This is a genomic window from Nonomuraea sp. NPDC052634 (assembly GCF_040678535.1).
Classification (GTDB): Bacteria; Actinomycetota; Actinomycetes; order Streptosporangiales; family Streptosporangiaceae; genus Nonomuraea; species Nonomuraea fastidiosa.
The window spans coordinates 113,106-168,199 of sequence record NZ_JBFATY010000006.1 but is presented as its reverse complement, the minus strand read 5'-3'; the positions used below and the strand labels follow the sequence as shown (position 1 = coordinate 168,199).

Sequence of the window (55,094 nt, the reverse complement as noted above, 5' to 3'; positions counted from 1 at the left end):
CGCCGGCGACCACGCGCTCGCCCGCGAGCTGGAGTCCGAGTACGGCTACGACGCCGTCGACACCTGCGCCGTGGACGGCATGTGCGCCACCGCCTGCCCCGTCCTCATCAACACCGGCGACCTCACCAAGCGGCTGCGCGCCGAGCGGCACGGCCGCCTGGTGAACAAGGGCTGGGCGTCGGCCGCCCGCCACTGGGACGGCGTCACCCGGGCCATGAACCTCGCACTCGACACCGCCGCCGTCGCCCCCGCCCCGCTGTCCGAGGCCGCCGCCCGTGCCGCGCGGCGGGTGGCCGGAGCGGACGCGGTGCCGCAGTGGTCGCGCGACCTGCCCAAGGGCGGCGCCCGCCGCCGTCCCCGCCCGTCGCGCCGGCCCGCCGCGATCTACCTGCCGTCCTGCCTGAACACGATGTTCGCGCCCGCCGCCGGTGGGCCCGGCGTGATGACCGCGTTCCAGCGGCTCGCCGCCCGCGCCGGAGTCGAGCTGCTCGTCCCGGAGGGGATCGCGAGCCTGTGCTGCGGCACGCCGTGGTCGTCCAAGGGGTACGGCGACGGCCACGCCACGATGGCGGAGCAGGTCCGCACGGCCCTCGGCCGCCTGGGCTTGGCCGGGGACACCGTGCCGGACGGAGGTTCGGCCGGTGACGCGGCGCAGGACGGTGGCCCGGCCGGTGACACGGCTCCGGGCGCTCCGGCTCTGGGCGCCGCGGGCGGGGAGCGCATCCCGGTCGTCAGCGACGCCGCCTCCTGTACGGAGGGCTTCCGCCACCTGCTCCCCGGCGTCGAGGTGCTCGACGCGGTCGCCTACACCGCCGAGCACCTCCTGCCCCGCCTGACCGTCAAGCGCCGCCTGCCGAACCTGGCCCTGCACCCCACCTGCTCGTCCACCCGCCTCGGCCTCGACGCCGCCATCACGCGGCTCGCCGAGGCGATCGCCGAGAAGGTGGTCGTGCCGGAGGGCTGGCAGTGCTGCGCCTTCGCCGGCGACCGCGGCCTGCTCCACCCCGAGCTGACCGCCTCGGCCACCCGCGCGGAGGCCGTCGCCGTCCAGGCCTCAGGCTGCACCGCGCACGCCTCGGTCAACCGCACGTGCGAGCTCGGCATGACCCGCGCCACTGGCAGGACGTACCATCACCTGCTCGAATACCTCGACCGCGCCACCGCCTGACGTGCGGCCGCCTGACGGGCCACCGCCTGATGCGCCACCCGCCCCCCTGACGTGCGGCCGCTTGTGCGGTGGAGCGTCAGGTGACGAACCGGAACAGCGGGCTGGACGGATCGATCTGCTCGATGCGGTGCGGCGCGGCCTCCATGCGCTTCAGCAGCGCCGGCAGGTCGTCGGGGCTGGACAGCTCGATGCCCACCAGCGCGGGGCCGGTCTCGCGGTTGTTGCGCTTGACGTACTCGAACAGCGTGATGTCGTCGTTGGGGCCGAGCACCTCGTCGAGGAAGCGGCGCAGCGCCCCCGGCTCCTGCGGGAACTCGACCAGGAAGTAGTGCTTGCGCTCCTCGTGGACGAGGGCGCGCTCGACGACCTCGGCGTACCGGCTGACGTCGTTGTTGCCGCCGGACAGCACGCAGATCACCGTGGCGCCCGCCGGGATGCCGGTCAGCGCGGGCGTGCGCAGCACGGCGGTGGCCAGCGCGCCCGCGGGCTCGGCGATGATGCCGTCGGTCTGGTACAGCGCCAGCATCTCGCTGCACACCTGACCCTCGGGGACCGACACGAGGTCCACGCCGGAGCTCACGATGATCGGGTACGTGACGTCGCCTACCCGGCGCACGGCGGCGCCGTCGACGAACGTGTCGATCGCGTCCAGCGTGACCGGACCTCCGGCCGCGACGGCGGCGGCCACGCAGGCGGCCCCGGCCGGCTCGACGCCGATCACCCGGGTGCCGGGATGCCGCTCGCGCAGCCAGGCCAGCGAACCGGCCAGCAGCCCGCCACCGCCCACCGGGACCACGACGACGTCCGGCGTCCTGCCGAGCTGCTCGACCGCCTCGCGCAGCACCGTGCCCTGCCCCGCGATCGTGCGTACGTCGTCGAACGCCGGAACCAGCGTCGCCCCCGTCGCCGCGGCGTCGGCCTTCGCCGCCGCGGACGCCTCGTCGTACGTCTCGCCGCCCAGCACGATCTCGATCATGTCGCCGCCGAGCGCGGCGATGCGGTCCCGCTTCTGCCTGGGCGTCAGGCGCGGCAGGTAGACCCGGCCGCGCACGCCCAGCGCCGAGCAGGCGTACGCGACCCCCTGGGCGTGGTTGCCCGCGCTGGCCGCGACCACCCCGGCCGCCCGCGCCGCCTCGCCGAGCTGCGCGATCAGGTTGAACGCCCCGCGCACCTTGTACGAGCGCACGGTCTGCTGGTCCTCGCGCTTGAGCCAGATCTCGGCCCCGGTCATCTGGGACAGGCGCGGGTTCCGCTCGAGCGGCGTCGTCGCCACGATCCCCGCCAGCCGCCCGGCTGCCGCATCCACATCGGCGGCACGGACGGCAGCCGCGGGGGACCACGTCACAGTAGCGGCCTGTGCTACGGCGATGGTGGCGTTGGCTGCGGACGCCGCCGCGGCGGATGCGTCCTCACGTGAATCACTCACGTCACATTTCCCCTTGATTGCGTATATGTCGATGCCGGAACCCCCGCCGGCCAGGCAACGCGCGTGGATCCCAGGGCAGCGCGGTGAAAGCCTGCTCTCAGGTTCTTAGTGCATCGAACCCGCCCGGCCAAATCGCCGGATCCCGGTAGGCCGGTTATCGGAGGGAATCGGGGGCGACACGGTCCGTCAAGCGGCCTGAAGCGACCCCGCAAGTCGCCTGAAATCAGCCGACGTCCCCCGTAAGCCGCTTGAAATCGCCTCAATGCACAGTAATGCCATCTCACGAACGCCCCCAGCCGAAAAGGATCGCCGCCATGACGCTCGCCCGGACCCTCGCACTGGCCACAGCCGCTCTCGCCACCGCCGCCACCGCCGCCACCGCGGCCGCGTTCGCTCCCGCCGCCAACGCCACCGCGGCCGCGTTCGCTCCCGCCACCGCCGCCACCACGGCCGGGACCGCCACGGAGATCACCGCCTCGGCCGGCACCTCGGCCAAGTCCTGGGGCGCCTACTACGCTCCCCGGCGCGCCGCCAAGGCGCTGGGCACGCTGACCATCACCGGCGAGGACCACGCCACCCTGCCCACGGCCGACTTCGTCCGGATCTCCGGCAAGGTGTACGACAACACCCGCCGCTCCTCCTGCGGCTGGGCCCTCTTCCGCATCACGTACCGCGACGGCGACCAGCTTCCGTTCCGCGAGCGCTGGGTGCGCGACTGCACCTACGGCAGCCCCACCCGCTTCTCGTTCCGCCAGAGCGACGTGTACCAGATCGAGCTCAAGGTCTGCTCCGAGCCCCGCGCCTCCCGCCCTTCGGCGAACTGCCGGTACGGCGGCACCTGGAAGACCCTCTACCTGTCGAAGTGAGCCCCTTGTACGGGCCCGGCCCCGGCGCACCGGGACAACGGACCGTCCGCCATGGAGGGGAGACGAACGCCTCCGGCCGGTGCCGTCGAGACGAGGTGCCGATAAGGGTCATCGTTCACGGCCGGTTGTGAGCCGGGCGCGGCGATGACCGGGCGGCGCGGCCACCGCGACAACGACGTCGGGGTGGCCGCGCCGCCCATGTACCGTTCCACGGCGGTGGCCGGGGTCCCGGCGGGGGAGCCTTAGCACTGGTACGTGCTGGTGCGCGAGGCCGGTTCACTCTCATGCCATATGGCGGTGCACCGGCGGAAACGCCGAAATCTCGCCACATGATGGGGCAATGACTCACCCTTCACCACCGGACCCGTGGGGTCCGCGAGCGCCTGGGCAGCCGGAGCCGGGACGGCGCGAGCACGGCCGCCCTCCGTACGGGCGCCCGGCCACGCCCACCCAGCGCCACCCGGGCACGGACCACGCAGGTTACGGTGACCACGAGTTAGGGACCACCGATCACGGCGTCCAGGGACCGGCACCCGCCGGCAACGGCCCCCACGCGAGCCAGGGCAGCCCGCCACCCGGCTTCGGAGCACGGCGGGGCCGCCACAGCCAGCCCGGCCCACCGGACGACGGCTACCCCTACAGTCCGCAGGACTCGTACACCCCCGGGTCCGGGCCTCACGCGTCTTACGACCCTCCGGAGCCGTACGGTCGTCTGCCCGCATACGGCCCCTCGTACGGCGACCAGACCGCCCACCGCGAACAGGACGCCCACCGCGAACAGGACGCCTACGGCGACAGGAGCGCCTGCGCAGAGCAGGCCGCCTACGCCGATCGGAACGTCTACGGCGACCGGGACGTCTACGGCGAGCAGGACCCGTACAACGGTCTCCACGCCTCCTATGGCGGCCGCCAGGACGACCATGGTCCCCTGAGCCCTCCGTACCTGCACGGAGGCGGCAACGGCCACTACGACCCGTACACCCACCAGCGCCACCAGGCAGGGTACGACCACCTGACACCCGCCACGCTCGACCCGCCTCGAAAGCGCGGCAAGACCATGGTCATCGCGCTCTCGGCCGCCCTCGGCGTGCTGCTCCTCGGCGGCGGCACGGTCGGCGCGGTCTCGTACGTCAAGTCCTCGAACGGCACACCCGCGGCCCTGCCGAGCGGCGGCGGCACCTCGCCACCGACGACCGCGCCGTGGCCGTCGGACGAGCCGGCCGAGGCCGACGCGGGCGGCGGCCTTCCGCCCTCGGCCGGCGCTTCACCGAAGGGCGAGCCGTCGGCGGCAGGGGAACCGTCCGGAAGGCCGTCAGCGGAAGAGGTGCCGTCGGGCGAGCCGACCGGCCCCGCCACGAGGCCGTCACCGTCCTCCTCGGCCGCCCAGCCCGGCTCGCCCATCGCCCACACCGAGTTCGACGACTGGAAGTTCACCGTCTCGGGCGTCACGTTCGACGCGAACAAGGTCGGCGGCTGGACGTACGACACGTGCGAGCCGGTGGACGCCCAGGGCCTGCTGGAGAAGAACGACTGCCGGCGCGCCGTCCAGCTCGCCTACTCCGCCTACCGGGGCCACCTCAAGGCGGTGCAGGTGATGCTGGAGTTCCCGTCGGTCAAGGCGGCCACGACGGCGGCCACTCAGATGGCCGAGTCCAAGACCGACACCGTCAACATCCGCAGGGACATGGCCCTGCCGACCTTCGAGTACGGCAAGGTCAGAACGAACCCGGCCAAGAAGTACGTGGTGGTCACCATCGTCACCGCAGACAAGACCGCCAAGGCGAAGGCCGACGATTTCCACCTCTACATGCAGGCGGACTCGGTCAGCTACTTCCTGCTGCGCGACGTGACGATCACGAGCTGACGGGGGCGACGACCGGCCTGTCTCGGGGGAGAGTGAAAACGGGAGAAAAGCGGGGGCGCAGGGCGGGCGCGGCTGAGGTGGCGGCCCTGCGCCGGCGCGGTACGCCCGCACCTCATGTCCTGAAAATCGGCGAATAAATGAGTAGAAGACGGTTTGTCAGTGGTCGCCTCGGGCACGGGTGAGTAATGAACTGGAGGTGACCAGGATGGAACTGGGAATTGCCCTGTCGATTCCCATGGAGAAGGCGTCCGTAACCCTGACCCGAAATGTGGTCGATGTCGCGCTGCGGCGCTGCGGCGTCTCGCCGGACGCTCGTCAGGATATCGGGCTGGCGCTGACGGAGGCCTGCACGAACGCCGTCCGCCATTCGGACACGAAGCGTGAATACCAGGTGGACGCGGCTCTGCGCCACAATCGGTGCGTCGTCGAAGTGACCGATCACGGTGCGGGTTTCGTCATGCCCGACGCGCTGCCCAGTGTGCCGCTGGACGCGGAGGGCGGGCGCGGCCTGATGTTGATGTACGCGCTGACCGATCTCGTGGAGATTCACCGGCATCGCGGAGACGGGATGACCGTGCATTTCGAGAAGAATCTGGACGGCGCGCTTACCGGATGACGCGAAAAGCTGAGGGGAAAGCACAGGGAAAGCGGCGGGCGGGAGGGTCGCACGTTTCGGGCCGGGGCGTACGGGGGCATGACGCTACTCACCGTACGCGGCCGATCCGGACTCGCCGTATGCGTCGATCCAGCTCACCGTACGCGCGCCGGTGTGGACTCACCGTACGGGCCGATCCGCCAGTAACCCCCGTCACCCGGGAGCGTCGCCGCATGAAACAGCACGCCGAACTGAAGGACTTCTGGGAGCAGCGCCTGCACGCCGACTGGACGGAGAGCGGGGTCGGCTACCAGCGGCTGGGGCTGGCGTTCAACACGTGGATGTACCGGGTGCGCGGCGAGGTGTTCCGCCGCGAGGTGGGGGCGCTCGGCCTCGACCTGTCGTCGTCCCGCGTGCTCGACGTGGGCTCGGGCACCGGCTTCTACCTGCGGCAGTGGCGCGCGCTCGGCGCGAAGTCGGTCACCGGATCCGACCTGACCGCCGCCGCCGCCGAACGCCTGCGCGACCGCTTCCCCGGCACCGAGATCCTCCGGCTCGACATCGCCGATCCCGGCGAAACGCTCGAACCCGGCTCGTTCGACGCGGTCTCGGCCATGGACATGCTGTTCCACATCACCGACGACGAGCGGTACCGCTCCGCGCTGCGTTCCATCGCCCGCGCCCTGCGGCCCGGCGGTACGTTCGTGCTGTCGGAGAATTTCCTGCACCGGCCGGAGCAGCGCGGCGACCATCAGGTCAACCACACGCTCACCTGGATCACCGGCGCGCTCGGCGACGCCGGGTTCGACGTCGTACGCCGCGTGCCGATGCTCGTCCTCATGAACGCTCAGGTGGACGCCAACCCCGTGTGGCGCAAGCTCTGGGGCGGCCTGCTGCGGGCCGTCACCCTCACGGAGACCACCGGCGAGATCGCGGGCGGGCTGCTCGCGCTGGCGGAGCGGCGGCTGGTCCGCGTCCTGCGCGAGAGCCCCACGACCGAGCTGATGATCTGCCGCCGCCGCTGAGGATCCGAAGGCTGTGTGCCGATGCGTCAGCGGCCGTTCACGGCGCACCAGTCCGCCCACGTGATGGCGCCGCCGCCGAGCTGCTCGGCGTGGAAGGACGTCCAGGAGTTCTGGCTCGGCCCCGGCTCGGACGGTGCGCTGCGGTAGAGGGGGTGCCGCGCCTCGACCTCGGCGCGCAGCCACGGCTCGACCTGCTCGTACGAGTCCAGCGACCAGCTCCGCGCGTGAGGGGTGAGCCCGCCGCGCACCTCGCTCTCCGCCAGGCAGCGCCACCGTGAGGAGGGCATGGGCGGCAGGTCGCGCCAGTTCACGTATCGGGGTGAACACCTACCGTTCCTCTCGGAGAAGCACTCACGCTGGCCAGGCCCGTACGATGCTCACAGTCGGCGCGAGTCAGATGAGAGCGCCACGCCGCACCTGAATGTCCCGCACCTGGAAAGAACGGGGAAAAGAGCGTCAATATCCGGCGGTTTCCCAACCTGCCGCCCCACCGCTCGAACCGCCCGGCGGCGGGAGGCTTGCGACGCGTCTGTACCTACTAGTATGTAAGGGCCCGTCAGTCTTCCAGGAAGGCAGCCCTCACGTGTATGCCAAGCAGTACGAGATCACCCTGCCCGCCGACTACGACATGGAGATCATCCGCAAGCGGGTCGCCGGCGCCGGTCACGTCTTCGACGACCGCGCCGGGCTGGGCATGAAGGCGTACGTCGTCCGCGAGCGCGGCGTCGCCGGCTCGCCGGTCAACCAGTACGCCCCCTTCTACCTGTGGAACGACGCCGGAGCGATGGCCCACTTCCTCGTCGGAGGCGGCGGGTTCCAGAACATCGTCCGCGACTTCGGCCGCCCCGTCGTCCACCATTGGACGGGCGTCGCCTGCCACGCCGGTCCCGCACGCGGCGCGACCCCGCTGGCCGCGACGCGCCGGCTCACCCCCGTACCCGACGATCGGGACGGCACGGGAACGAGTCTCGCGGCGCTGATCGAGGAGGAGGCCGAGCATCTGCGCGAGCTGTCCCGCCACGACGGCGTGCACACCACCGTGCTCGCCGTCGATCCCCACCACTGGCGGCTCGTACGCTTCACGCTGTGGGCGGACGATCCCGCGCAGGACGCGGACGGCACCGAACGGTACGAGGTGCTGCACCTGTCCGCCCCCGGCCTGGGCGACCTGCCGGAAGGGCGGTCTTGGTAGGGCCAGGGCGACCCCGGAGGGAACGGGCGCGACACCAGGAAGGGCGCGCCGCCGCCGCAGGGGAGGGAACGGGGCGGCTGCCGCCATCACGCACGTCCCTGCCGGGGATCACCGGTCCATGACGCATCAGCGCCATGCGGCCGGGGCCACGTTCGCGACCATAACAGCAGATCAGCGGTTACAGCCCTGGCATCCAGCCATTTGTGACATGTCTGTGTCAAAGAGTCGGACGTCACGTGTCATGCCGGACGTCGACGCGCGCCGGTGCCCGCAGCGCAAACCCGGCGCGGCCGGAAAGAGCCCGGCCGCGGGCCGAGCACGACGCCCGGCCCTCGACTGGGAGAAGGAGGCCGGCGCGGCCGGGCAGGAGACCCGGCGCGGCCGGAAAGCGACGGGACGATCGGCCGCAGAAGCGGCCGGATGAGCGGTCAGCGGCCGATCGGATGCCAGACCGTCTTCGTCTCCACGAAGGGCCGGATGCGCTCCAACCCCGGATCCGGCTCCTCCCAGTCGTCCTCGGGCCGAGGCCGTAGCACGCGCTTGAGCGTGGTCGCCGCCAGCTCCTCAAGCTCGGCCGCCAGCTCGCCGGCCCCCGCCAGGTCGAGTGCGTTCACATCGGCGTGCCCGGCCAGCGGCGGGCCCAGTTCAGCGGTCCTGCCGGTGAGCACGTTGGCGACCCCGCCCGGCAGGTCGGAGGTGGCGAGCGCCTCGGCGAGCGTGATCGCCGGCAGCGGCGCCCGCTCGTCGGCGATCACCACGGCCGTGTTCCCCGCCGTGATCACGGGGGCGAGCACGGACACGAGGCCGAGCAGCGAGGACCCGGCGGGCGCGAACACGCCGACCACGCCGGTCGGCTCCGGCTCCGACAGGTTGAAGAACGGCCCCGCCACCGGGTTCGCGCCGCCCAGCACCTGGGCGATCTTGTCGGCCCAGCCGGCGTAGTAGACCCACCGGTCCACGGCCGCCGACACCAGCGCCTGCGCCCGGTCGGCGCTCACGCCCTCGGCCGCGGCCACCTCGGCGGCGAACTGGTCGCGCCGCCCCTCCATCATCTCCGCGACCCGGTAGAGGATCTGCCCGCGGTTGTAGGCGGTGCGGCCCGACCAGCCGGGGAACGCCTTGCGCGCCGCCACCACGGCGTCGCGCACGTCCTTGCGCGAGGCCAGCGCGGCGTTGGCGAGGTGGGACCCGTCCGCCGACGTCACGGGGTAGGACCTCCCTGATTCCGAGCGCGGGAACGCGCCGCCGACATAGAGCTTGTACGTCCTGAGCACCGCGATGCGCGGCGGGATGTCAGCCAAGGTACGCCTCCAGTCCGAGCAGCCCGCCCTCGCGGCCGTAACCGGACTCCTTGTAACCGCCGAAGGGACTGGCGGGATCGAACACGTTGAAGGTGTTGGACCACACGACGCCGGCGCGCAGCCGGCTCGCGGTCCACAGCATCAGGGAGCCCTTCTCCGTCCAGACACCGGCCGACAGACCGTACGGCGTGTTGTTCGCCTTGGCGACGGCCTCCTCCGGCGTGCGGAACGTGAGCACCGACAGCACCGGGCCGAAGATCTCCTCCCTGGCGATCCGGTGCGCCTGCGTGACCCCGGTGAACACGGTCGGGCGGAACCAGTAGCCCCGCTCGGGCAGCGGGCACGCGGGCGACCACGAGGTGGCGCCCTCCGCCTCGCCGGCGGCGGCCAGCTCGCGGATCCTGGCGAGCTGCGCCGCCGAGTTGATCGCCCCGATGTCGGTGTTCTTGTCCAGCGGGTCGCCGAGCCGCAGCAGCTCGATGCGGGCACGCAGCCGCGCCAGCAGCTCCTCGGCGATGGACTCCTGCACCAGCAGCCGGGAGCCCGCGCAGCACACGTGCCCCTGGTTGAAGAAGATGCCGGACACGATGCCCTCGACGGCCTGGTCGATGGCCGCGTCGTCGTAGACGATGTTGGCGCCCTTACCGCCCAGCTCCAGCGTGAGCCGCTTGCGGGTGCCCGCCACGGCGCGGGCGATCTGCCGCCCCACCTCGGTCGAGCCGGTGAAGGCCACCTTGTCGCCGCCCGGATGGGCGACCACGGCCGCGCCGGTGTCGCCGGCGCCGGTCACGATGTTCACCACGCCGGGCGGCAGCCCCGCCTCCTGGCAGATCTCGGCGAAGACCAGCGCGGTCAGCGGCGTCGTCTCGGCCGGTTTGAGCACCACCGTGTTGCCGGTCGCCAGCGCGGGCGCGACCTTCCACGCCAGCATGAGCAGCGGGAAGTTCCACGGGATGACCTGCGCGGCCACGCCCAGCGGACGGGTGCCGAACCCGGCGTGCCGGAGCTTGTCGGCCCAGCCCGCGTAATAGAAGAAGTGCTGCGCGACGAGCGGCAGGTCGATGTCGCGCGTCTCCTTGATCGGCTTGCCGTTGTCGAGCGACTCCAGCACGGCCAGCTCGCGGGAGCGCTCCTGGATGATCCGCGCGATCCTGAACAGGTACTTCCCCCGCTCGGCCGGCGGCATCGGCGACCACACCCGCTCGAACGCGCGCCGCGCGGCGGCGAAGGCCCGGTCCACGTCGGCCTCGCCGGCCGCGGCCACCTCCGACAGCGGCTCCTCGTCGGCCGGATTGACGGTGACGATGCGCTCGTCGCTCTTGGCCGGCACGAAGTCGCCGTCGATGAACAGGTCGTACGACGGCCGGATGGACACGATGGAACGTGACTCCGGCGCGGGCGCGTACTCGAAGATCTCCACGCCTCTCCCTAGTCGATGGTGTAGTAGTCGGGCCCGGAGTAATGTCCGGTGTCGAGCTTGGTCCGCTGCATGAGCAGGTCGTTCAGCAGCGATGACGCGCCCAGCCTGAACCACGCGGGGTCCAGCCAGTCGGCGCCGGCGATCTCCTTGACCAGCACGAGATAGCGGATGGCGTCCTTGGTGGTGCGGATCCCGCCGGCCGGCTTCACGCCGGCCTGCCGCCCGGTGGCGGCCCGGTAGTCGCGTACGGCCTCCAGCATCACCAGCGTGACCGGCAGCGTCGCGGCGGGAGAGACCTTGCCCGTCGAGGTCTTGATGAAGTCGGCGCCCGCGTGCAGCGCGAGCCAGGACGCGCGGCGCACGTTGTCGTAGGTGGCCAGCTCGCCGGTCTCCAAGATGACCTTCAGGTGCGCGTCGCCGCACTGCTCCTTGACCGCGACGATCTCGTCGAACACCTTGCGGTAGTCGCCGGCGAGGAACGCGCCCCGGTCGATCACCATGTCGATCTCGGTCGCGCCCGCCGCGACCGCCGCCGCCGTGTCGGACAGCTTGACCTCCAGCGACGTACGTCCCGAGGGAAAGCCGGTGGCCACCGAGGCCAGCCCGACCCCGGTCCCGGCCAGCGCCTCCGCCGCCGTGGCGACCATGTCGGGGTAGACGCACAGAGCGGCCACCGACGGCGCGGTGGGGTCGGCCGGGTCGGGGCGCACGGCCTTGGCGGCCAGCGCGCGCACCTTGCCGGGCGTGTCCGCCCCTTCGAGGGTGGTCAGGTCGACCATGCGGATGGCCAGGTCGATGGCCTCCCGCTTGGCCGTCGTCTTGATCGACCTGGTGGCCAGGCCGGCGGCCCGCCGCTGCACGCCGACCTCGTCGACGCCGGGCAGTCCGTGCAGGTAGGCACGCAAGGAGCCGGGGATGGTGTCAGGCACGAGCGCCACGCCTCTCGATGAGCATGTTGAGTACGAGGGCGACCAGCAGGATGAGGCCGGTCACCACCATCTGGAAGAAGGAGCCGAGGCCGAGCAGGTTGCACAGGTTGCGCAGCACCGACAGCAGCAGCACCGCCACGAACGTGCCGAACACCCCGCCCCGGCCGCCGAACAGGTTGGTGCCGCCGAGCACGACGGCCGCGATCGCGTCCAGCTCGAGCCCGTTGAACGCGGTGGGCTGCCCCACGGTCAGCCGGGAGGTCAGCAGCACCCCGGCCAGCGCGGCCAGCGCGCCCGACACGGCGAACACCGTCGTGATCACCCCGCGCACCGGCAGGCCGGACAGCCGGGCGGCCTCCTTGTTGCTGCCGACGGCGTAGACGTATTCGCCGAACGTGGTGCCGCGCAGCACCAGCGCGGCCAGCACGGTGATCGCCACGAAGATGACCCCGACGATCGGCACGTAGCCGATGAACCCGCCGCCGAGGAGCTGGAACGCCTCAGAGCCGCCCGCCTCGGCGGGCTTGCCGTCGGTCAGCAGGTACGTCAGGCCGCGGATCGCGGTCAGCCCGGCCAGCGTGGTCATGAACGACGGCAGCGACAGGTACGCCGACATGCCGCCCATGAACGCGCCGAACACCGCGCCGGCCGCCACGCTGATGAGGATCGCCGGCAGCACCGGCACCCCCGACCCCAGCAGCAGCGCGATCGTCATGCCGCCGAACGCGGCCACGCTGCCCACCGACAGATCGATGCCGGCGGTCAGCACGACCATCGTCATGCCGATGGCCACGATCCCGGTCAGCGAGGACTGCTGGAGCAGGTTCGCGATGTTGCGGCCGGTCAGGAACTGCGGCGCCAGCAGCGACGCGACCACGCACAGCCCGAGGAAGACCAGCAGCAGGTTGGACTTGACGATCAGGTCGGCGCCGCGGCGCCGGCGGGCCTCGCCCTGGGGGACGGCTGAGGCGAGGGTCGATCCCGGCGAACCCGTGGATCCGAGCGATGCTGTCATGGTGCGGCTCCTGTGATGACGGTGTGCGCGATGACGTTCTCGGGGCTGACCCGGGGGTCGAAGTGCGCGACGTTGCGGCCCTCGTACAGGACCTGGATCCGGTCGGCGTTGGCGGTCAGCTCGTTGAGCTCGCTGCTGGCGAGCAGCACGGCCACGCCCTGGTCGGCCAGGTGGCGCACCTGGCGGTAGAGGTCGGCCTTGGCGCCGACGTCCAGGCCGCGCGTGGGCTCGTCCAGCAGCAGGACCTTGATCCCGCCCCGGGTGATCCACTTGGCCAGCACGACCTTCTGCTGGTTGCCGCCGGAGAGCTGGCCGACGAGCTGGTTCGGTCCCGATGCCTTGACGCCGAGGTCGGCGAGCGCAGGACTGGTCAGGCGCCGGCCGAGTTTCCCCGGCAGCAGCCACGGCGGGCGGCCGAGCGCGCTGATCGCCGCGTTGCGGCTGACCGACAGGCCCAGCATCAGGCCCTGCTCCTTGCGGCTCTCCGGTACGAGCGCGAGACCCGCGCGTACGGCGGCGGCCGGGCTCGCGACCTTGAGCGGCCGGCCGCCGAGCCTGGCCGTCACGTGGGCCTTGAGGTCGCCGAACAGGGCGCGCAGCAGCGTCGTACGTCCCGCGCCGCCGAGCCCGGCCAGCCCGACGACCTCGCCCGGCCGCACGTCGAGGCCGCGCACGTCCAGCAGCCCCGGCACGTGCACCCGCTCGATGCTGAGCAGCGGCTCGCCCGCCGGCGCGGGCCTGTCGGTCGCGCCCACCAGCTCGCCCGCCTCGCCGATCATGGCGGCCACCAGCTCGTCCGGTCCGGTGGACGAAAGATCGTAGACGCCGACCGCGCGGCCGTCGCGCAGCACCGTGGCCCGGTCGCCGATCTCCATGACCTCGTCCATGCGGTGCGAGATGAAGATCACCGAACGGCCCTCGGCGGTGAGCGACCTGATGACGTCGAAGACCGCCTGCAGCTCGGCCTCGCCGAGTGTGGCCGACGGCTCGTCCATGACGATCACCCGGGCGTCGGCCGTGAGCGCCTTGGCGATGGCGGTGAGCTGCTGCGCCGCGATCGGCAGGTCGCCGACCTTGGCGGTCACCGGGAAGGTCGCGCCCACCCGGTCCAGCGCCTCGCGGGCCAGCTTGGCGCGCTGCGCCCTGCGGACGAACGGGCCCAGCCTGGGCGCCCTGCCGAGCAGCAGGTTCTGCGCCACGGTCAGGTCGGGCAGCAGGTCAAGCTCCTGGTAGATGACCGCGATGCCGGCCGCGAGCCCGGCGTGCGGTGTGGCCGGCGCGTACGGCTCGCCGTCCAGCAGGATCGTGCCCTCGTCCGGCTGGTACGAGCCCGCCAGGATCTTCATCAGCGTGCTCTTGCCCGCGCCGTTCTCGCCGAGCAGGCAGTGCACCTCGCCGGGCCGCACACCGAGTTCGACCCCGTCGAGCGCGACGGTGCCGGGGAAGCGCTTGACGATCCCCGACATGTGCAGGCGTTCGGGAGTCTGGCTCATGCCGCCTCCAGCAGGTGTCTGGCGTTGTGGTCGTCGGTGATCAGCACGTCGCACAGGCCGCTGGTCACCACCGCCCGGCACACCGCGCGCTTGGCCGTGCCGCTGACCAGCGCGACCGACGTGGTGGGCGAGCGCAGCAGGTCGAGCGAGAGCCCGAGGGTGCGGCCGTCGAGATCGGGGTCGACGATCCGTCCCTCCGCGTCGATGAAACGGCCGAGCACGTCGCCGACCGCGCCCGCGGCGGCCAGCCTGGCGAGGTCGCTCGCGTCGATCTGCCCGGAGTCGACCAGCACCGAGTCGCTGCCCATCGCACCGGGGCTGAACAGGAACAGATCCGCCTTGGTCGCCAGGGCCAGCACGTCGGCGACGGCGCGGTCGCTCTCCAGCACCTGGCGGGTGCTCCGCTGCTCCAGGATCGCCGGGGCGGCGAGCAGCGTCGCGGTGCCGCCGCCGTGGTGGGCGATCATGCTGGCCATGCTGTGGGCGCTGGTGGGCTGGCGGGAACGGCTCAGCGCGCCGTTGATCTGCACCACGTGCACACCCGTCGCCCAGCCGGGGACGAGCTTGCCGGCCAGCCGGTCGAGCGTGCGCCCCCACGACACCCCGATCAGCCGGGGCGCCGGGCGCATCTCCATGAGGTGGTCGGCGCCCGCCGCGGCCACCCGGTCGCGGGCCTGCTCGGCGTCGTCGCCGCCGACCGACACCACGACGGCGTCGCGCAGCCCGAACCGCTCCTTGACCTCCTGCTCCAGCGTGCGCACCCGCGAGCGCGGATGCAGCACCTCGATGCGCACGATGCCGACCTCGCGCGCCTCGGCCAGCATCCTGCCCACCTTCCAGCGGGTCAGGTGCAGCGCGTTCGCGATCTGCTCCTGCGTCTCGCCCGCCTCGTAGTAGCGGACGGCCACCTGGTAGAGCTGGTCGTCATCGGTCATCGCGGCCTCCGCTCAGCCGGTGGGAGATGCCGGTCGTCGCGGCCGTGGCCGCCAGGTAGTCGGCGTAGCCCGTCTCGTACGCCTGGGCGTGCGCTGCGACCGGCTCGACCGTGCGCACCTTCGGCGCGTACTCGGCCGCCGCCTCCGCGAGGGATGCGTGCCGCCCCGAGCCGGCCGCGGCCAGCACCGAGCAGGCCCGCAGCGTCAGGTTGTCGCCCGTGACCAGGTGGACGGGGCGGCCGAGCACGTCGGCGGTGGTCTGCAGCCACAGCTCGTTGTGCTGGATGCCGCCCGACAGGAAGATCTCCGACACCGGGACGCCGCCCTCGGTGAAGGAGTCGATGACCTGCCGGGTGCCGTAGGCGACGCCCTCGACGGCCGCCCGGTAGACCTGCTCGGGCGTGCTGGCCAGCGTCAGGCCCAGCACCGCGCCGCGCAGATGCGGGTCGCGCAGCGGGGTGCGGTTGCCCATGAAGTAGTCGAGCACGATCAGGCCGTGCTCGACCGGCGGCACCTGCGCCGCCGCCGCGATCAGGCCGCCGATCTCCGCGCGCGGCCGGCCGATGAGCCGCTCGCCCGCCCACGACAGCACCGAGCCCGCGCTCACCTGACCGCCCTCCACGAGCCACCGCCCCGTGCGCAGCGCGTCCGGGTACGGCCCCCACACCGTGGGCGGGAACACCGGCTCGGCGATCTCCGTGACGAACGCGTTGGACGTGCCGCACACGATCGACACGTGACCCTCGTGCGCGCCGCCGATGGCCAGCAGCGACAGGTGCGCGTCGATGCCGCCGCAGACCACCGTGGGGGCGCCGGTGACGCCCAGCTCATCGCGGGCTCCGGCGGTCATCGGGGCGATCGGGTCGCCGACGGGCACGATCTCGTCCGGCAGCTTGTCCGCCAGGTCGGGGACGCCGAGCCGCTCGTACAGGTCGTGGGGGAAGCCCGCGCCGCGCGGGTCGTAGTTGCTCTTGCAGACGGCGTTCATGCGCGAGCCGGCCCAGCGGCCGGTGAGCCGCCACACCATGTAGTCGACCGCCTCGACGATGCGCGCCGCCGCCCGGTACGTCTCCGGCTCGTGCCGGGCCAGCCACATGGCCTTGGGCACCAGCCACTCCACGGCGTCGCTGCCGCCCGCGTACCGCAGGACCGGGTGGCCGGTGCGCGCGGTCAGCTCCGACTCCTCGCCGGCGCGGCAGTCCATCCACAGCAGCGCCGGGCGCAGCGGCCGGCCGTGCGCGTCGAGCACCGCCACCGTCGAGGCCGTGGTCGCCACCGCGACCGCCTCGACCGCCGGGCCGCCCGCCGCGGCGAGCGCCTGCCGCGCGGCCGACACGCTCGCCCGCCACCAGTCGTCCGGATCCTGCTCGGCCCAGCCGGGCCGGGGGAAGCGGGTCGGATACGCCGCGGCGCCCGACCCCAGCAGCGCCCCCTGCTCGCCGTAGACCGCCGCGCGGGCGCCTTCGGTCCCCAGATCGAGGGCGAGGAAGGCAGCCATGCTCTACTCCTCGTTCGGCAGGAAGAGAACCTTCGAGCTGAAGATCGACCGCTCGCCGAGCGCGGCCATGGTCTCCGGCAGCGCGTCCAGACCCAGCTCGTGCGTGATCATGAACTTCCACTTCAGCTCGCCCGAGGACAGCGCGCGCGCCGTCGTCCGCCACTCGTCGCCGGGGAACGGCGCCGAGAAGGAGTTCCACGCGCCGTGCAGGGTCACCTCGCGGCGCAGGAACGCGCTGAACGTCGCCTCCGGCAGCACCACCGGGTCGTGCGGGATGCCGATGAACACCGCCTCGCCGTGCCGCCCCGCCAGCGCCACCGCCTGGTCGATCGTCGCCGGCACGCCCGCCGACTCGATGACGATGTCGTAGCCTTCGCCGGCCACGTCGGCCGCCTCCTGCGCGCTGGTCGCCGTGTGCGTGGCCCCGGCCTCGGTCGCCATCGCGGCCTTCTGCTCGTTCAGCTCGATCACCAGCACCTCGGAGGCGCCCGCGATCCGCGCCCACTGCACCGCGAACAACCCGATCGGGCCCGCGCCGACCACCGCCACCCGGCGGCCGCCGCGCATGTTCGTCCGCCACAGGGCGTGCAGCGCGATGGCGGCCGGGTCCATCATGGCCGCCGCCCTCGGGTCCAGGTCCGCGGGCAGCACCATGAGGTTGCCGGCGGGGACCGTCACGTACTGGGCGTACGCGCCGTCGCGGCGGCTGCCGAAGTAGCCGTACCGCTTGCACAGGCTGAAGTGGCCCTGGCTGCACGGGGCGCAGGTGCGGCACGGGATCAGCGGCGGAACGGTGACCAGGTCGCCCTCGCGCACGGTGCCCTCGGCGGCCAGGTCCGCGCCGAGCCGTACGACGTGGCCGGAGAACTCGTGCCCGCAGATGATCGGGAAGTGGTAGGCGATCCCCGGTTGCAGCATGCGGGCGATGTCCGACCCGCACACCCCGCAGGCCGCCACGCGTACGAGCGCCTCGTCCGGACCCGGCTCGGGCACGGGCACCCGCTCGACCCTGATGTCCCCGGGCGCGTGGAGCACCGCCGCCTGCATGGTTTCCGCCATCGTTGTGCCTTTCCTACTTCGTGGTTGCCTGGGCTACTTCGTGGTCGCCTGGGCGAACTCGGTCTCGCCGATGTACTCGGCCGCGTTGTCCTTGTCGATCAGCGCGGTGCCGGCGTCGATGTTCGCCTCGACCTGCTCGCCCTTCTTGACCTTGAGCACGGTCTCGACGGCCTTGGCCCCGAGGGAGATGGGGTCGTTGAGCGCGGTGGCCACGTACTGGCCGTTCGGGATCTGCTTGACCGCCTCCATGAGGCCGTCCACGCCCGCGACCAGGACCTTGTCCTTGCCGTTCTCCTTGAGGACCTGGAGCGCGCCGAGCGCCATGTCGTCGTTGTGCGCGTACACGGCGGCGACGTCGGGGTGCACCTGGAGCAGGTCCTGCATCGCGGTGACCGCCTTGGAGCGCACGTAGTCCGAGTACGGCCCCTCGATGATCTTGATGTTCGGGTTGCTCTTCACGGCGTCGTGGAACCCGGCGCTGCGGTCGCGCGCCACCGCGCCGCCCGCGTCGCCGCGGATCTCGATGACCTTGCCGCCCTTGTCGCCGAGTGCCTCGCTGAGCCGCTTGCCGACGAGCTCGCCCATCGCCTTGTTGTCCCGCCCGACCTGGGCGACCGCGCCCTCGGGCACCGGGCGGTCCACGGTCACGACCGGCACGCCGGCCGCCTTGGCCGCGGCGATGCCCGGCTGCACGCCCTGGGGATCGACCGGGTTGACGAGCAGGACGTCCACCTGGCGGGTGATGAGGTCCTGGATGTCGTTGTTCTGCTTGGTGACGTCGCCGCCCGCGTCGGCGAAGTACAGCGAGGCGCCCGCCTGCTTGGCGGCGGCCTCCGCGCCCTCGCGGAGCTGGACGTAGAACGGCGACTGCTGGGTCGCCTGGCTGAAGCCGATGGCGACGGGGCCGTCGGAGCTCCCGCCGGCCGCGTCCGTGGAACCGCCCGGCGTGGTGGACACCGAACAGGCGGTCAGAGCGCTGATCAGGAGGAGTGAGGGGATGGTGAGCAGCCGAAATCTACTCATTGGGGCCTCCGTATGTGACGTAGGTAACGCACCGTAAGTCGGGAATTAACCCCGTTGCAACACTTGAGCCGAAATTTGCTCATATGAGCAGACTTGGGGTCTCTGCTCCGCTCGTCCGTTGTCCGTCACAGGAGTTTTCGCAGGTCACAGCGGTTACGGCGGCTCTGCCGCAAGAGAGGTCCCCGTGAACGCTCCGACTCCGGAGGCGCCGCCCGCGCACCGGCCCGGCGCTGCCATTGCGCGGCCCCGCGCCACCAGTGCGCGGCCCTGCGCCGCCATTGCGCGGGCCGGCGCGGGCGTTTTCGTCGCCTATCGCCCCGTCGTCACCGTCACCGTCCGCCTGCCCGCGATCCAGCGGGCGCTGGCGCCCGCGGCGCACAGGGCGAGGGCCACCTGGCAGGTCTTCTTGCGCCCGTGCACGTCGGCGAAGACCCCTGCGGTGAGAATCAGCGCGGCCACCGGCGGCACGAACGCGTCCTGCATCCACGACAGCCGCGCGGTGGAGGCGTGGCTGGTCGCGCTGTGCGCCAGGTCCATCCCCCTCGTCCGGGCCGGCGAGGCGGGCGGGCTCGGCGCGGTCGCCGGGCTCGACCTCGGCGCCGCAGCCGGGCCCGCCCTGGCCGCCGTGTCGGGCGCGTTCCTCGACGGCATGCGGCTCTGCCTCGGCGTCTCGGCGGTCCTGCTGGTGATCGCCGTCGCCGCCGCCGTCCTGCTGCGCCGTCCCCGCCGCAGCCGGGAGCCGTCCGCCGCGCCAGCGGCGGAACGCCTACCGGCCGGCTGACCCCGACCCCGCGCAGGGGGTCAGGCGCCCGCGGGCGGCTGCTCGGGTGACCCCGCGTACGGCACGTCGGGCGGCAGATGCGCCCGCAGCCGATCGTCGAAACCGTCGTCCACGTCCCGGTACGACCGGTACGCCGGCGGGTAGTGCCACCCCCAGGGCTGCTCCCGGTGGTGCCCCCACCACCAGCGGCGCGGCTGCCGCAGCCGCTCCATCATGGCCAGCACCGTGTCCCCCACCTCGGCGGGATCGGGCAGCACGTCACCGCCGAAGTACCGCTGCCGTCTCAGCAGCGTCGGGCAGCGCACGTCCCCCTGCACGAAGCTGCCGAACCGCCACCCGCTCTCCTCGTCCCAGGCGAGCCCCAGGAGGCACTCGTCGACGAGCTCGCGGTCCTCGATGAGAATCGACGCCGAACGTGGCAGGAACTCCGCAATCCAGTGGTCGCTCGGCTGAATGGCCCTGCGGACGAGGGCGAGGTAGACATCGTGCAGGTAGCCGACGTGCAGCTCCTGCCACTCCACATGCCAGATGCCCCGGGGTGTCACCACATCGGTGCCCGTGGGGCGGCGACCCCACGCGGTAAGCCGGCCATGCTGCATACCGCCCTTGACCCGCACGTGAGAACCAGGGCCATGCAAGGCTCCCCTCTGCCTGGCGGAACCAGGGATGCCGAGCTGCCGACGTGCGGGCCTTTGAAGCACTTCCCCGTCGTCGGCCAATTCGTTTGTCATTGCACCCCTCCCGCTTACTATGGTGAGGTACGGTAAGTCTGCATGCAATCTTGCACGCAGTCTTACTTCTGTGGCTCAATGGCTGGAGTGATCAAGGCGCAATCCGGGAATTAGCCACTTTTAGGACATACATGGCCAATCGCACTACTCCGCCCACCGTGCAGCGTCGCATCCTGGCGCGGGAGCTGCGACATTTGCGTGAGCGCAAGTCCCTGACCGGCGACGACATCAAAGACCTCCTCGGCTGGTCGCCGTCGAAGGTGTCGAGAATCGAGAACGCCCGGATCAGCGTCTCGCAGAAGGACATCGAGCAGCTGCTCGATGTGTACGACGCGACCGACAGCCAGCGCGAACGCCTCCTCGCGCTGGCCGGCAAGACCCAGACCCCGCAGTCGTGGCGCGCCTATCCGGCGCCGACCCAGGAGTACCTGTCCTTCCTCGACGTCGAGAGGGTCGCCGACTCGATCCGGCAGTGGGAGGTGGGGGTGGTGCCGGGCGTCTTTCAGACAGAGGCGTACGCCAGGCATCTGATCAAGAGCTGGCGCGATATCGACCCGACGCTGACGCCCCTCCAGATCGAGGACCGCGTCGCCATCAGATTGGCCCGCCAGAAACGCTTCTTGCCCCCTGAATCCGCACAAATCTGGATAATTATGGACGAATCTATCCTTTTGCGGACCGTTGGCGGGCCGGAGGTGATGGCCGAGCAGCTGCGGCAGCTTGTTGACTTCTCGCTACTGCCCAATGTGAAGCTTCAGGTTGCGCCGCTCAGTCGCCCTCGGGGGGTGTTCGAGGAATCCTTCACGCTGCTCAACTTGGATCGCAACAACCCGTTGGAGCAGTGCCTGGTCTATATCGACCACAATCTCACCAGCCAGTTTCTGCTGGACGAGCAGCGCTCGGTCTACTTCGAGAAGATGTTCGACCACTTCCGTGAGCTGGCACTGGATCCCGAGGAGAGCCGTCAGGCCATCCATAAAGAATTGGAGAAGTTGCAGGTGTGACGCCTGAGGCGGTGAGGCGGCAGGCTATATTCCCCGCATGCAAGATCAGTGGACGCGCTCCAGCTTCTGCGGGCACAACGGCAACTGCGTTGAGGTTCGCCGGCTGGATGACGATATGGTCGCCATTCGCGACAGCAAGAACCCTGGCCAGCAGCCTCTCGTGGTGACGGCCAGCGCGTACCGCCAGTTCATCGAGAGGGTGAAGCGCGGAGACGCTTGAAGCGTCCACCGGCAGTACTGACGACCTTGGCCGCTTGCGCAGCCGGTCCCCGGGCGAGGGGGCCGGCTGCTTGACGTTGTGCCCCAGCCCGGCGGCCGGGCCCAGCCGCCCGGCTCCGGGAGCCGGGTCCGGGAACTGTGCCCGGCGGGTGGGCCTACGTGAGGGCCAAACCGCCGTCTACGGCGATGATCTGGCCGGTGATCCAGGCGGCGTTCGGGGCGGCGAGGTGCACGATCCAGGCGGCCACCTCTTCGGGCGTGCCGCGGCGGCCGAGGGGGATGCGGGCGGCCTCGTCCTTCTTGATCTGCTCGACGACTTCGGCGGGCAGTCCGGCGGCGCTCAGCGCCTCGCTCTCCGTGGGGCCGGGGGCGACGGCGTTCACGCGGATGCCGTCGGCGGCCAGCTCCAGGGCCCAGCTCCGGGTGAGCTGCTCGATCGCGGCCTTCGAGGCGGCGTAGTGGGCGGCGCCCGGCAGGGGGCGGTGGCCGTACGTGCTGGAGACGTTGACGATCGTGCCCCGGGTGTCGCGCAGGTGCGGCAGGGCGGCGTGGGCGAGCAGGCTGGGCGCGGTGACGTTCAGCGCGAACAGGGCGGTGACGCGGTCGGCGTCGGTGTCGGCCAGCGGCATGATCGCCGTGCCTCCGGCGTTGTTGACCAGTATGTCGAGGCGGCCCCAGCGGCCGATCGCCGCGTCCACCACGGCCTGCGGCGCGCCGGCGGCGGTGATGTCGGCGGGCAGGACGGCGATGCCGGGGTGCCGGGCGGCGGTCTCCTCCAGGGGGCCGGGGCGGCGGCCGGCGGCGAGCACGTGCGCGCCCGCCTCAGCCAGGGCGATCGCGGTGGCCCGGCCGATGCCTGAGCCGGCGCCGGTGACGATCGCCACCCGGGCGTCGAGTTGAGTGGTCATGTGCTCGTTCCTTCGTTCGTTGTCAGTGGGTCTTATGGCCGTCATGCCGCCTGCTGCATGAGCACGCTGGGACTTTGCCGCCGCGAGGGGTTAGCGCCGGGCGCGGAGGGGAGGGTGGCGTGGACCGTTCCGAGGAGGCGCGTCATGAGGGTCGTGGTGGTCGGTGGGACCGGCCTGATCGGATCGAAGCTGGTGAACAGGCTGTCGCGGGACGGCCACGAGGCGCTGGCGGCCTCGCCGCGCACCGGGGTGAACACGCTCACCGGCGAAGGGCTGGCCGAGGCGCTGGAAGGGGCGGAGGTGGTGGTCGACGTGTCGAACGCGCCGTCGTTCGAACCGGCCGCCGTGCTCGGCTTCTTCGAAACCTCCACGGGCAACCTGCTCGCCGCCGAGTCGGAGGCGGGGGTCGGGCACCACGTCGCGCTGTCCATCGTCGGTACCGAACGCTCACCGGACAACGGCTATTTCCGGGCCAAGGTCGCCCAGGAGCGGCTGATCGAGAAGTCGGGCGTCCCGTTCTCGCTGGTGCACGCGACGCAGTTCTTCGAGTTCGTGAAGGGGATCGCCGACGAGGCCGACGATGGGGGAGTGGTGCGGATCGCGCCGGTGCTGTTCCAGCCGATCGCCGGGGACGACGTGGCGGCGGTGCTGTGCGAGGTCGCGGAGGGGCCGCCGCTCAACGGCCGGATGGAGATCGCCGGGCCGGAGCGGGTCAGGATGGACGAGTTCTTCCGCGAGGCGCTGGCCGCCCTGGGCGACCCGCGCGAGGTGGTCGCCGATCCGGACGCTCGCTACTTCGGCAGTGAGCTTGCCGAGCACTCGCTCGTTCCGCTGGGTGAGGCACGGCTCGGCGGGATCCGGTACGGGGATTGGGTCGCCGCCGCTGCCGCCACCTGACGGCCCCCGGATCGTTCACACAGGCCACGAGGAGGCCGCCCGTCTGCGTGCAGAAGCCGCGCGACGGTCCTGTCGTGCAACAGGACCGTCGCGCGGCTTCATGGGCGGGCCCGGCGCGCGGGTCGAGCCCTGGGAGGGTTTCCGCGCCGGGCGTTCAGCGGACCGGCGGGGGAGGGGGTCCGTGTCAGGCGGACTTGCGGCCGAGGGCGCGGAGCTGGTCGGGCGTCAGCGAAGAGACGTTCTGGTCGATCGGCGTTTCGGTGTACTGGTGGATCGTCCAGGTCTTCCAGTCGGCCGGCGGGGTGACCGCGCCCTTGGCCCGGCTGTAGTGGGCGACCCACAGCGGGTACTGCGACAGGCCGTGGCCATAGGTGTTGGCGAAGTTCCAGCCGCTGTAGAAGATCGGCTTGACGCCGGTCTGCTTCTCCACGTACGACAGCCACGCCTTGGCCCAGGCGTTGACCTCTCCGACGGACTTGCCGTCAGTGGTCTCCAGGTCCAGGACCAGAAGGTCGCCAGGCTTGGCGGGCTGGGAGTTCACCGTGGCCAGGAAGTGGTTGGCGTCTGCGATGGGGTCGTTGGCGGGGTGGCCGTAGTGGTACGCGCCGCGCACGATGCCCTTGCTGCCGAGCTCACGCCAGTGCCTGGCGAAGGAGGAGTCGACGAAGTCGGTGCCCTCCGTGGCCTTGATGATGCCGAACTGCGCGGAGCTGGAGCTCCAGTCGTACTGCGGCTCGTAGTGGGAGATGTCGAGACCGTAGGTCAGGGAGCCAGCCTGGTGCTGGGAGGTGTGCTGCGTGGCCTCGTGCGGGGCACCGTGGTCGGCGGTGGAGGCGTGGGCGGTGCCGGTGACGGCGGTGACGGCGGCGAGCACGGCTCCGCCGAGCGCCAGTCCGAGGCGCTTGCGGTTGTCGGCAAGCTTGGGCATGCGGGGTTGACTCCTTGCTTCCATGCCGCCTACCGGGTTAGCTGACGGGTTCGGGACTGGAAGTGCCCTACGGACGCCGCCAGGGGCGGGCGTCCGATTCACCCCGGAAAGGTGGGTCCCCGGTTCCGCGAGAACGCGGATTCGGCGGCCGCACGCCATCGGGAAGGCGTACGGTCCGGTCAAAGATGCGAGGTAACGCGTGGGCGTCCCTCGACCCGCAAAAGTACATAGTTAGCAAAAGTATCCGCAAGCATCCTAAAGGGATTACCTTCGCATTGCGCGAGTTACCCGCCCGTAAGCCCCATGTCGCCGGGGTTTCTGAACAGGTAAAGTTTTTCGCTCTGCTCAGTCCAGGTCCAGCGTCCTGGCCGTCCTGCCGGCCGTCTCCCGCGCCGGCCCGGGCTGGTCGGACAGCACGGTCCCGTACGTCGGAACAAGCTCGCGCAAAGCGGGCCGCCAGCCCGGCAGCCGGTCGGGGAAGGCGCGTTCGAGCACGTCCAGCATGATCGCCACGGACGCGGACGCGCCCGGGGATGCGCCGAGCAGGGCGGCCAGCCCGCCGTACGCCGACGTCACCACCTCGGTGCCGAACCCGGCGATCGACCCGCGCCCGTGCACCGGCTTGACCACCTGCACCCGCTGGCCCGCGGTGATCGGCTCCCAGTCGCCCGCCCGCGCCTGCGGGACGAACCCGCGCAGCGCTCGCAGCCGGTCGCGGCCGGTCTGTGCGAGCTGCCCCACGAGGTAGCGCAGCATGTCGCGCTCGGCGTGGGCGGCGCCGAGCAGCGTGGGCAGGTTGCCGGGGGTGATGGAGCCCGGCAGGTCGGTGAGGCGGCCGCGCTTGAGGAAGCGGGGCGAGAACTAGTCGCGTTCGCCCGCCAGGTCGCGCACCCGCAGCCGCCACGACCTGCGGTCACGGGAGAGCGAGCGCACCTCGTGCCCGGTCCGCACCTCGACACCGTCGCGTTCGAGTGCCGCGAACAGCCGCCTGGTCAGCACGCCGTAGTCGACGTCGGTGCCGCCGCGCGAGCGGCACAGCGCCACCTCCTCGCCCGCGGGGCGGCCGGCGAACATCAGCGGCAGCAGCTCCGCCATGGCGTCGCGGTCGCGTACGAGCTCCAGGCCCTCGAAGAGCGGGTGCCCGCGCAGCGCCGCGTGACGCAGCCGCAGGTGCTCGGCCCCGGCCGCGCCCCGGGCGAACGAGAAGTGCGGCACCGGCCGGATGAAGCCCGCCGGATCGCCGAGCGTGCCCTCTTCCACCAGCGTCGCCCAGAGCTGGCGGGAGAGCTGGAACTGCTCGCTGATCCTGATGGCGCCGGTCACGTCGATCGAGCCGTCGCCGGTGAGCGGCGTGTAGTTGAACTCGCACAACCCCGCGTGCCCCGTGCCGGCGTTGTTCCACGCCGACGAGCTCTCCAGGCCGAGGCCGTCGAGCCGTTCCAGCGCCAGCACCGACCAGTCCGGCTGAACGCGGCGCAGCAGCACGCCGAGGGTGGCGCTCATGACGCCGCCGCCGACCAGCACCACGTCGTAGCCCTCGGTGACCACCGCGCGCCGCGCTCCCCACAACTCGTATGACAGGTTCGCTACTTGTATAACAGCCCCTGCGCGCGGCCCGGGATCCGGCGTAGCGTGGATCAAGCAAGTGCCCGCCAGGTTGAGGAGGCGATCACGGTGCACCCGGTCTGTTGACGGCCCCATCCCGGGGCGTCACGGAGCCGAAAGGTGACCGTATGAGCAAGACCGACAAGACCCGGCCCTGGTGGGTGAAGCTGGCCGACGCGCCGATGGTGTACTGCCGGCCCGTTCACGACCACCGCGACGGCGCCTGCACGCTGCCCGAGCGGATCGACCGCGAGAGCGCCTCGCTCTCCCGGCGCCTGAGCGGCTGCTACTGGCGGGCGACCGATGCGTTCCTGTTCGGTGAGGGCCGGCTCAACGGGGGCCGCGAATGGGCCCTCTACCGTCGCGAGACGCGCCGTCGCGAGCGCCGCCAGGCCCGCCACGAGCTGCGTCGGCGCCGCGACGACGGCTGACCGTCCAGGGGTCCGGCCGGAAGGCCGGGCCCCTTTTCGCGTACAGCAAACGGATAGATTGTCGATTCGGATGAGTCATCCGCTTTTCTGGTACGGTCGAAGCAGAGGCCGGAAAGGGCGCACGCCCGCCTCCGCCCTCGCGATGTCTCCTGACCGTTGAAAGGAAGCGAACGACCATGCGCATCTTCATCACCGGCGCCAGCGGCTACTTCGGCGGCGCGCTCACCGAGCACCTCATCGCCGCCGGTCACACCGTCGAAGCCCTCGCCCGTTCAGACCGCGCCCGCGACCGCGTCTCCGAGCTGGGCGCCACCCCCGTCGCGGGCAGCCTGTCGGACACCGGCGTCCTCCACGAGGCCGCCGCCCGCAGCGACGCCGTCGTGCACGCCGCCGTCGACTACGGCGACCGGGACATGCAGAACGTCGAGCAGCCGGCGCTCGACGCGCTCCTGTCCGGGCTTCCCGACGGCCGCCCCTTCGTCTACACCAGCACCGGCCTGGTCTACCCCGACACCAAGGGCAGGCCGGTCACCGAGGACGAGGAGGTCAGCGAGCAGACCGCCAGGCAGCCGCACAAATACCTCGGCGAGCGCCGCGTGCTCGCCGCCACGAACCTCGCCACCACCGTCGTCAGGGCCGGCATGATCTACGGGCGTGGCGGCACCACCCTGCTCCAGCTCATGATCGGCCAGGCTCGGCAGCAGGGCGTCGTCACGTACGTCGGCGACGGCGCCAACACCTGGTCCACCGTCCACGTGGACGACCTCGCCGCCCTCTACGCCGCCGTCGTCACCAGGGAGGAGGGTGGCGGCATCGTCAACGCCGCCACCCGCACCGGCACGGCCATCCGCGACATGGCCGAGGCGGTCGCCACCCTCACGGGGGCGCGCGCCGTCTCGCTGCCCCTCGACGAGGCCATGAAGTCCTTCGGCCCCATGGCGCTCGCGCTCACCAGCTCCACGCCCCTCGACCCCTCGCGGGCCGAGCGGTTGTACGGCTGGAAGCCGTCCGGCCCTTCCGTGATCGACGAGATCCTCCAGGGCAGCTACGCCGCAGCGTAAAACGTGCGGCCCGATCAACGGGCGGCCGTCGCGTCGCTACGGCGGGCCTCCACCCGGCCGTCCGCGACAGCCTTCCGACGCGCCGGACCCTTCGCCCACATGTAGGTGCCGGGACGACGGCGCTCCATCTTCAGCGCCGTGACCGTGAACCGGCAGATCTGCTCCTTCACCCACGCCGCGGTACGCCCGCTCAGGATCCGCTCCTTCGGCGAGTCGTCACCGTGGACGAACTGAACGAGCCCGTCCCGCCGGCCCAGGCTGACGCACTGCAGCAGGTAGCGGAACCGGAACGGCTCGGCGGGCCGCCCCGCGGCCCTGGCGTTGATCACATCGGCGGCGTGCGCGGCGATCGGCATGCCCGCGGCGCACGACATCCGGTGCGTTCCGCTCGGCAGCTGCACGGCGGCCGCGTCGCCCACGGCGTACACGTCGGGGTGCGACACCGAACGCAGCGTCTCGTCCACCACCACCCGGCCGCGGTCGTCCACGGCCAGCCCGGCCTCGGCGGCCAGCTCGGGCACACGGAACGACCCCGCCCACACCACGACATCCGCCGCCAGCACGCCCTGGTCCGTACGCACCCCGTCAGGCCCGACGCTCTCCACACGCGTGCCCTCGTGCATGCGCGCACCGAGCCTGGTCAGCGTACGGGCCAGGTGGCGGCGGCCCTTCTCCGACAGCCCCGCGCCCGCCACGCCGCCGGTGACCAGCGCCACCCGCCACGCCGGGTACGACTCGGCAAGCTCGGCGGCCATCTCAACACCCGTCAGCCCGCCGCCGACCACCACCAGCTCACCACTGCCGCCGTCCAGCCTGGCCCGCAGGTCGCCCGCCTGCTCGGCGGTGTAGGCGTGCTCGGCCACCCCGGGGACGCCGGTGTCGGTGCGGCTGCCCAGCGCGTACACGAGCGTGTCGTACGCGAACTCCCGCCCGTCCTCGGTGTGCACCCGCTTGCCGTCCAGGTCGATGGCGTTGACCCGGCCCCGCACGGTCGTGATGCCGGTGTCCTTCGTCAGCTCCTTCAGCGGCACCGTCACCTCGGGACGGCCCGCGGCCAGCTCGTGCAGCCGGATCCGCTGCGTGAGGTGCGAGTCCGCGCTGATGAGGGTGATCCGGTGCTTCCTGTCGAGCCGCAGCGCCGTCGTCAGGCCCGCATAGCCCGCGCCGATGATGACGATGTTCTGTTTGGCGTCCATGTCGTGCCTCCTTGTGGGAAGTTCTGCGACAGAGACGAGACAGCCCCCGGAAATGTGATGGTGATCCGCATCACACTATGGCGGGCCTGGCCGGGATCGCGTACGACGCCGGCCTCGTCGCGCCACGTCGAGTTTGGGGATCGCGTATGACGTCGGCTTCGTCACACCGTGGCGAGCTTGGCGGGATTGCGTACGACGTCGACCTCCGTGACGCGGCCGTCCTCGGCCACGGAGAACGCCGCCACCGTGTCCGCGGTGCCGTCCGCAGCCCGCACCACCACCCCGAGACCGCCGTTGACCTCGGCGAACTCCACCGTCATGCCCTCCAGCCAGCGGCTCACCAGGCCGTGCACCAGCCTGGCCACCCGGTCCGCGCCCGCCACCGGCTGCAGCGCGGAGGAGACCGCGCCGCCGCCGTCCGAGCGCCACACCACGTCCGGATCGAGCGCCGCGACCAGGCCCGACAGGTCGCCGTTCAGCGCCGCCGCGGCGAACGCCTCCACCGCCTTGCGATGCGTCGAGCGGTCCGTCGTACGCCGGGGACCGTGCTCGCGCACCCTTGCGCGCGCCCGCGACGCCAGCCGCCGCACCGCCTCGTCGCTGCGGCCCAGCACCTCCGCGATCTCCCCGAACGGCACCCCGAACACGTCGTGCAGCACGAACGCCACCCGCTCCGCCGCCGTCAGCCGCTCGAGCACCGCCAGCATCGCCATGCTGACCGAGTCGTCCATGGCGACCCTGTCCTCGGGGCCGAGCTCCTTCACGACCGGTTCCGGCAGCCACGGCCCGACGTACGCCTCCCGCCGGACCCGCGCGGAGGTGAGAAGGTCGTAGCAGATGCGGCTCACGGTCGTGGTGAGATAGGCGCGCACGTCCCTGACCTGCGCGACGTCGGCGTGCCGCCACCGCAGCCACGCCTCCTGCACCGCGTCGTCGGCGTCCGTCTTCGTCCCCGTGATCCGGTACGCCACGCCCCACAGGTGATCGCGGTGCTCCTCGAACTCCGCCGGCCGCCCGCCCGCACCCGCCCCGCTCCCCATGCGCCCCATTATCCGACCGCCCCTCGCCACCCCACCCGCCGCCCACCCGGCCCTGCGGCCGGGGCCGCCGCGTCCGTCGGGAGGCCGGCCGCTGAGCGTGCCCGCGGGGCACGAGGGCCGCCGCCGGGTGGTGGCCGAGGGGCTGCCCGCCGCCGGGGTAGGCCGGGCGCGGGGATCTGTCGGTCCGGCCTGCCAGAGTTGCCTCGCCGCGCGTGCCACCCGCCCGCGCCCGCACAGCCGTTTCGCCGTGCCCCTCGACACGCCCGTCGAGTCGTCACGCCCGTCGAGTCGTCACGCCCGTCGAAAGGAGCGCTTTCGTGCCCGAGCCCACCGACGTCGGCTCACCCGCCGACGGCGACGCCCGTTCTGCCCTGGACGCCGCGCCGGTCCGGATGCCCGCTCGGCTCCGGACGTCCACCCGGCCCCTGACGACCGCTCAGCCCCGATGACCGACCGGAGCTGGATGATCGTCCGGGCTCCGGGCACGAGGCGCGTGTGAGCGGCGGTCGGGAACGCCTGGTGGTGCGCAGAGCGGGAAAGATCTCGGCGATGGTGGCGCCGCTGCGGGCGAGGGACTTCCGGCGCTACTACGCCGGCCAGACCGCCTCCGCGTTCGGGGACTCGCTGACGCCGCTCGCGATCGCGTTCGCCGTGCTCCACCTCACCGGATCCCCGATGGACCTCGGCATCGTCGTCCTGGCCACCCGGCTGCCGATCGTCGCGCTCACGTTGCTGGGCGGTGCGGTGGGCGACCGGTTTCCGCGCCGGACGGTCATGCTGACCGCCGACCTGGTGAGGTTCGCCGCGCACGGGGTGACGGCGGTCCTGCTGCTCACCGGGCACGCGCAGTTATGGCTGCTGGTGGTCCTGCAGGTGCTCGCCGGGGTCGGCACCGCCTTCTTCAACCCGGCCGCCGCGGGCCTGATCACATCCCTGGCGGCCGAGGACGACCTGCAGGCCGCCAACTCGCTGATCTCCATCTCGCGCAGCAGGGTGCACAACGTCGTCCAGACCACGGTCGTCCAGCGGCACCTGCCCGCGGACCTGGTCGCCCGCGCATACTCGGTCACCACGGTCGGCGCGCTGGTCGTCGCACCCCTCGGCACGGGACTGGCCGGCCCGGCCGCCGAGCTGCTCGGCACCGCCCCGGTCCTGCTGGGCTGCGCCGCGGTCGCTGTCCTGCTGACCGTCGCGACCTTGCCGGTGCCCGCCGTGTGGCGGGTCCGCGACGCCTGACCGCAGGTGAAAAGGCGGTGAGACGGCTAGCGGAGGCTGCTATGGTGTGATGCGCTTTCGTATCGGATGTGCCCTAGCCGGGCACGTTCCGCGACACGACTCGACGAGGAGACCAGACATGGCAGGTGACGACGACATCTCCGGGTGATACCGGAGACCCCGGCCCCCGGGCGGGCGCGTGTTGAGCGCCGCCGCGCGTGGCCGTGAGTTCGTCGTTCCCTCAGTCCCAGTCTTCATGACGGGCGGCTTCGCGCGCGCCCGCGTTCCGTACGAGGTCTCCCCATGTCCGACGCGTCCATCGTCTGCTCCCACCTGTCCTTCTTCTGGCCCGACGACACCCCGGTCTTCACCGACCTGTCCTTCAGCGTGGGCGGCGGCCGTACCGGGCTGGTCGCGCCCAACGGCGCGGGCAAGAGCACGCTGCTCAAGCTGATCGCCGGCGAGCTGCGCCCGCGCGGCGGCTCCGTCACGGTGGAGGGCGAGCTCGGCTACCTGCCGCAGACCCTGCCGCTCACCGGCGACCTGACCGTGGCCGAGGTGCTCGGCATCGCGCCCGTGATCGCCGCGCTCGACGCCATCGAAGCGGGCGACACGGCCGAGGAGCACTTCACCACCATCGGCAACGACTGGGACATCGAGGAGCGCACCCGCGCCCAGCTCGACCGGCTCGGCCTCGGCGGTCTCGCGTTCGACCGCCGCCTGGAGACGCTGAGCGGCGGGCAGATCGTCTCACTCGGCCTGGCCGCGCAGCTGCTCAAGCGGCCGGATGTGCTGCTGCTCGACGAGCCGACCAACAACCTCGACCGCGCCGCCCGCCGCCGCCTCTACGACGTGCTCGGCGACTGGAACGGCTGCCTGCTGCTGGTCAGCCACGACCGCGAGCTGCTCGACCGCATGGACCGCATCGCCGAGCTCGAGCGGGGCGAGATCCGCTTCTACGGCGGCGGCTTCACCGCGTACGAGGAGGCGGTGCGCACCGAGCAGGAGGCCGCCGAGCGCAGCGTGCGCAACGCCGAGCAGGAGCTCAAGCGCGAGAAGCGGGAGATGCAGCAGGCCCGCGAGCGCGCCGAGCGGCGGGCGGGCAACGCCGCGCGCAACCTGAAGAACGCCGGTCTGGCCCGCATCGTCGCGGGCGGGCTGAAGCGCAGCGCGCAGGAGTCGGCCGGGCGGGCGGGCCAGATGCACGCCTCCCGCGTCGGCGACGCGAAGGCCCGGCTCGAGGAGGCCGAGCGGGCGCTGCGCGACGACCAGAAGATCGTCATCGAGCTGCCGGACACCCGCGTGCCGGCCGGGCGCACGGTGTTCGAGGGCCACGGGCTGCTGGCGCGGGGCCTGTTCGCGGAGCCGGGCATCGATCTGTCCGTACGCGGCCCGGAACGCATCGCGCTGACCGGCCCGAACGGCGCGGGAAAGTCCACCCTGCTCCGCATGATCAACGGCGACCTCGCGCCGGACTCCGGCACGACCCGGCGGGCCGAAGGGCGGGTCGCGTACCTGTCGCAGCGGCTCGACCTGCTCGACCCCGCCCGTACGGTGGCCGAGAACCTGGCCGCGTTCGCCCCCGGCATGGCCGCGGCGGACCGGATGAACCTGCTGGCCCGCTTCCTGTTCCGGGGCCAGAGCGCGCACCGGCAGGTCGGCGTGCTGTCGGGCGGCGAGCTGCTGCGCGCCACGCTGGCCTGCGTGCTGTGCGCGGAACCGGCTCCCCAGCTTCTGCTGCTCGACGAGCCCACCAACAACCTCGACCTGGTCAGCGTGGGGCAGCTGGAGAGTGCGCTCGGTGCGTACGAGGGGGCGTTCATCGTGGTCAGTCACGACGAGCGGTTCCTCACGGAGATCAAGGTGGAGCGGTGGCTTGAGCTGTCGGACGGCCGGCTTCTGGAGACCGCCGCCCCCGCCTGATGGCCCGCCCGGTCTCCGGGAACGGCCGGCCTCGCCTGACGGCCGCCGCACGCCCCTGATGCCCCGCACGCGTGCGGGCCGGGCGTCAGGGGCGTGGGGCACGGCGGTCGCGGCGGGCCTCCAGCTCCTCCTCGCTCACCGGGATGAGCATCGGCTGCCCTCTCACCCCGAACATCGTCACCACGAACGTGGTCTCTTCGTCGGAGAGGTTGTTGGCGTCCTGGTAGTGGATGACGTCGCCGCCCGGCTCCCAGAACGCCTCCCCGGCCTTGATGACGCGTTCCGGCTCGCCTTCCAGCTCGAAGAGCATCTCGCCCTTGATCAGGTATCCGAAGGCGGGCCCGGTGTGCCGGTGCGGCGGGTTGCCCTCGCTGCCGGGCGGCAAGGTGACCAGGATCGTCATCACCTCCGCGTCGTCCGGCACCGGTGGCGCCGGCACCGACGCGACGAGGTCGATCGCCGGCGGCGGGGTGGTGGCGTTCGGGTTGTCGAGGTGGTGAACGTGCTCGGCTTTCATGATGTCCCCGTTCCTGACCGGCCGGAAGGCTCGTCCGGAGCGGGGCTCGGTCCCCTGTCTCGCGCGCGGCCCTGCTCGTGTCCGGTCGGCGGGGTTACGCTGCCCGCCCCGCCGCGCGGCTACCGGGCGGCGGCTTCAAGGCTTGGTGACGATCGGCACACGCGGGCGTTGCCCGCTGCCGATCGTCGTGGCGGGGCGGGCACGTACGGAACGGCGCGCCCGCCCGCGCGGGCTCACGGGATCTTGTACTCCTGCGCCTGGCCGCAGTAGCTGGTCCCGAACGGGGTGTTGCTGAAGCGGCAGACCTGCACCACGACCCGGTCGATGGTGCGCACCCCCGCCGAGTCGGAGAGCGAGAAGGCGAACTTCACCGTCTCGTCGTCCGCCTTGTACGTCTCGGTGTCGACCAGCTCGCTCCCGTAGTAGCCGCTGAAGGTGGCCGTGGAGTGCATGTCGTCGGGGTTGCACACGCTCGGCTTCACCTCGTCGAGGAGCGCGCCTTCGATGTCGATCCGCGGCCGGATGACGGGGCCGTCGTAGCGCTGGATGGTGCCTTCGGTGGACCCGCGCAGGCAGGCGTCGCCCGAGTCCGCGGCGAACGGCACCGCCTCGGCGGCCAGGGCGGGTGGGGCGGCCAGAAGGCCGGCGGCGAGCACTGCACTGATCGATAATCCGGCGAGCAGACGCACGAGATCACCTTTCCGTTTCTGCGGAATTACCGAGATTCCTGACCGTGGTGGTGAGCTTCGGTCATGACGGCCTGTGCCCGTGATTACAGCCCGCAGCGTGAATTTCGGTCAAGGTCCGTTCCGCGCTCGGTCACCGTCCCGCTTCCCACGCCTCCCGTACCAGGCCCATCGTCACCGACGTCCACCATTTCCCGCCGACCTCGATGGAACTTTCATAGACGCGCTCCTCTCGGAACCCGAGGCGTTCGTACAGCCGCCTGGCCCCCGTGTTGTGCGCGTAGACGCCGAGGGTCACCCGGGAGACGTCCGGGTCGGCGAAGGCGGTGTCGAGCGCCGCGGCCACCATGGCCGCGCCGTAGCCCTTGCCCCGCGCGTACGGCGCCACCAGAACAAGTCCGAGGCGTACGGCGCTGTCGTCATCGACGGGCCGCAGCGAGAAATGGCCGATGACGGCGCCGGCGGGATCGGTGGCGACCAGGAGGCGGCGGTCGGAGTCGGCGGCCCGCAGAGCGAGGAGCTGCTCCCCGGCGAAGGGCCAGGTGAAGCCGGATTTGCCGGACCACAGAATGAGCGCGTCCAGGCTGTCGATCCAGGTGGCGATCGTGGCGGCGTCGGCGGGCTGGAGGTCGCGGAGGTGGAGCATCGTTCACTATTAGCGCAGCGGCGACGCAGCGGGCAAACCCGTTGTGGCCGGTCCGTGATCAGGACCCGCATGATCGCCGCATGAAGGAGACGATCATCGCGCTGGCGGCCTGCGGGGCCGTGCTGGCGCCCGCCGTTCCGGCGCACGCCGCGCCCGCCGAGGACCCCTTACGCGCGCTGAAGAGCAAACTGGTCGCCGGCCACGGCGTACGCTTCACCGAGACCACCGTCCTGTCGGGCGACGGCAAGATCACCCTGCAGAAGCGCAAGGGCGCGTTCCAGTTCGACAAGAAGGGCATCGCCGCCTCCGACATCACCGCCACGTCGAAGTCGCGGCCGCGCGAGCGGGTCATCGGCGTGGGCACGTACACCTACACCTCGGGCGGCATCTACGCGGGCAAGCTGGCCTCGGGGGCCACCTGGTACAAGTCGCGCGGACTGCCCGGCGGCGGGGCCGGCTTCCACGGCCAGGTCATCAACCCCGCCGAGCCGAAGACTCTGGCCGCCCTGGTCAAGAAGGGCCGGCTGTCCGGCCGTACGCTCACCGGGAAGATCACGTTCAAGGACCTGGCGAAGGTGTCGCGCTGGTTCGACGCCTCGATCCCGCTGCGCATGCACAACGACACGAAGGTCTCCTACACGCTCACGCTGTCGGCGTCGGGGGTGGTGAGCCGGGTGAAGAGCTCGTACGCGGCCACGGGCGTGTTCGGCACCAACGCCCACGAGGGCAAGACGATCACGATCGACAGCCGGTTCACCGGGTGGGGCGCCAAGACGCGGATCAAGGCCCCTGATCCCGGCAAGGTGACGACCGAAGCGGCGGACTGAGGCCCGGCCTACGGTCCGATCAGGGCGGCGGCGCGGGCTTCGAACAGCTCGCGCTCGCGCGCGTTGCGGGTCAGCCCGGCCGCCCGCGCGAACTCGGCCGCCGCCTCCTCGTCCCGGCCCAGCCTGGCCAGCAGGTCACCGCGTACGGCCGGGAGCTGGGCGTACCCGCGCAGCGCCCGCTCGGCCACGAGCGCGTCGGCGATCTCCAGCCCGCGTTCGGGGCCGTACGCCATGCCGACCGCGACCGCCCGGTTCAGCTCCACCACCGGCGACGGCGCGACGTGGGCGAGCAGCCGGTAGAGGGCGGCCATCCTGGCCCAGTCGGTGGCCTCGGGAGTGAGCGCCCTGGCGTGGCAGGCGGCGATGGCGGCCTGCAGCGCGTACGGGCCCAGCCTGCCCAGCGCCTCGGCCCGGCCGAGCGCGGCCAGGCCGCGGCGCACCAGGAGGCGGTCCCAGCGGCTGCGGTCCTGATCGAGGAGGAGGATCGGGCTGCCGTCGGGAGCGGTCCTGGCCGGGATGCGCGAGGCCTGGATCTCCATCAGCGCGACCAGCCCGTGCACCTCGGGCTCGCCGGGCATCAGCCCGGCCAGGACGCGGCCGAGCCGCATCGCCTCCTGGCACAGGGACGGCCGGACCCAGTCGTCGCCCGCGGTCGCCGCGTACCCCTCGTTGATCAGGTAAATGATCTCCAGCACCGAGGCGAGCCGGGCGGGCAGCTCCTGGGGTGGGGGCAGCTCGATCGGCACCTTCTTGGCGGCGAGCGCGCGCTTGGCCCGGGAGATGCGCTGCCCCACGGTCGGCTCCGGCACCAGGAACGCCCGCGCGATCTCCTCGGTGGTCAGGCCGCCCAGGACGCGCAGGGCCAGGGCGATCCTGCCCTCGGCAGGCAGCACCGGGTGGCAGACGGTGAAGACGAGCCGGAGCAGGTCGTCGCCGATGTGATCGTCGAGCGCCGCGTCGAGGTCGTGCTCGGCGAGGTGCGCGCGCAGCTCCAGGTCGCGGCCGACCTCGCGCAGCTTGCGCTCGTACGTGTCGCGCCTGCGGAACCGGTCGATCGCGCGATGCTTGGCGGTCGTCATCAGCCACGCGCCCGGATTATCCGGTACGCCGTTGCGCGGCCACTCTTCCAGCGCCGCCACCAGCGCGTCCTGTGCGAGCTCCTCGGCGAGACCGACGTCGCCGACCATGCGGGCGAGGCCGGCGATCACCCGGACGGACTCGATCCGCCACACGGCCTCCACCGCACGGTGGGAATCGGCTGACGTCACGCCTCCTGGATACCGCATCAGGACGCGCGGCGCGCGCCCGGCTCAGGGGGCGGGCGGTGCGAAGTCCTGGGGACCGAAGAGCCGCAGGACGTCCGCCTGACCTTCCCAGCCCGGCCACAGGTCGCGGTGCAGCCGGACGAAGCGCGTGGCCCACTCCACCGCCTCCTCCTTGCTCCTGACCTCGTACAACGCGTAGCTGATCAGCTCCTTGGCCTCGGCGAACGGCCCGTCGGTGACGGCCAGCCGGCCGCCGGACACCTCGACCCTGGCGCCCTCGGAGCTGGGTGCGAGCCCGCTCTGGTCGAGCAGCGCCCCTGACTCGGTGGCCTGCCGGCCGAGCTCCATGATGGCCTCCATCAGCTCGGCGGGTGGCGGTCCTTCTGGCTGGGCGTTGACGCGCAACGTGACCAGGTAACGCATGGCGGTCTCCTTCTGTACGAGATGGGCGGACTCAGGCGGCGGTACGGGCGAAATGCAGCGACACCAGCGACAGCCAGCACCAGATCGCCACAATCCCGGCGACGAATCCGAGCGTGCTCCAGGCCGCGCCGCTCCCGCTCACGATCCCCGCGAACGCCGCCAGGAACGTCGTCCCGGTGATCCGGGAGTAGGTGGCCCAGCCGCGGCGACCCTCGCGGGCGAACCGGGAGGCGACAACGTAGCAGGCCGCGGTCATGCACAGGAACCCGGCGCCGCCGACGGCGAGGTGGGCGAGCCCGGACGCGGTGACCGTACCGGGGCCTTCGGGGGTGCCGGCCGGGAAGCCCATCGCCGGGTCGGCGGGGAAGATCGCCGCGCCGATCATGCTCGCCCCGTACGCGGCCACCAGCATCGGCGCCAAGCGCGAGCCCCGCCCTGGAGCCGTCGCCGCGCGCAGCCCGGCCGCGCCGCCGATCGTGAGGAGGGCCGTGACGAGGAAGTTCGCGGTCTGGATCCAGCCGAGGTCACCGTTGGCGAGCAGGCTCCAGGAGCGCCTGGTCAGGTCGAAGCCGTCCCGGGTCAGCGCCTGCGCCAGGCCCGCCGTCACGTACAGGGGCCCGGCCGCGATGCCCAGCGCCAGCAGCGGGCGGGGGGAGCCGGAAGTGGTGGAGAGGGATGCGGTCGTCATGGTCGTCGTCCTCGCGTTCGCGGGCCGCCCCGTGCGGCCCTGTCACGTACGCGGCGAACGGAACGCCCCGATTTCGACGACCGCCCCGGAAAATCTTGAAAAAGAGGACGGCGGCCTCGGGAGGCGGAGGGCCCGAGGCCGCCGGGGGAGAGGCGGGGAGCCGCCGAGGGCTTCCCGCCTGGAGGAGCGTCAGGGGGGCGCGGGGCCCCGCTGAGGGCTCCCGTGAGGGGGCGCAGGGCGCCACCGAGGGCTCCCCGCGAGGGGGCGCAGGGGTCGCGGAGGGCTCCCCGCTCTGGGATCGTCAGGGCGTCGCGGGGGCGCCGCCGAAGGTGACGATGAGGCGGCCGTCCGAGGCGAACGACCAGCTCAGCGGGCCGCTGTAGGAGGAGCAGCGAGAGCCGTTCGAGCCCATCCAGAACTGGTTGGAGCCGTCGGCGTTGCCCACGATCTTGTCGTTCGACCCGCTGCCGCTGCGGCACGAGACGTTGTTGCGGAAGACCGACGTGCCGGCGTCGAAGGTGAAGTTGCGCTGGGCGTTGTCGATGCCGACGTTGTCGGAGATCGTCATCGTGCCCGGGTTGCGGTTGTAGGTGAAGCCGTGCTTGCCGTTGCGGTAGGCGATGCTGCGCCGGATCACGTGGTCGACCCCGATGTCCTCGCCGCCGAGCTTGTAGCCGTTGCGGTCGCCGTTGCCGGCCTGGCTGCCGTCGCTGAGCGTGCCGTTGTTGTACGACAGCGAGTCCTCGATGGTCACCGGCCCGATGGGGCCGGTGTCGTCCTTGGTGTAGAGGTCCCAGCCGTCGTCGATGTTGTTGCGGGCGACCGAGTAGCGGAAGACGTTCCCGGAGCCGACGGTGAGCTTGGCGGCGAAGCCGTCGGCGTCCTCGCCGTCGGAGTCGGCGTTGTCGTGCGACAGCGCGCTCAGGATGAGGTTGTTGGACGGCCACTGGTCGCGCGGCGTGTCGGAGGCGATCCTGGACAGCTGCAGGCCGGTGTCCCTGTTGTAGCGGGTCACCGTGCGCTCCAGGATGTTGTTGCTGCCGCCGACGAAGATGCCGTTGTCGCCGGCCCGCTCCACCACGATGCCGTAGATGTGCCAGTACGATCCGTTGACCGCGAGTCCTCGGTTGGCCGAGTTCTCGCTCTGGGCGGAGAAGTTCAGGATCGGCGTCTCGCCCGGGTAGGCGGAGATCTTCTTGCGGGCGCTGGAGGTGCCGTTGTTGCCCGGCGCGATGGTGATCGTCTGCGAGTGGTTGTACGTGCCGCCGCGCAGGTAGATGGTGCCGCCGGGGGCGATGCGGGTGATCGCCGAGGTGAGCGTCGTCGGGTCGGACTGGGTGCCGCTCGCGCCGTCCCTGCCGTTGGGCGCGACGTACAGGACGTCGCTGGTAGGCGGGTCGGTCGGGTCCGGGTCGGGATCGGGGTCGCCGCTGCCTGCCGTTTTGAGCGTCCACTGCTTGGTGGCGGCCGAGTCGCAGGAGTTCTGCTGCAGCGCGGCACCTGACGAGGTGGAGTTGTCCTTGACGTTGAGGCACTTGCCGCTGTTGACGTTGACGACCCGGTAGTTCGAGCCGGACTCGGTGAGCTGCCAGGTCTGGGAGGCGGCGCCCGTGCACGTTTCCTGCTGCACGGCCTTGCCCGCGCTGGTGGAGGCGTCCTTGACGCCGAGGCACTTGCCGCTGTGCGCGGCCTTGATCTGGTAGCCGCCGCCGGACGCGGTGATCGTGAGCACCTGACCTGCGGCGTCGGAGCAGGTGTTCTGTACGAGCTGCACGCCGTCGCCTGTGCTCTGCCCCGGCACGGTGGCGCACAGCCCGCTGGCGCCGTTGACCAGCGTGTAGTCGCCGTTCGCGGGGGCCGCCGCGGCCGGGGCGTCCACCGCGGACACCAGGCCGCCGGTCGCGATGAGGCCGCTGGTCAGGACGATGGTGAGCCTTCTGGCGAATGGTTCGTTCTTGCGCACGTCCCAGCTCCATTCGTACGAGGGGGGTGTCGTGTCCGGGCGTGCCGCCCGCCGCGGGAAGGCGGCGGTGGACGGTGGCCGTTATGCGTGGGGGCGGGCGGCACGCGCGGGTCGCTGGTGTCTGGTTCTGCGGGGTACGGGATGACAACCGGTTGCAGTAACAGTGACGTTACGCGGATGAAACGTCAATACGTCCAGGTAAAACTGCAAACGCTGCGGGACGTTCGCGCTGGTCATGCTAGAGATCACTGCAACAACCGATTGCAATATTCATGCGCTGCGGCCCCGGATCGCACGGTTCCCGCACCCGCGTGCGCCGGCTCAGGAGAAGGCGTCGAGCCCGGTGAGTTCGGCGGAGAGCGTCCAGAGCCGGGACGCGGAGGCGGGGTCGATCGCCCAGGGCTTCACGCCGCCGATGAGCATGTCGTCGGTGGTCGCCATCTCGGCGATGTCGCAGTCCTGGCAGTACGCGCCGCCGTACGCGCCGAGCCGAGGTGCGGTGGCCGCCCAAACGGCCGTCGCCGCCCCTTGGGCGGGCGTCTTGAAGCCGTCCGCCTGGCGGCCGTCCCGGTCGATCCAGCCCAGGGCGATCTGCTCGTCGCGCGGGATACGCCGCTGCAGCGGGGTGAGGATGCTGCCGGGGTGCACCGCGAAGGCGCGCACTCCGTCGCTCGCGCCGAGGGCGTCGAGATGTACGGCGAACAGGGCGTTGGCCGTCTTGGACTGCCCGTACGCGAGCCAGTGATCGTAACCGTCGCGGAAGTGCGGGTCGTCCCAGCGGATGTCCGACAGGAAATGCCCCGCCGAGGCGACGGACACCACGCGTGCCCCCGTGGGCGAGAGGGCCGGGCGCAGGTGGTTGACCAGGGCGTAGTGCCCGAGGTGGTTGATGGCGAAGTGCGCCTCCCACCCTGGGCCTATGTGCTTGTCGGGGTAGGCCATGACGCCCGCGTTGGCGATGACGATGTCGATGAGCCTGCCGGTCTGCAGGAACCGGTCGCTGAACGCTGCGACGCCGGCGAGGTCCGCCAGGTCGAGCCGCCGGACCTCCGTACGCGGGATGCCGCGCAGCGCCTCCTCCGCCACGGCGGGGCGGCGGGCGGGCACGACCACGTGCGCGCCCGCCCGTGCCAGGGCCCGGGTGGCTTCGAGGCCGAGGCCCGAGTAGCCGCCGGTGATGAGAACGGTCTTGCCGGAAAGATCGATGCCGGCCAGGACGTCGTCCGCGGTGCTGTGCGCGCCGAAGCCCGAGCCGATCTTGTGCTGGGTGATCGCCATGCGCCGGAGGCTAGAATCTAGAGTGCGATCTAGGTCAAGCTACGGGCGGTGCGGCGGAGTGGGCGTGAAGGGCGGACTGTCCATCGGAGATGTCGCGAAGGCGACCGGTCTGGGCGTGCACGCGCTGCGGTTCTTCGAGCGCGAGCAGCTCTTTCTCCGTCCGATCCCGCGCACGGCCGGTGGGCGGCGCGTCTACGAGCAGGCAGATGTCGAGTGGCTGCTGCTGTGCAACCGGCTGCGGGAGTCCGGCATGCCCATCGCCACGCTGAAGAGGTTCGCGAAGCTCGTGCGGTCAGGGCCCGGCAATGAGGAGGAGCGGCTCGCGCTGCTGGAAGAGCACGAGCAGGCCGTACGGGAGAAGATCGCCGCGCTGACGGCGAGCTTGGAGATCATTCACGACAAGGTCGTGATCTACCGCAAGCACGTCGAAGAGGGGACCGCGGCCGGGGTTTGGGCGCCGACGCCCTCGGCGTAGCCGCGATCGCAGCCGGGCGAGGAGGCTGCCGGCGGGGCGCGGGCGCACGCGTTCGGCGGGCTGCCGGCGGTGTGCGCATCGGTGCATGCCCGCGCACCGCCTGGTCCCGGTCAGGCGCGGCGTGCCGTCTGCGGGACACATGGCCGTACTGCTTGGCGAATCTCCGGCCGTCCCCATACGGTCGTCGCGTGCCCATGCGTACTGAGGTCTCAAGGGCGAGACCGTGAAACCCGCCCGATCCGCGACGACCACCCCCACCGTCACGAAGAAGATCTGCGCCATCATGGCCACGGCCGCGCTCCTCACGGCGGGCTGCTCCGGCGAGCAGGAACCGCGGGCGACCCCGAGCCCTGGCGCGACATCTCCCACCGGCTCCGCGCCGCCGTCCGGCACGTCACCCGAGGCGGGCACGCTCAGCCCGACGGCCTCCACGACGTCGAGCGGTTCCCCCAGCGCCACCGCGTCGGAGCCCCCCAACCCGGCCCGCGCCGAGGGGGAGATCAGACGCGCCTGGGAGACGTTCTTCGACGAGCGCGGCTCGACCGCGGCCAAGGTGAAGATCGTGGAGAACGGCGAGATGAACGAGCTGATGGTGCAGGCGTTCGCCACGGACGAGCGGTTCGGCCACATGTCGAGCCGGGTCAGGAACGTGCGCTTCGACTCGCCGACGCAGGCCCAGGTGTCGTACGTGCTGCGCCGCGGCGAGCGGACCCTGCTGTCGAGCAGACGGGGCAAGGCGGTGCAGCAGGGCGGCCGGTGGAAGATCGCGTTCCGCACGGTGTGCTCGTGGGCGAAGTACGGCGAGGACGTCCCGAAAGCGCCCACCTGCTGAGCCGCACACGAGAGACGGCCGGACACAAGAAGACGGCCGGACACAAGAAGAGGGCCGGACGCAAGGAGAGGGCCGGACGCAAGGAGAGGGCCGGACGCAAGGAGAGGGCCGGACGCTGTGTGCGTTCGGCCCTCTCGTGTTCTGTCATGTGATCGGTCACCTCGGTGACCTCCGCTCAGCGGCGGCGGCGCCGGCGGCGGGCGCTAGAGCCGGCGTTCCCACCGTTACTGCCCCCACCGGGAAGATCCTTCGGCGGGCGGGCGGCCCCGAAACCCATCAAACCGAGGTAGTGCAGCATCGCCATGACAACCCCCGTTACTTAGCGAAGTGCGGTACTTCGTACTCGCATATTGATGCCAACATTTACGGCAACCCGGCGGTTCGCCGGATCCTTCCCGCGAAACGCCCCCTGGGGGCTTCATCGCCCAACTTTTACCGTCTGGCCTGTGCTTTTATCGGTGCCGGCGCTGTCTGTGGCGGTCGCGCGTACATTGGTGGCTCCGGCATGTCGAAGACGCCGCGGCCGCCCCGACTACCTGGTGAGCGGCGCCGATGGCGGTGCCGCCGTCCGTGCGAAGGAGACGACGTGAAGTTCCTGTTGATCATGCACGTGAACCCGCAGGTCTGGGACGGGCTGACCGAGGAGCAGCGCAACGCGGTGATGAACGGCCACGGCGCGTTCATGGAGACGATCAAGAAGTCCGGCGAGCTGATCGAGACCGCCGCGCTGGGCGATCCGTCGGAGAGCGCCGTGGTCCGCGTCCGCGGTGGCGTCCCGGCCGTGACCGACGGGCCGTACCTGGAGGCCAAGGAGTACTTCGGCGGCTACTACCTGGTCGAGGTCGAAAACCGCGAGCGTGCTCTGGAGCTGGCCGCGCTCATTCCCGACGCGGCGGTCGACGGCCTCGGCATCGAGGTGCGCCCGGTCGTCTTCTCGGCGACGGGCGAGGACTGAGCGGGCGGTGCGTTTCGTCCTGACCCTGCATCGCGAGCCGGAGGAGGGCCTCGGGGACGGGAGATTCCTGGCCGTGACGGGTGAGGCGGGCGAGCTGATCGGCGGGCACGCGCTCGCCGATCCGTCCATCGGTGTCGTCGTACGGGTTCTGGACGGCGTGCCGCGCGTGAGCTGCGGGACGTACGTCCAGGCCCGCCCGCCCGCCGCCGCACAGTACGTGATCGAGTGCGCGGATCGCGAACGCGCCGTGGAGCTGGCCGTACTGCTCCTCGGCGGCCGTGGCGGCGGCGTCGACGTACGGCCGGTGATGACGCCGGACGGCATGGAGATGTGACGACCACCCCCCAGGTCCGACGTGAGGACCTGGGCCGATCGCCGGGGCGGCGCGGTCGCGCGCCGGTGGCCGATGCGCGTGCGACCGCGCCCACCCGCCGATCAGGACCTGGTGAGCCAGGTGACCTGGGAGCCGTTGCTGAAGACCTCCCGGTGCGTCACCGTGAACAGGGTGGGCTGGAAGCCGCCGTTGAACATCGGGATGCCCCCGCCCGCAACCACGGGGTAGCTCTTGACGATGAGCTCGTCGATCTCCGGCAGCAGCGACGAGGCGAGCTTGCCGCCGCCTCCCAGGTAGATGTCGAGGCCGGTGTCCTCGGCCTTCAGCCTGCGTACCAGCTCGATGGGGTCGCCCCGCTCCACCTGGACGGCCGGGTCGTCGATGGTGATCGTGCGGGAGACGACGTACTGGCGCAGGTGCGCGTACGGGCTGGTGGTGGGCACGTTAGTGCGGAAGAATCCTGAGCGGCGACGGGCGCTGATCGACGCGGCCGTCGAGGTGCTCGCCAGAGAGGGAGCGCGCGGGCTGACCTTTCGTGCCGTCGATGCGGGAGCGGGCGTGCCCGTCGGCACCGCGTCCAACTACTTCTCCTCCCGCGACGACCTGTTCACCCAGGTGGGCGGGCGGATCTATGAGCGGCTGCTGCCCGATGAGGCCACCATTGCGCGCAGTCGCGAATCGCTCAACTGGCTCATCGTCGAACGTCTGACTCTGCCCGAGATCTTCACGGAGCAGGAGATCCACGACCTGGTGGACGTTGCGGTCAGGCGGATGCTGAGCGACGACTGACATCTGCTCATCGCCGGCGCGTCGCCCGGCCGCCGCTCTGCCCGTTGGCGGGCCGGCCGTTGTCGCCGGCCCTGTGCACGGCCTACGTGGACGCCTTGGCGTACGTTGCGGCGCCGCCGGCGAAGTCGTACATGATGACCTGTTCGTCGCCTACCACCCAGGCGTCGTGTCCCGGTGGGCAGACGAAGATGTCGCCAGGCCCGATCTCGGCTTCCGTGCCGTCGTCGGCGTGCAGCCGCATCCTGCCCTGCACCACGAACGCGTTGTGGTGCACCTGGCAGGAGTCGGTGCCCGCGATCGGCTTGACGGACTCCGACCAGTGCCAGCCCGGTTCGAACGTGGCGATGCCGAAGGTGCATCCGGACAGGTTGCAGACTTCCAGATGCCCCATGGGGAAGTCGCGGCGTTCGTCCGGCTTGTCGATGTTCTTGACCTCGATCATGACGGTCCCCCCTTCCGTCAACCTCCAGTCTTTCACCGGACGAAACCCCTCACAAGCCGATGAACTGGGCAAATGGCCCGTCATCGGCGGGGCGCCGCTCCCCGCGTGGTGCCGCCCCCAATCGCCCCTCGTGCGGAGCCGCCGCGCAAGCGACGCTGCCGCCCCCGGCGGGGCCGCCCCCTCACGCGAACGCGCCACCCGGGCCGAAGGCCAGGCGGGCGAAGTTCGTCCCGATCCGGCGGTGCCCCTCCTCGCTCGGATGCAGGTCGTCGGGCAGCGGCAGCTCGGCGTGGTCGCGCTCGCCGTAGAGGGAGCGGCCGTCGAGGTAGTGCAGGTGCGGGTCGTCGGCGGCCCGTTCGGCGACGATGCGGGACAGCTCGCCGCGGATGACGTCGAGGGTGAGGCGGCCGGACGCGCGGTCCGCCGGGTCGCCGGTGGGCCGGAAGCGTACGGTGCCGTCCTCGAGCGCGGCCGTCAGCGGCCCCGGCGTGTGCTCCTGGATCGGGCAGAGGATGGCCGATACGACCAGCAGTGGCGTCTCCGGGTGCCCCTCCCTGATCGTGTCGAGGAAGCCGTGCACGGCGGGAACGAAGGCACGCAGCCGCATGGCGTCGGAGTTGACCAGGTTGATGCCGATCTTGACGCTGATGAGGTCCGCCGGGGTGTCCCGCATCGTACGGGCGGTGAACGGATCGAGCAGCGCGCCTCCGCCGAAGCCCAGGTTGACCAGCTCGACCCCGCCGAGAGCGGCGGCCAGGGCGGGCCAGATGGCGGTGGGGTGGGTGGCGTTGGAGCCGTGGCTGATCGAGCTGCCATGGTGCAGCCACACCCGCCGCCCGCCGGAGGGCGCCGGCGAGACCGGCGCGTCGGTACGCAGGGCGCCGAGCTCGGTGGTCTCGTTGTGCGGCAGCCAGATCTCGACGTCCTTGTCACCGGCGGGCAGGCCGGTGAAGCGGGCGGTGCCGGCCGGCCCTTCGCGCAGCTCGACGACCCCGCTTGTCAGGTCGGTGATGCGCACCCGCCCGCCCGGCACCGTGGCCTGGGCGGCGAGCCGCCCGCCGATCACCAGGTCGTACCCGCCGTCCGGCGGCTGCGGCAGCCCGCGGTAGGCGCGCTTGGTGGGCAGCGTGTCCAGCTCGATGACGGTGGCGGCGGTGCGGAAGGTGAGCCGCACGCCGGACGGCTGGCTCTCGGCCATGGCGAGCTGCTCGTCGGGGATCTGCCTGCGCGCCCGCGCGGGCAGCCGGTGGGGGAGCAGCCCGTACGGCGTGCGCTCCACGTCGAGCGCGCCCCGCAGCAGATCCGCGGTCACGGGTGTGGTGATCAGTTCGCTGTTCATCGCCTCGGCCTGGGAGAAGAAGGGAGAAGTTATACCTATTATGCAGCAACTTAAAAGTATTAAGTTCGGCCACGGTGTCGCCGGTCGGCGCCGCGCGGCCGCCTTGTCCGGCGGGTGATCACGTGACCGGTTGACAGGAACCCCCCGCCCCATGAAACTCTCCCGAAACATGAGGCGCGTTCGGTAAACGTTTACAGGAGTGGTCGATGCCCCTGCCCCGATGGATCACCGCCGGCGCGCTCGCCGTCGTCACCGCGCTCAGCCTGAGCGTTCCCGGCCAGACCGATGTGCGGGCCGGCGGGACGATCACGACCGGCGCCGCGCCCTCACCGGCCCTGGGCGAGGACATCGCCTACAACGTCTACCTGCCCGCCGGCTACGACCGGGACAAGGCCCGCCACCCCGTGCTCTACCTGCTGCACGGCCGGGGCGACAGCATGCAGGCGTGGACCCGGGTCAAGACGACCCTCGACGACATGATCAGGACCAAGCGCATCCCGCCCGTCATCGCCGTCATGCCGGACGCCCCCTGGAGCGAGCGCGGAAGCTGGTACGTCGACTCCCGGTACACCGGCGCCGACCTGCCGGGCCGCCCGGTGGAGACGGCGCTGACCAGGGACCTCGTCAAGCACGTGGACGCGACGTACCGGACGGCGCCCATCAGGCAGGCCCGCCTGGTCGGCGGCTACTCGATGGGCGGCGCGGGCGCGCTGCGCTACGCGCTCGCCCATCAGGACCTGTTCGGCGCCGCCGCCGTGCTCAGCCCCGCCGTCTACACGCCGCTGCCGCCGTCCGACTCCTCGGCCCGCGACTACGGCGCGTTCGGCAAGGGCGGCGAGAAGTTCGACGACGAGGTCTACAAGGAGCTCAACTACCCGGCCCTGCTGCCGGATCTCGACCCCGACCTGCCGGTACGGCTGTTCGTGGCGGTCGGCGACGACGAGTACGCCAACCCCGACCCCGCCGACGCCCGCCACGACCTCGACTTCGAGTCCGCCGCGCTCTACAACGCCGCCCGCCGCTCGCCCGCGATCTCCGCGCAGCTCCGGGTGCTGGACGGCGGCCACGACTGGGACGTCTGGACGCCCGCGTTCGAGCAGGCCATGGCCGACCTCGGCCCCGCACTGAGCGTCACCCCGCCGACGGGCCTGCCCGCCCCGCTGCACGGCGGCTCCGGCGTCGACTGGGCGGGCGGCGTCGCCGCCTCCGCCGACGGCACCCTGACCATCGGGTACGCCACCACGGAGAACGGCAACCTGGACGCCGTCGTGAGCAGGATCGGCGGCTGGACGCGCCGCATCTCCACCCCCGCCGACGAGCGCCTGTACGGGGTCGCCGCGCTGCCGGACGGCGGCGTGCTCGCGGCCGGATACACCAAGGGCGACCTGGACGGGAAGCACGCGGGCAACACCGGCGACGACGCGTTCGTGGTCAGGATCGGCGCGGACGGCGAGGTCCGCTGGATCACCCAGTTCGGCGCGCCGGACGCCGCCGACCGCGTCTACGGGCTGGCCGCCGCCCCTGACGGAGGCGCGTACGTCGCCGGCTACACCAAGGGCGCGCTGGACGGCGAGAACGCCGGAGACAAGGACGCCATCGCCGCCCGTATCACGCCCGGCGGCGAGGTGGCGTGGATCCGCCAGTACGGCGGCCCCGGCGAGGACAAGGCCACCGGCGTCGCCGCCGCGCCCGCCGGCCTCTACCTGACCGGCAGCACCTCGGCCGCCATGCCCGGCACGACCGCGCGCGGCGGCATGGACGGCTGGCTGGCCGCCTACACCGCCGACGGCGCCAGGACCTGGGCCGCCACCGAGGGCGGCGCGGGAGACGACCGGCTCAACGCGGTCACCGTCACCACCACCGGCCTGGTCGTCGCCACGGGTGCCGCTTCCGGAGACGCGCTCACCGTCGCCTACACCGACCGGGGAAAGCGCCGCTGGCAGCACTCGCTCGCCACCGCCCAGGCGGACGAGGGCGCCGCGCTGGCCGCGCTGCCCGGCGGCGAGGTCGAGGTGGTCGGCTACACCCGGGGCAAGGTCGGGGTGCCGGCGGGCGGCGCCGACGTGGTGGCGCTCCGCCTGGACGCCAAGGGCGGTCAGCGCGCCGCCGCCCAGCTCGGCACCGCCAGGGACGACGCCGTGGACCCGTTCTCCGAGCCCAACGTCTACGCCGCCGCGGCGGGGGAGGGGAAGGTGGCGATCGCGGGCCTGACGTACGGCACGCCGGAGGGCGGCCGCGCGCTCGGCAACGGCGACGTCTTCCTCGCCACCGTCCAGCACTGAAGCCATGAAACAGGAAGGGATCGTCCGCCGGCGAAGCGGACGATCCCTCCTACAGCGGATCCCTCTCTACGACGGTCAGGCGCCTCTGTCGAGGAAGGTCAGACGCGCCTCCAGAGGGCGGGCACGTTCGGCGGCTCCCAGCCGGTGAGCGAGGTGTGCGCCTGGATGCACTCGTACGTCGCGCCGCCGTACGTCACCCGGTCGCCGACGCCGTACGCATGGTTCGGGCTCCAGGTGCCGCCGGGCTGCGGGTCGGGGTTCGGGTCCGTCGGCGTGGGGCTGGGCTCGGGCTCCGGCTCGGGGCCGGGGCCGGGCGTGCCGCCGCCGCCGAAGTCGATGTCGGAGCAGGTGTAGAAGGCCTCGTTGCTGCCGACCACGCGCTGCCAGATCGAGTAGAGGATGTGCCGGCCGGTGCGCTGCGGCAGGGTGATGGTCCAGTTCGTGAACGTGGTCGGGTTCTGGTTGGTGAACGTCTTGATGTGCACCAGGTCCGACCACTTGAGGGGCATGGTGGGGTTCCAGCCCTCGCGGGTGATGTAGAACTCGAAGTTGCTGTTCGCGTGCGGGGCGGTCGCGTGGTAGGTGAGCGTGAAGTCGCCGGGCCGCACGGGGGTGGCGGGCCAGTCGGCCCGCTGGAGGTCGAGGCCGCGGTACTTGTCGCGGCCCGCGCTGCAGAGCTTGCCGTCGGGGATGAGCTCGCGGTGCCTGCCGCCCGCTTCGAGGAGCGAGACCTCGTTCCAGTCGTAGAACGCCTGGGTGCCGCCGGCGGCGACGGCCGCCTTGCAGGCTTCGGACTTCGGCGACTCCGGGCCTTCGTTCTTGCAGACGTAGACGCGGCTCGGCGGGTTGGACATGGTGCCGTGGGCGTGGGCGGCGGATGCGGGCAGCAGCACCAGCACTCCGGTGGCCGCGGTGACGGTGGCGACGAACGTTCTCTTGCGCACCTGCGCTCCTGGGGGGTGAGGACAGGATTAAAAAGGAAACCTTACTAAGAATTAACGATTTCTGACTGACGCGCAAGCGGTTCCGGTCAATGGACCGGTCCGATCCCCGAACGCAGGAGCGGCCCGCGCCATGATGGCGCGGGCCGCTCGCATCTCTCCCACCGAAGGGGGTGCGGCGAGAGCTATCGGTGAACGCGGATCAGGCCGCGTCCGACCCGGCGTACGGCGAAAGTCCGGTGAACCCGGCTCAAGCCGCGTCCGAGCCCAGGAAGCCCTCCTTCTTCAGCCACTCGGCGCTGACCTTGTCCGGCTCCATGCCCTCGACGTCCACCTGGGCGTTGAGCTGCTGCATGGTGGCGTCGTCCAGCTTGGCGATGACCGGCTGCAGCACCTTCTCCAGCGCCGGGTACTTCTCGAACGTCTCCTGCCGCACCGTCACGGCGGCGTTGTAGATCGGGAAGAACTTCTTGTCGTCCTCCAGCACCGTCAGGCCGAGCGCGGCGATCCGGCCGTCGGTGGTGAACACCTCACCGAAGTTGCAGGTCTGCCCCTTGTCGGTCTCGGTGTAGACCACGCCGGTGTCGAGCAGCTTCACCTGGTTCTTCGGGATCTCCATGCCGTACGCCTTGGACAGGCCGGGCAGGCCGTCGTCACGCGTGGAGAACTCCGTCTCGATGCAGAGCGTGACCTCCTGCGGCTTGGTCTTGAGCAGCTCGGCCACGTCGGAGACGGTCTTGACGCCCAGCTCCTGCGCCTTCTCGGAGCGGATGGCCAGGGCGTAGGTGTTGTTGAGCGGGGTCGGCCCGATCCACTTGATCTTGTTCTTGCTCAGGTCCGCCTCGGCGGTGGCCTTGAACTGCTCGGCCGAGTCCTGGATCGGCTTGGTGTTCTTGAGGAACTCGATCCAGCCCGTACCCGAGTAGTCCCAGTACAGGTCGATCTCGCCGGACTCCAGCGCCTTACGGTTCGGCACGGTGCCGCCGAGGTTCGTCTTGTCCACGATCTCCGCGCCGTGCGCCTTCAGCAGGTGCACCGCGATCTTGCCGAGCATGATGTTCTCGGTGAAGTCCTTGGAGCCGACGACGAACTTGGCGCCCGCCAGCTCGTTGCCGGCGCTTCCCGTTTCGACGGCGTCGGCGCCGCCGCACGCGCTCGCCGACAGGGTCAGCGCCGCGGCGGCGAGAAAGGTGAGGGTCGTCCTGAGGGGACGGAAACGCATGTCGGATACACCTCGTGTGGGGGTTGCTTACGAGTACTGCTTGACGAAACGGGGGGATTTCCAGGGGAAGATCACATGCCGCGCGGCTTGAGCACGTGCTCGGCCAGACCGCCGAGCCAGTCGATGAGGAACGCGATGCACGCGGTGAGCACGCCGCCGACGATGGTGACGGGCATGCGGTTCAGCTTGAGTCCGTTGATGATCAGCTCGCCGAAGCCGCCGGCGGCGACGAACGCGCCGAGCGTGGCCACGCCGACGGTCAGCACGAGCGCGGTACGCAGACCGGCCAGGATCGCCGGCACCGCGAGCTTGAGCTCCACCCGCCACAGCACCTGGCCGCGGGTCATGCCCATGCCCCGCGCGGCCTCGATGAGCGCGGGGTCCACCTGCTGGACGCCGACCATGGTGTTGCGCAGCACCGGCAGCACGGCGTAGGCGACCAGGCCGACCAGCGCGGTCTTGAAGCCGACGCCCATGAGGAACGTGGCGAGCACCAGCAGGCCGATGGCGGGGACGGCCTGGCCCAGGTTGCCCACCGTGAGAATGATCGGGGCGATGAGCTTGTTGCGGGCCCTCGAGGCGACGATGCCGAGCGGGATCGCGATGATCACGACGAGGAACGTCGCGGCGGCCGTCATCTTCAGGTGCTCGACGGCCTTGGTGAGGATGACCGAGGTGTTGAGGCTGCGCTGCTCGATGGAGTCGAGCTCGAGCGTGCCGACCCACGCGTACAGGGCGACGAGCACGACGGCCACGGCGAACGGGGTGAACAGCAGCTGGCGCAGGTGGGGGAAGCGCCGTTCGAGCGGGCGGACCGGCGCCGCCGTGGCGGCGGGCAGCGTCTGGGCGGTCATCGGCCACCTCCGCTCCCCGCGCGCTGTTGTTCCGGTGCGCCGACCGCCGCGCAGAGCGTGGCGTACGTCACCACCCCCGACGGCGTGCTGCACCGGTCGGTGCCGTGGGCCAGCATGAAGTCGAGCGCCTCGCGCAGCGTGGTGCCGGCCGCCACCTGGGGGAGCGCGGGGTCGGGTTCGGGGCTCTCCACCGGCACGTCCTCGACCCGCAGCAGGGCCAGCCGCTTGAGCGTGCCGTCCTGGCCGATGAAGCTGGCCACGTAGTCGTCGGCGGGGCTGGCGAGGATGTTGGCCGGGGTGTCGTACTGGGCGATGTGGGAGCGCTCGCGCAGGATCGCGATGCGGTCGCCCAGCTTGATGGCCTCCTCGAAGTCGTGGGTGACGAAGATGATCGTCTTGCGGAGCTGCTTCTGCAGGCGGACGAACTCGTTCTGCAGGTGCTCGCGGGTGATCGGGTCGGTGGCGCCGAACGGCTCGTCCATGAGCATCACGGGCGGGTCGGCGGCCAGGGCGCGGGCGACGCCGACGCGCTGCTGCTGGCCTCCGGAGAGCTGGCGCGGGTAGCGGTCGCGGAACGCGGACGGCTCCAGGCTGACCAGCGCGAGCAGCTCCTCGACCCGCTCGGCGATCTTGGCCGCGGGCCAGCCGAGCAGCTTGGGCACCAGGCCGATGTTCTGCGCCACGGTCAGGTGGGGGAACAGGCCGACCTGCTGGATGGCGTACCCGACGTGGCGGCGCAGCTCGTCCGGGTTGAGGCTGAGCACGTCCTGGCCGCCGATGCGGATCTCGCCGGACGTCGGCTCGACCAGCCGGTTGATCATCTTCATCGTCGTCGTCTTGCCGCACCCCGACGGCCCCACGAACACCACGAGCTCGCCTGCGGGGATGTCGAGGGTGACGTTGTCGACCGCTGGGGCCTCCTGCCCCGGGTACTGCTTGGTCAGCGAGCGCAGCTCGATGCGCACGCCTTCGGAGTCACGGTCGAACACGAAGCCCCCTCGGGGTGGTCAGTAGGCGGACGGCGAAGAAGAACAGGTCGAACAGCACGGCGACGACCACGACGCCGAGGGTGCCGGCGAGCGTGGCGTTGAGTGAGTTCACCGAGCCGAGCCTGGACAGACCCTCGAAGATCTGGTTGCCGAGGCCGGGGCCGTCGACGAAGGCGGCGATGGCGGCGATGCCGATGAGCATCTGCGCCGAAATCCGCACGCCGGCGAGGATCAGCGGCCAGGCCAGCGGGAGCTGCACCTGGAACAGCACCCGCGTACGGGTCAGGCCCATCCCGCGTCCCGCCTCCACGGTGGCCGCGTCCAGGCCGTTGAGCCCGGTCACGGTGTTGCGGATGATCGGCAGGAACGCGTACACGACGAGCGAGACCAGCGTCGAACCCCAGCCCAGCCCGGTGATCGGGATGAGCAGGGTGAGCAGCGCCAGCGAGGGGATCGTGAGCACCGCCGCCGAGACCGCTATCGAGCTGCCGCGCACTCTCGGCCGGTCGTAGGAGAGGAGTCCGATGCCGACGCCGATCACGGTGGCGATGAGGATCGCGATCCCCACGACCAAAGCATGTTCCGCGGCGGCCAGCGAGAGAGTGTCCCATCGAGAGACCACGTACTCGCCGAAACTCATGAAGTGACCACCTTCGCTTACGCTTGCATGGATTCGCAAACGTATGCGATCTGTTGCGGTGAGCGCAAAATGTGATGCAGTGAGCGCAACACTAGTGCAATGCTTTCGTTACGAACGGACAAGGATGACGGAGAAGCCGCCACTGTCCTCGGCCGGGCTACGCCGGGACCTGGAGATCCTCGAAGTGCTGGCAGGTCATGGGGATGATCGGGACGCCGACGGCTTCGGCGTGAGCTGGATCGCCGAGCGGTTGGGCCGCGAGAAGAGCCAGGTCTCGCGGGCCCTGCGGTCGCTGGAGCTCGAAGGCATGGTCGAGCGGGATCCCCTGACCAGGCGCTATCGCCTGGGGTGGCGGTTGTTCGCGCTGGCCGCCCGCACCCAGCATGCGCGGCTGGTCCGCCTGGCCGCGCCCTACGTGCGGCGCCTGGCCGCCGCGTTCGACGAGGACGCCTACCTGTGCGTGCTGCGCGGCAGCATGGTCCTGACCCTGCTGTCGGTGCCCTCGTCGCGGGCCTACCACCGGGTCTGGGAGGGGGTGTCGGTGCCGGTCATCATGGCCGGGGCGGGGCGTTCGCTGCTGGCTGACTGGGACGACGACCGCGTTCGCGAACTGCTGAAGGCCACCCTGCCGTCGGGGCTGGACAGCGCGGTGAGCAGCGAGGAGCAGTGGCTGGCCGACATCGCGCACGCCCGCTCGGCCGGGTACGCGATCTCCGACACCGAGCTGGACGACAGCGAGATCGCGGTGTCGGCGCCCGTACGCGACCACCGGGGGCTGATCACGGCGGCGCTGAGCGTGTCGGTCACCCGGGCCGCCGGCCGGTCCCGGCTGCACGAGATCGGTGAGATCGTCGCGCAGACGGCGGCGGAGTTCTCGATCGCGCTGGGACACTCGACGTCGAGCCCCCGGCCCGCGGCGGAGCAGCCCCGCCCCCGCAGACCGGGCCGCCCCGCCGCCGCCCGGCCGGACTCCCGCGTCGAGCCCTAGCGGGGCGGCTCAGGCGGCTGCGGCGGGTGCGAGCGGCGGACGCGGCAGCGGACGTGAGGCACGCGCTCGCCCTGGACGACCACATGCGGGTCCATGGGGAGATGCTGCGCGTCCAGCGATCCGATGGGGGCCTCGGGGTGCCGGCCCTCCGGGCGGGGCCGGTGCGCGGCCCCGGCGGTGCGCCGGGGGCCGGCCACCGGCCTTTCCGCCAGCGCGTCGAACACGCGGCGCCGGAATCGACACGCCTCAGAAGATTTGTCTCCGGCCCGTCTCACAGGCCCTTGGCGGCGTAGTCGTAGCGGTCGTTGTAGCGGACGTACGCCTTCTTGCCCTCGAAGAGCTGGAACGGGTCCGGCTGCCACTTCTTCTTGTCCTTGAGGAAGTAGTTGTTGCGCTCGCAGTTGCCGCGCGCCCAGAACGACGAGATCTTGTCCCGCCAGTAGCGGGTGAACTCGAACTTCTTGCATCGCGCCGGTGACGAACGCCACTTCGCCATGGCGCCGCGCCAGTTGCTGTGCTCGTACACGCAGTACCAGCCGCTCGGGCAGGACGCCGCCGTGGCCGACAGCAGCAGCCGCACCGAGCCGCCCTCCCAGGCGATCTCGTTGTTGCTGATCTTCGTGCCGTGCGGGATCGCCGCCAGGTACGCGTTGATCCGCGCGGCGTTGGCCGCCGCCTGGGCCGGGGCGGCGTTGAGCCCGCCCGCCACGACGGCGCCCGCGGCGATCACCGCGCCGGCCCGTACCAGCGTGCGCCGTGCCCGGCCGGTGCCGCGTCCGAGAACGCTCATATCGTCTCCCCCTTTTCGAAGTGGATCACGGTGTCGATCCGTCGGGGGAGACGCTAGGAGGCGCCGTGTTGAGCCTGTGTTGAGCCCGTGTTGAGCTGATGGCGGGACCTGCGGCGTTCTCCCTGCGAAGGCGGCCGATGCGGTCTATGTTGATCACTGAAACGTGAAAAATGTTACTGAT

Annotated in this window: 56 protein-coding genes, 2 pseudogenes and 1 riboswitch (1 of these 59 only partly in view); of the genes and pseudogenes, 22 read left to right on the top strand and 36 right to left on the bottom strand. The window is 71.4% G+C overall.

The annotated features are described in order from the left end of the window. Positions 1 to 1,168, top strand: the end of a protein-coding gene (locus tag AB0K67_RS26080) for an FAD-binding and (Fe-S)-binding domain-containing protein (RefSeq protein ID WP_364065176.1). The gene continues 1,706 nt to the left of window position 1, outside the view; 1,168 of the gene's 2,874 nt are visible here — the last part of the coding sequence; the start codon falls outside the window, past its left edge; its stop codon occupies positions 1,166 to 1,168. A 76-nt stretch (positions 1,169 to 1,244) separates the two neighbouring features. Here AB0K67_RS26080 and ilvA read toward each other — a convergent pair whose 3' ends face one another. Further along, positions 1,245 to 2,594, bottom strand: coding sequence for a threonine ammonia-lyase IlvA (ilvA, locus tag AB0K67_RS26075; protein ID WP_364065173.1), 1,350 nt, complete (start codon positions 2,592 to 2,594; stop codon positions 1,245 to 1,247). Positions 2,595 to 2,908: 314 nt separating this feature from the next. Here ilvA and AB0K67_RS26070 point away from each other — a divergent pair, with 314 nt between their 5' ends. The 4 genes from AB0K67_RS26070 (at position 2,909) to AB0K67_RS26055 (ending at position 6,944) form a co-directional block, all read left to right on the top strand. Next, positions 2,909 to 3,460 carry a hypothetical protein gene (locus AB0K67_RS26070; protein WP_364065170.1) on the top strand — a complete coding sequence of 184 codons (552 nt, stop codon included), beginning with the start codon at positions 2,909 to 2,911 and terminating at the stop codon, positions 3,458 to 3,460. A 340-nt stretch (positions 3,461 to 3,800) separates the two neighbouring features. Next, positions 3,801 to 5,324: a hypothetical protein gene (locus AB0K67_RS26065; protein ID WP_364065167.1), complete on the top strand. Its 1,524-nt coding sequence runs from the start codon at positions 3,801 to 3,803 to the stop codon at positions 5,322 to 5,324. Between the two features lie 205 nt (positions 5,325 to 5,529). Beyond that, the gene (locus AB0K67_RS26060; RefSeq protein ID WP_364065164.1) at positions 5,530 to 5,940 is read left to right on the top strand and encodes an ATP-binding protein; all 411 of its coding nucleotides are present in this window, start codon (positions 5,530 to 5,532) and stop codon (positions 5,938 to 5,940) included. A 212-nt stretch (positions 5,941 to 6,152) separates the two neighbouring features. Then, a complete protein-coding gene (locus tag AB0K67_RS26055) occupies positions 6,153 to 6,944 on the top strand; it encodes a class I SAM-dependent methyltransferase (RefSeq protein WP_364065161.1) in 792 nt (263 codons plus the stop codon). 26 nt (positions 6,945 to 6,970) lie between these two features. Here AB0K67_RS26055 and AB0K67_RS26050 read toward each other — a convergent pair whose 3' ends face one another. Next, positions 6,971 to 7,255, bottom strand: coding sequence for a hypothetical protein (locus AB0K67_RS26050; protein ID WP_364065158.1), 285 nt, complete (start codon positions 7,253 to 7,255; stop codon positions 6,971 to 6,973). Positions 7,256 to 7,527: 272 nt separating this feature from the next. On the opposite strand from AB0K67_RS26050, the gene AB0K67_RS26045 reads away from it, so the two are divergent. Next, a complete protein-coding gene (locus AB0K67_RS26045) occupies positions 7,528 to 8,136 on the top strand; it encodes a DUF4865 family protein (protein ID WP_364065155.1) in 609 nt (202 codons plus the stop codon). A gap of 428 nt (positions 8,137 to 8,564) precedes the next feature. Here AB0K67_RS26045 and AB0K67_RS26040 read toward each other — a convergent pair whose 3' ends face one another. The 10 genes from AB0K67_RS26040 to AB0K67_RS25995 form a co-directional block, all read right to left on the bottom strand. Further along, entirely contained in the window at positions 8,565 to 9,437 is an 873-nt protein-coding gene (locus AB0K67_RS26040; protein WP_364065152.1) for an aldehyde dehydrogenase family protein, read from the bottom strand. Then, positions 9,430 to 10,851: an aldehyde dehydrogenase family protein gene (locus AB0K67_RS26035; protein WP_364065932.1), complete on the bottom strand. Its 1,422-nt coding sequence runs from the start codon at positions 10,849 to 10,851 to the stop codon at positions 9,430 to 9,432. Before AB0K67_RS26035 ends, AB0K67_RS26040 begins: the two co-directional genes overlap by 8 nt. 14 nt (positions 10,852 to 10,865) lie before the next feature. After that, positions 10,866 to 11,786 carry a deoxyribose-phosphate aldolase gene (deoC, locus tag AB0K67_RS26030; protein ID WP_364065149.1) on the bottom strand — a complete coding sequence of 307 codons (921 nt, stop codon included), beginning with the start codon at positions 11,784 to 11,786 and terminating at the stop codon, positions 10,866 to 10,868. Then, entirely contained in the window at positions 11,779 to 12,801 is a 1,023-nt protein-coding gene (locus AB0K67_RS26025; RefSeq protein WP_364065146.1) for an ABC transporter permease, read from the bottom strand. Before AB0K67_RS26025 ends, deoC begins: the two co-directional genes overlap by 8 nt. After that, positions 12,798 to 14,294 carry a sugar ABC transporter ATP-binding protein gene (locus AB0K67_RS26020; protein WP_364065143.1) on the bottom strand — a complete coding sequence of 499 codons (1,497 nt, stop codon included), beginning with the start codon at positions 14,292 to 14,294 and terminating at the stop codon, positions 12,798 to 12,800. Before AB0K67_RS26020 ends, AB0K67_RS26025 begins: the two co-directional genes overlap by 4 nt. Beyond that, positions 14,291 to 15,229 carry a sugar-binding transcriptional regulator gene (locus AB0K67_RS26015; protein ID WP_364065140.1) on the bottom strand — a complete coding sequence of 313 codons (939 nt, stop codon included), beginning with the start codon at positions 15,227 to 15,229 and terminating at the stop codon, positions 14,291 to 14,293. Before AB0K67_RS26015 ends, AB0K67_RS26020 begins: the two co-directional genes overlap by 4 nt. After that, entirely contained in the window at positions 15,219 to 16,727 is a 1,509-nt protein-coding gene (locus tag AB0K67_RS26010; RefSeq protein WP_364065137.1) for an FGGY-family carbohydrate kinase, read from the bottom strand. The genes AB0K67_RS26015 and AB0K67_RS26010 overlap by 11 nt, the downstream gene beginning before the upstream one ends. Before the next feature lie 3 nt (positions 16,728 to 16,730). After that, complete coding sequence (locus AB0K67_RS26005) at positions 16,731 to 17,786, bottom strand: galactitol-1-phosphate 5-dehydrogenase (protein WP_364065134.1); 1,056 nt, start codon at positions 17,784 to 17,786, stop codon at positions 16,731 to 16,733. Between the two features lie 33 nt (positions 17,787 to 17,819). After that, positions 17,820 to 18,809, bottom strand: a complete 990-nt coding sequence (locus tag AB0K67_RS26000) for a substrate-binding domain-containing protein (RefSeq protein ID WP_364065131.1) — start codon at positions 18,807 to 18,809, stop codon at positions 17,820 to 17,822. Between the two features lie 309 nt (positions 18,810 to 19,118). Next, positions 19,119 to 19,292: a hypothetical protein gene (locus AB0K67_RS25995; RefSeq protein ID WP_364065128.1), complete on the bottom strand. Its 174-nt coding sequence runs from the start codon at positions 19,290 to 19,292 to the stop codon at positions 19,119 to 19,121. Positions 19,293 to 19,308: 16 nt separating this feature from the next. Between AB0K67_RS25995 and AB0K67_RS25990 the strand changes: the two genes are divergently transcribed. Then, positions 19,309 to 19,590 carry a hypothetical protein gene (locus AB0K67_RS25990; protein WP_364065125.1) on the top strand — a complete coding sequence of 94 codons (282 nt, stop codon included), beginning with the start codon at positions 19,309 to 19,311 and terminating at the stop codon, positions 19,588 to 19,590. Positions 19,591 to 19,610: 20 nt separating this feature from the next. Here AB0K67_RS25990 and AB0K67_RS25985 read toward each other — a convergent pair whose 3' ends face one another. Next, entirely contained in the window at positions 19,611 to 20,138 is a 528-nt protein-coding gene (locus AB0K67_RS25985; protein ID WP_364065122.1) for a DUF6292 family protein, read from the bottom strand. 341 nt (positions 20,139 to 20,479) lie between these two features. On the opposite strand from AB0K67_RS25985, the gene AB0K67_RS25980 reads away from it, so the two are divergent. Next, positions 20,480 to 21,325: a helix-turn-helix transcriptional regulator gene (locus AB0K67_RS25980; RefSeq protein WP_364065120.1), complete on the top strand. Its 846-nt coding sequence runs from the start codon at positions 20,480 to 20,482 to the stop codon at positions 21,323 to 21,325. Between the two features lie 37 nt (positions 21,326 to 21,362). Continuing rightward, the gene (locus AB0K67_RS25975; protein ID WP_364065118.1) at positions 21,363 to 21,545 is read left to right on the top strand and encodes a DUF397 domain-containing protein; all 183 of its coding nucleotides are present in this window, start codon (positions 21,363 to 21,365) and stop codon (positions 21,543 to 21,545) included. Between the two features lie 154 nt (positions 21,546 to 21,699). Here the strand turns inward: AB0K67_RS25975 and AB0K67_RS25970 are convergent, their stop codons facing one another. Continuing rightward, the gene (locus AB0K67_RS25970; RefSeq protein ID WP_364065115.1) at positions 21,700 to 22,452 is read right to left on the bottom strand and encodes an SDR family oxidoreductase; all 753 of its coding nucleotides are present in this window, start codon (positions 22,450 to 22,452) and stop codon (positions 21,700 to 21,702) included. Positions 22,453 to 22,596: 144 nt separating this feature from the next. On the opposite strand from AB0K67_RS25970, the gene AB0K67_RS25965 reads away from it, so the two are divergent. Then, positions 22,597 to 23,349, top strand: a complete 753-nt coding sequence (locus AB0K67_RS25965; RefSeq protein ID WP_364065113.1) for an SDR family oxidoreductase — start codon at positions 22,597 to 22,599, stop codon at positions 23,347 to 23,349. Positions 23,350 to 23,533: 184 nt separating this feature from the next. On the opposite strand, the gene AB0K67_RS25960 is transcribed toward AB0K67_RS25965, so the two are convergent. From AB0K67_RS25960 to AB0K67_RS25950, 3 genes and pseudogenes are all read right to left on the bottom strand, one after another. Then, on the bottom strand, positions 23,534 to 24,277 hold the full coding sequence (locus tag AB0K67_RS25960; RefSeq protein ID WP_364065111.1) for a GH25 family lysozyme: 744 nt from the start codon (positions 24,275 to 24,277) through the stop codon (positions 23,534 to 23,536). 11 nt (positions 24,278 to 24,288) lie between these two features. Further along, positions 24,289 to 24,434, bottom strand: a riboswitch (cyclic di-AMP (ydaO/yuaA leader). Positions 24,435 to 24,622: 188 nt separating this feature from the next. Beyond that, a pseudogene (locus tag AB0K67_RS25955) lies at positions 24,623 to 25,126 on the bottom strand (malate:quinone oxidoreductase); the annotation flags it as partial. A 12-nt stretch (positions 25,127 to 25,138) separates the two neighbouring features. Further along, positions 25,139 to 25,825 carry an FAD-dependent oxidoreductase gene (locus tag AB0K67_RS25950; RefSeq protein WP_364065108.1) on the bottom strand — a complete coding sequence of 229 codons (687 nt, stop codon included), beginning with the start codon at positions 25,823 to 25,825 and terminating at the stop codon, positions 25,139 to 25,141. Positions 25,826 to 26,010: 185 nt separating this feature from the next. On the opposite strand from AB0K67_RS25950, the gene AB0K67_RS25945 reads away from it, so the two are divergent. Together AB0K67_RS25945 and AB0K67_RS25940 are read left to right on the top strand one after the other, a co-directional pair. Next, a complete protein-coding gene (locus tag AB0K67_RS25945; RefSeq protein WP_364065105.1) occupies positions 26,011 to 26,313 on the top strand; it encodes a hypothetical protein in 303 nt (100 codons plus the stop codon). Between the two features lie 176 nt (positions 26,314 to 26,489). Beyond that, entirely contained in the window at positions 26,490 to 27,374 is an 885-nt protein-coding gene (locus AB0K67_RS25940; protein ID WP_364065103.1) for an NAD-dependent epimerase/dehydratase family protein, read from the top strand. 14 nt (positions 27,375 to 27,388) lie between these two features. On the opposite strand, the gene AB0K67_RS25935 is transcribed toward AB0K67_RS25940, so the two are convergent. Continuing rightward, on the bottom strand, positions 27,389 to 28,570 hold the full coding sequence (locus AB0K67_RS25935) for an FAD-dependent oxidoreductase (RefSeq protein ID WP_364065100.1): 1,182 nt from the start codon (positions 28,568 to 28,570) through the stop codon (positions 27,389 to 27,391). A gap of 161 nt (positions 28,571 to 28,731) precedes the next feature. Beyond that, positions 28,732 to 29,610, bottom strand: coding sequence for an RNA polymerase sigma factor SigJ (gene sigJ / locus AB0K67_RS25930; RefSeq protein ID WP_364065098.1), 879 nt, complete (start codon positions 29,608 to 29,610; stop codon positions 28,732 to 28,734). A gap of 495 nt (positions 29,611 to 30,105) precedes the next feature. Here sigJ and AB0K67_RS25925 point away from each other — a divergent pair, with 495 nt between their 5' ends. Both AB0K67_RS25925 and AB0K67_RS25920 read left to right on the top strand, forming a co-directional pair. Beyond that, positions 30,106 to 30,846, top strand: coding sequence for an MFS transporter (locus AB0K67_RS25925; RefSeq protein ID WP_364065096.1), 741 nt, complete (start codon positions 30,106 to 30,108; stop codon positions 30,844 to 30,846). Between the two features lie 282 nt (positions 30,847 to 31,128). Next, positions 31,129 to 32,748 (top strand): ABC-F family ATP-binding cassette domain-containing protein, encoded by a 1,620-nt coding sequence (locus tag AB0K67_RS25920; RefSeq protein ID WP_364065093.1) that lies wholly within the window; start codon positions 31,129 to 31,131, stop codon positions 32,746 to 32,748. 85 nt (positions 32,749 to 32,833) lie between these two features. Here AB0K67_RS25920 and AB0K67_RS25915 read toward each other — a convergent pair whose 3' ends face one another. The 3 genes from AB0K67_RS25915 to AB0K67_RS25905 all read right to left on the bottom strand — a co-directional run bounded on the left by AB0K67_RS25915 (position 32,834) and on the right by AB0K67_RS25905 (position 34,597). Then, on the bottom strand, positions 32,834 to 33,265 hold the full coding sequence (locus AB0K67_RS25915; RefSeq protein ID WP_364065091.1) for a cupin domain-containing protein: 432 nt from the start codon (positions 33,263 to 33,265) through the stop codon (positions 32,834 to 32,836). A gap of 233 nt (positions 33,266 to 33,498) precedes the next feature. Further along, a complete protein-coding gene (locus AB0K67_RS25910; RefSeq protein ID WP_364065089.1) occupies positions 33,499 to 33,954 on the bottom strand; it encodes a hypothetical protein in 456 nt (151 codons plus the stop codon). Between the two features lie 130 nt (positions 33,955 to 34,084). Continuing rightward, entirely contained in the window at positions 34,085 to 34,597 is a 513-nt protein-coding gene (locus AB0K67_RS25905) for a GNAT family protein (protein WP_364065086.1), read from the bottom strand. 80 nt (positions 34,598 to 34,677) lie between these two features. On the opposite strand from AB0K67_RS25905, the gene AB0K67_RS25900 reads away from it, so the two are divergent. Beyond that, complete coding sequence (locus AB0K67_RS25900) at positions 34,678 to 35,424, top strand: hypothetical protein (RefSeq protein ID WP_364065084.1); 747 nt, start codon at positions 34,678 to 34,680, stop codon at positions 35,422 to 35,424. An 8-nt stretch (positions 35,425 to 35,432) separates the two neighbouring features. Here AB0K67_RS25900 and AB0K67_RS25895 read toward each other — a convergent pair whose 3' ends face one another. The 5 genes from AB0K67_RS25895 to AB0K67_RS25875 form a co-directional block, all read right to left on the bottom strand. Next, a complete protein-coding gene (locus AB0K67_RS25895) occupies positions 35,433 to 36,692 on the bottom strand; it encodes an RNA polymerase sigma factor (RefSeq protein ID WP_364065082.1) in 1,260 nt (419 codons plus the stop codon). 42 nt (positions 36,693 to 36,734) lie between these two features. After that, on the bottom strand, positions 36,735 to 37,112 hold the full coding sequence (locus tag AB0K67_RS25890) for a YciI family protein (protein ID WP_364065079.1): 378 nt from the start codon (positions 37,110 to 37,112) through the stop codon (positions 36,735 to 36,737). A gap of 31 nt (positions 37,113 to 37,143) precedes the next feature. Then, entirely contained in the window at positions 37,144 to 37,800 is a 657-nt protein-coding gene (locus AB0K67_RS25885) for a DUF998 domain-containing protein (RefSeq protein ID WP_364065077.1), read from the bottom strand. A 301-nt stretch (positions 37,801 to 38,101) separates the two neighbouring features. After that, complete coding sequence (locus AB0K67_RS25880) at positions 38,102 to 39,763, bottom strand: RICIN domain-containing protein (protein WP_364065074.1); 1,662 nt, start codon at positions 39,761 to 39,763, stop codon at positions 38,102 to 38,104. A 321-nt stretch (positions 39,764 to 40,084) separates the two neighbouring features. Further along, positions 40,085 to 41,041, bottom strand: coding sequence for an SDR family NAD(P)-dependent oxidoreductase (locus tag AB0K67_RS25875; protein WP_364065072.1), 957 nt, complete (start codon positions 41,039 to 41,041; stop codon positions 40,085 to 40,087). Between the two features lie 64 nt (positions 41,042 to 41,105). Between AB0K67_RS25875 and AB0K67_RS25870 the strand changes: the two genes are divergently transcribed. The 4 genes from AB0K67_RS25870 to AB0K67_RS25855 all read left to right on the top strand — a co-directional run bounded on the left by AB0K67_RS25870 (position 41,106) and on the right by AB0K67_RS25855 (position 43,637). Next, positions 41,106 to 41,516, top strand: coding sequence for a MerR family transcriptional regulator (locus AB0K67_RS25870; RefSeq protein ID WP_364065069.1), 411 nt, complete (start codon positions 41,106 to 41,108; stop codon positions 41,514 to 41,516). A 223-nt stretch (positions 41,517 to 41,739) separates the two neighbouring features. After that, positions 41,740 to 42,348 (top strand): hypothetical protein, encoded by a 609-nt coding sequence (locus AB0K67_RS25865; protein WP_364065067.1) that lies wholly within the window; start codon positions 41,740 to 41,742, stop codon positions 42,346 to 42,348. A 586-nt stretch (positions 42,349 to 42,934) separates the two neighbouring features. Continuing rightward, positions 42,935 to 43,303 carry a YciI family protein gene (locus AB0K67_RS25860; RefSeq protein WP_364065065.1) on the top strand — a complete coding sequence of 123 codons (369 nt, stop codon included), beginning with the start codon at positions 42,935 to 42,937 and terminating at the stop codon, positions 43,301 to 43,303. Positions 43,304 to 43,310: 7 nt separating this feature from the next. Next, complete coding sequence (locus AB0K67_RS25855) at positions 43,311 to 43,637, top strand: hypothetical protein (RefSeq protein WP_364065063.1); 327 nt, start codon at positions 43,311 to 43,313, stop codon at positions 43,635 to 43,637. 101 nt (positions 43,638 to 43,738) lie between these two features. Here AB0K67_RS25855 and AB0K67_RS25850 read toward each other — a convergent pair. Further along, positions 43,739 to 44,071: pseudogene (locus AB0K67_RS25850) on the bottom strand (dihydrofolate reductase family protein); the annotation flags it as partial. Positions 44,072 to 44,084: 13 nt separating this feature from the next. On the opposite strand from AB0K67_RS25850, the gene AB0K67_RS25845 reads away from it, so the two are divergent. Beyond that, on the top strand, positions 44,085 to 44,426 hold the full coding sequence (locus tag AB0K67_RS25845) for a TetR family transcriptional regulator (RefSeq protein WP_364065062.1): 342 nt from the start codon (positions 44,085 to 44,087) through the stop codon (positions 44,424 to 44,426). An 82-nt stretch (positions 44,427 to 44,508) separates the two neighbouring features. On the opposite strand, the gene AB0K67_RS25840 is transcribed toward AB0K67_RS25845, so the two are convergent. After that, positions 44,509 to 44,868 carry a cupin domain-containing protein gene (locus tag AB0K67_RS25840; protein ID WP_364065060.1) on the bottom strand — a complete coding sequence of 120 codons (360 nt, stop codon included), beginning with the start codon at positions 44,866 to 44,868 and terminating at the stop codon, positions 44,509 to 44,511. A gap of 181 nt (positions 44,869 to 45,049) precedes the next feature. Then, a complete protein-coding gene (locus AB0K67_RS25835) occupies positions 45,050 to 46,207 on the bottom strand; it encodes a GDSL-type esterase/lipase family protein (RefSeq protein ID WP_364065058.1) in 1,158 nt (385 codons plus the stop codon). Between the two features lie 206 nt (positions 46,208 to 46,413). Between AB0K67_RS25835 and AB0K67_RS25830 the strand changes: the two genes are divergently transcribed. Next, a complete protein-coding gene (locus tag AB0K67_RS25830) occupies positions 46,414 to 48,489 on the top strand; it encodes an alpha/beta hydrolase-fold protein (RefSeq protein ID WP_364065055.1) in 2,076 nt (691 codons plus the stop codon). A gap of 98 nt (positions 48,490 to 48,587) precedes the next feature. Here the strand turns inward: AB0K67_RS25830 and AB0K67_RS25825 are convergent, their stop codons facing one another. From AB0K67_RS25825 to AB0K67_RS25805, 5 genes are all read right to left on the bottom strand, one after another. Further along, positions 48,588 to 49,433 (bottom strand): lytic polysaccharide monooxygenase, encoded by an 846-nt coding sequence (locus AB0K67_RS25825; protein ID WP_364065052.1) that lies wholly within the window; start codon positions 49,431 to 49,433, stop codon positions 48,588 to 48,590. A 247-nt stretch (positions 49,434 to 49,680) separates the two neighbouring features. Beyond that, on the bottom strand, positions 49,681 to 50,652 hold the full coding sequence (locus AB0K67_RS25820; protein WP_364065049.1) for a glycine betaine ABC transporter substrate-binding protein: 972 nt from the start codon (positions 50,650 to 50,652) through the stop codon (positions 49,681 to 49,683). A gap of 71 nt (positions 50,653 to 50,723) precedes the next feature. Then, positions 50,724 to 51,506, bottom strand: a complete 783-nt coding sequence (locus AB0K67_RS25815; RefSeq protein ID WP_364065046.1) for an ABC transporter permease — start codon at positions 51,504 to 51,506, stop codon at positions 50,724 to 50,726. After that, positions 51,503 to 52,495: an ATP-binding cassette domain-containing protein gene (locus tag AB0K67_RS25810; RefSeq protein WP_364065043.1), complete on the bottom strand. Its 993-nt coding sequence runs from the start codon at positions 52,493 to 52,495 to the stop codon at positions 51,503 to 51,505. Before AB0K67_RS25810 ends, AB0K67_RS25815 begins: the two co-directional genes overlap by 4 nt. Then, positions 52,482 to 53,135, bottom strand: coding sequence for an ABC transporter permease (locus AB0K67_RS25805; protein ID WP_364065040.1), 654 nt, complete (start codon positions 53,133 to 53,135; stop codon positions 52,482 to 52,484). Before AB0K67_RS25805 ends, AB0K67_RS25810 begins: the two co-directional genes overlap by 14 nt. 124 nt (positions 53,136 to 53,259) lie before the next feature. On the opposite strand from AB0K67_RS25805, the gene AB0K67_RS25800 reads away from it, so the two are divergent. Continuing rightward, positions 53,260 to 54,123 carry an IclR family transcriptional regulator gene (locus tag AB0K67_RS25800; RefSeq protein ID WP_364065037.1) on the top strand — a complete coding sequence of 288 codons (864 nt, stop codon included), beginning with the start codon at positions 53,260 to 53,262 and terminating at the stop codon, positions 54,121 to 54,123. A 271-nt stretch (positions 54,124 to 54,394) separates the two neighbouring features. On the opposite strand, the gene AB0K67_RS25795 is transcribed toward AB0K67_RS25800, so the two are convergent. Continuing rightward, positions 54,395 to 54,913: a peptidase inhibitor family I36 protein gene (locus tag AB0K67_RS25795; protein ID WP_364065034.1), complete on the bottom strand. Its 519-nt coding sequence runs from the start codon at positions 54,911 to 54,913 to the stop codon at positions 54,395 to 54,397. Between the last annotated feature and the right edge of the window lie 181 nt (positions 54,914 to 55,094).

Coding starts and splice junctions, on each gene's coding strand:
- AB0K67_RS26070 (WP_364065170.1), top strand. CDS start 2,909: ATGACGCTCGCCCGGACCCTCGCACTGGCCACAGCCGCTCTCGCCACC.
- AB0K67_RS26065 (WP_364065167.1), top strand. CDS start 3,801: ATGACTCACCCTTCACCACCGGACCCGTGGGGTCCGCGAGCGCCTGGG.
- AB0K67_RS26060 (WP_364065164.1), top strand. CDS start 5,530: ATGGAACTGGGAATTGCCCTGTCGATTCCCATGGAGAAGGCGTCCGTA.
- AB0K67_RS26055 (WP_364065161.1), top strand. CDS start 6,153: ATGAAACAGCACGCCGAACTGAAGGACTTCTGGGAGCAGCGCCTGCAC.
- AB0K67_RS26025 (WP_364065146.1), bottom strand. CDS start 12,801: ATGACAGCATCGCTCGGATCCACGGGTTCGCCGGGATCGACCCTCGCC.
- AB0K67_RS26020 (WP_364065143.1), bottom strand. CDS start 14,294: ATGAGCCAGACTCCCGAACGCCTGCACATGTCGGGGATCGTCAAGCGC.
- AB0K67_RS26015 (WP_364065140.1), bottom strand. CDS start 15,229: ATGACCGATGACGACCAGCTCTACCAGGTGGCCGTCCGCTACTACGAG.
- AB0K67_RS26010 (WP_364065137.1), bottom strand. CDS start 16,727: ATGGCTGCCTTCCTCGCCCTCGATCTGGGGACCGAAGGCGCCCGCGCG.
- AB0K67_RS26005 (WP_364065134.1), bottom strand. CDS start 17,786: ATGGCGGAAACCATGCAGGCGGCGGTGCTCCACGCGCCCGGGGACATC.
- AB0K67_RS26000 (WP_364065131.1), bottom strand. CDS start 18,809: ATGAGTAGATTTCGGCTGCTCACCATCCCCTCACTCCTCCTGATCAGC.
- AB0K67_RS25995 (WP_364065128.1), bottom strand. CDS start 19,292: ATGCAGGACGCGTTCGTGCCGCCGGTGGCCGCGCTGATTCTCACCGCA.
- AB0K67_RS25975 (WP_364065118.1), top strand. CDS start 21,363: ATGCAAGATCAGTGGACGCGCTCCAGCTTCTGCGGGCACAACGGCAAC.
- AB0K67_RS25970 (WP_364065115.1), bottom strand. CDS start 22,452: ATGACCACTCAACTCGACGCCCGGGTGGCGATCGTCACCGGCGCCGGC.
- AB0K67_RS25965 (WP_364065113.1), top strand. CDS start 22,597: ATGAGGGTCGTGGTGGTCGGTGGGACCGGCCTGATCGGATCGAAGCTG.
- AB0K67_RS25960 (WP_364065111.1), bottom strand. CDS start 24,277: ATGCCCAAGCTTGCCGACAACCGCAAGCGCCTCGGACTGGCGCTCGGC.
- AB0K67_RS25945 (WP_364065105.1), top strand. CDS start 26,011: ATGAGCAAGACCGACAAGACCCGGCCCTGGTGGGTGAAGCTGGCCGAC.
- AB0K67_RS25940 (WP_364065103.1), top strand. CDS start 26,490: ATGCGCATCTTCATCACCGGCGCCAGCGGCTACTTCGGCGGCGCGCTC.
- AB0K67_RS25935 (WP_364065100.1), bottom strand. CDS start 28,570: ATGGACGCCAAACAGAACATCGTCATCATCGGCGCGGGCTATGCGGGC.
- sigJ (WP_364065098.1), bottom strand. CDS start 29,610: ATGGGGAGCGGGGCGGGTGCGGGCGGGCGGCCGGCGGAGTTCGAGGAG.
- AB0K67_RS25920 (WP_364065093.1), top strand. CDS start 31,129: ATGTCCGACGCGTCCATCGTCTGCTCCCACCTGTCCTTCTTCTGGCCC.
- AB0K67_RS25915 (WP_364065091.1), bottom strand. CDS start 33,265: ATGAAAGCCGAGCACGTTCACCACCTCGACAACCCGAACGCCACCACC.
- AB0K67_RS25905 (WP_364065086.1), bottom strand. CDS start 34,597: ATGCTCCACCTCCGCGACCTCCAGCCCGCCGACGCCGCCACGATCGCC.
- AB0K67_RS25900 (WP_364065084.1), top strand. CDS start 34,678: ATGAAGGAGACGATCATCGCGCTGGCGGCCTGCGGGGCCGTGCTGGCG.
- AB0K67_RS25890 (WP_364065079.1), bottom strand. CDS start 37,112: ATGCGTTACCTGGTCACGTTGCGCGTCAACGCCCAGCCAGAAGGACCG.
- AB0K67_RS25885 (WP_364065077.1), bottom strand. CDS start 37,800: ATGACGACCGCATCCCTCTCCACCACTTCCGGCTCCCCCCGCCCGCTG.
- AB0K67_RS25875 (WP_364065072.1), bottom strand. CDS start 41,041: ATGGCGATCACCCAGCACAAGATCGGCTCGGGCTTCGGCGCGCACAGC.
- AB0K67_RS25840 (WP_364065060.1), bottom strand. CDS start 44,868: ATGATCGAGGTCAAGAACATCGACAAGCCGGACGAACGCCGCGACTTC.
- AB0K67_RS25835 (WP_364065058.1), bottom strand. CDS start 46,207: ATGAACAGCGAACTGATCACCACACCCGTGACCGCGGATCTGCTGCGG.
- AB0K67_RS25830 (WP_364065055.1), top strand. CDS start 46,414: ATGCCCCTGCCCCGATGGATCACCGCCGGCGCGCTCGCCGTCGTCACC.
- AB0K67_RS25820 (WP_364065049.1), bottom strand. CDS start 50,652: ATGCGTTTCCGTCCCCTCAGGACGACCCTCACCTTTCTCGCCGCCGCG.
- AB0K67_RS25815 (WP_364065046.1), bottom strand. CDS start 51,506: ATGACCGCCCAGACGCTGCCCGCCGCCACGGCGGCGCCGGTCCGCCCG.
- AB0K67_RS25805 (WP_364065040.1), bottom strand. CDS start 53,135: ATGAGTTTCGGCGAGTACGTGGTCTCTCGATGGGACACTCTCTCGCTG.
- AB0K67_RS25800 (WP_364065037.1), top strand. CDS start 53,260: ATGACGGAGAAGCCGCCACTGTCCTCGGCCGGGCTACGCCGGGACCTG.
- AB0K67_RS25795 (WP_364065034.1), bottom strand. CDS start 54,913: ATGAGCGTTCTCGGACGCGGCACCGGCCGGGCACGGCGCACGCTGGTA.